The organism is Lysobacter antibioticus (genome assembly GCF_000731095.1).
Lineage (GTDB): Bacteria > Pseudomonadota > Gammaproteobacteria > Xanthomonadales > Xanthomonadaceae > Lysobacter > Lysobacter antibioticus_B.
This window is the reverse complement of the sequence record NZ_JMTZ01000032.1, coordinates 1-57671: the sequence shown is the minus strand read 5'-3', so window position 1 is coordinate 57671 and position 57671 is coordinate 1. Positions and strand designations below refer to the sequence as shown.

General features: G+C 67.5%; 49 protein-coding genes and 1 tRNA gene (1 of these 50 running past the window's edge). 33 read left to right on the top strand and 17 right to left on the bottom strand.

The features are described 5' to 3' along the window. From EX88_RS0111630 to EX88_RS25955, 7 genes are all read left to right on the top strand, one after another. Positions 1-1182, top strand: partial view of a recombinase family protein gene (locus tag EX88_RS0111630; protein ID WP_031372158.1) — the 3' portion only. It extends 150 nt beyond the left edge of the window; 1182 of the gene's 1332 nt are visible here — the last part of the coding sequence; its start codon lies off the left edge, out of view; the stop codon is at positions 1180-1182. After that, complete coding sequence (locus EX88_RS0111625) at positions 1182-1598, top strand: hypothetical protein (RefSeq protein WP_031372157.1); 417 nt, start codon at positions 1182-1184, stop codon at positions 1596-1598. The genes EX88_RS0111630 and EX88_RS0111625 overlap by 1 nt, the downstream gene beginning before the upstream one ends. A gap of 67 nt (positions 1599-1665) precedes the next feature. Further along, a complete protein-coding gene (locus EX88_RS0111620; RefSeq protein WP_051885015.1) occupies positions 1666-2244 on the top strand; it encodes a helix-turn-helix domain-containing protein in 579 nt (192 codons plus the stop codon). Between the two features lie 943 nt (positions 2245-3187). After that, positions 3188-3835, top strand: coding sequence for a hypothetical protein (locus EX88_RS0111615; protein WP_031372155.1), 648 nt, complete (start codon positions 3188-3190; stop codon positions 3833-3835). Positions 3836-4074: 239 nt separating this feature from the next. Next, on the top strand, positions 4075-4404 hold the full coding sequence (locus EX88_RS0111610; RefSeq protein WP_031372154.1) for a YegP family protein: 330 nt from the start codon (positions 4075-4077) through the stop codon (positions 4402-4404). Between the two features lie 593 nt (positions 4405-4997). Continuing rightward, the gene (locus EX88_RS25960) at positions 4998-6311 is read left to right on the top strand and encodes an HAF repeat-containing protein (protein ID WP_152566227.1); all 1314 of its coding nucleotides are present in this window, start codon (positions 4998-5000) and stop codon (positions 6309-6311) included. Positions 6312-6386: 75 nt separating this feature from the next. Then, a complete protein-coding gene (locus EX88_RS25955; RefSeq protein ID WP_152566226.1) occupies positions 6387-6773 on the top strand; it encodes a hypothetical protein in 387 nt (128 codons plus the stop codon). Between the two features lie 561 nt (positions 6774-7334). Here EX88_RS25955 and EX88_RS0111600 read toward each other — a convergent pair. Continuing rightward, positions 7335-7410 (bottom strand) — tRNA-Ile (locus EX88_RS0111600). Between the two features lie 244 nt (positions 7411-7654). Beyond that, on the bottom strand, positions 7655-10036 hold the full coding sequence (locus tag EX88_RS0111595) for a GH92 family glycosyl hydrolase (RefSeq protein WP_051885013.1): 2382 nt from the start codon (positions 10034-10036) through the stop codon (positions 7655-7657). Positions 10037-10275: 239 nt separating this feature from the next. On the opposite strand from EX88_RS0111595, the gene EX88_RS0111590 reads away from it, so the two are divergent. The 5 genes from EX88_RS0111590 to EX88_RS0111570 all read left to right on the top strand — a co-directional run bounded on the left by EX88_RS0111590 (position 10276) and on the right by EX88_RS0111570 (position 15939). Further along, a complete protein-coding gene (locus EX88_RS0111590; RefSeq protein ID WP_031372152.1) occupies positions 10276-11328 on the top strand; it encodes a LacI family DNA-binding transcriptional regulator in 1053 nt (350 codons plus the stop codon). Continuing rightward, positions 11325-12623 (top strand): L-fucose:H+ symporter permease, encoded by a 1299-nt coding sequence (fucP, locus tag EX88_RS0111585; RefSeq protein ID WP_031372151.1) that lies wholly within the window; start codon positions 11325-11327, stop codon positions 12621-12623. The genes EX88_RS0111590 and fucP overlap by 4 nt, the downstream gene beginning before the upstream one ends. Continuing rightward, complete coding sequence (locus EX88_RS0111580; RefSeq protein WP_051885011.1) at positions 12623-13633, top strand: carbohydrate kinase family protein; 1011 nt, start codon at positions 12623-12625, stop codon at positions 13631-13633. Before fucP ends, EX88_RS0111580 begins: the two co-directional genes overlap by 1 nt. Continuing rightward, positions 13630-14844 (top strand): AGE family epimerase/isomerase, encoded by a 1215-nt coding sequence (locus EX88_RS0111575; RefSeq protein ID WP_031372149.1) that lies wholly within the window; start codon positions 13630-13632, stop codon positions 14842-14844. The genes EX88_RS0111580 and EX88_RS0111575 overlap by 4 nt, the downstream gene beginning before the upstream one ends. Before the next feature lie 729 nt (positions 14845-15573). After that, on the top strand, positions 15574-15939 hold the full coding sequence (locus EX88_RS0111570) for a nuclear transport factor 2 family protein (RefSeq protein WP_031372148.1): 366 nt from the start codon (positions 15574-15576) through the stop codon (positions 15937-15939). A 280-nt stretch (positions 15940-16219) separates the two neighbouring features. Here EX88_RS0111570 and rpoD read toward each other — a convergent pair whose 3' ends face one another. Beyond that, positions 16220-18085, bottom strand: a complete 1866-nt coding sequence (rpoD, locus tag EX88_RS0111565; RefSeq protein WP_031372147.1) for an RNA polymerase sigma factor RpoD — start codon at positions 18083-18085, stop codon at positions 16220-16222. Positions 18086-18156: 71 nt separating this feature from the next. Next, positions 18157-18597 carry a D-aminoacyl-tRNA deacylase gene (gene dtd, locus EX88_RS0111560; RefSeq protein WP_031372146.1) on the bottom strand — a complete coding sequence of 147 codons (441 nt, stop codon included), beginning with the start codon at positions 18595-18597 and terminating at the stop codon, positions 18157-18159. A 154-nt stretch (positions 18598-18751) separates the two neighbouring features. On the opposite strand from dtd, the gene EX88_RS0111555 reads away from it, so the two are divergent. Genes EX88_RS0111555 through EX88_RS0111540 form a run of 4 tightly spaced genes read left to right on the top strand, consistent with a single transcriptional unit; the run spans position 18752 to position 23222 of the window. Continuing rightward, positions 18752-19672, top strand: a complete 921-nt coding sequence (locus tag EX88_RS0111555; RefSeq protein ID WP_031372145.1) for a lauroyl acyltransferase — start codon at positions 18752-18754, stop codon at positions 19670-19672. Positions 19673-19705: 33 nt separating this feature from the next. Then, the gene (locus EX88_RS0111550) at positions 19706-21145 is read left to right on the top strand and encodes a sel1 repeat family protein (RefSeq protein WP_031372144.1); all 1440 of its coding nucleotides are present in this window, start codon (positions 19706-19708) and stop codon (positions 21143-21145) included. After that, positions 21145-21711: a PH domain-containing protein gene (locus tag EX88_RS0111545; RefSeq protein ID WP_031372143.1), complete on the top strand. Its 567-nt coding sequence runs from the start codon at positions 21145-21147 to the stop codon at positions 21709-21711. The genes EX88_RS0111550 and EX88_RS0111545 overlap by 1 nt, the downstream gene beginning before the upstream one ends. Further along, positions 21711-23222, top strand: a complete 1512-nt coding sequence (locus EX88_RS0111540; RefSeq protein WP_031372142.1) for a PH domain-containing protein — start codon at positions 21711-21713, stop codon at positions 23220-23222. The genes EX88_RS0111545 and EX88_RS0111540 overlap by 1 nt, the downstream gene beginning before the upstream one ends. A 10-nt stretch (positions 23223-23232) precedes the next feature. Here EX88_RS0111540 and EX88_RS0111535 read toward each other — a convergent pair whose 3' ends face one another. Further along, on the bottom strand, positions 23233-24303 hold the full coding sequence (locus EX88_RS0111535; RefSeq protein ID WP_031372141.1) for a CDP-glycerol glycerophosphotransferase family protein: 1071 nt from the start codon (positions 24301-24303) through the stop codon (positions 23233-23235). Between the two features lie 167 nt (positions 24304-24470). Between EX88_RS0111535 and EX88_RS0111530 the strand changes: the two genes are divergently transcribed. Then, positions 24471-25295, top strand: coding sequence for a glycosyltransferase family 2 protein (locus EX88_RS0111530; protein WP_031372140.1), 825 nt, complete (start codon positions 24471-24473; stop codon positions 25293-25295). A gap of 11 nt (positions 25296-25306) precedes the next feature. On the opposite strand, the gene EX88_RS0111525 is transcribed toward EX88_RS0111530, so the two are convergent. The 5 genes from EX88_RS0111525 to def form a co-directional block, all read right to left on the bottom strand. Beyond that, positions 25307-26587, bottom strand: coding sequence for an O-antigen ligase family protein (locus EX88_RS0111525; protein ID WP_152566225.1), 1281 nt, complete (start codon positions 26585-26587; stop codon positions 25307-25309). A gap of 3 nt (positions 26588-26590) precedes the next feature. Further along, positions 26591-28345, bottom strand: a complete 1755-nt coding sequence (locus tag EX88_RS0111520; RefSeq protein ID WP_031372138.1) for an ArnT family glycosyltransferase — start codon at positions 28343-28345, stop codon at positions 26591-26593. 120 nt (positions 28346-28465) lie between these two features. Next, entirely contained in the window at positions 28466-29779 is a 1314-nt protein-coding gene (rsmB, locus tag EX88_RS0111515; RefSeq protein WP_051885034.1) for a 16S rRNA (cytosine(967)-C(5))-methyltransferase RsmB, read from the bottom strand. A gap of 44 nt (positions 29780-29823) precedes the next feature. Beyond that, complete coding sequence (gene fmt, locus EX88_RS0111510) at positions 29824-30747, bottom strand: methionyl-tRNA formyltransferase (protein WP_031372136.1); 924 nt, start codon at positions 30745-30747, stop codon at positions 29824-29826. A gap of 159 nt (positions 30748-30906) precedes the next feature. Further along, positions 30907-31419 (bottom strand): peptide deformylase, encoded by a 513-nt coding sequence (gene def / locus EX88_RS0111505; protein WP_031372135.1) that lies wholly within the window; start codon positions 31417-31419, stop codon positions 30907-30909. A gap of 158 nt (positions 31420-31577) precedes the next feature. Between def and EX88_RS0111500 the strand changes: the two genes are divergently transcribed. The 12 genes from EX88_RS0111500 (at position 31578) to EX88_RS0111440 (ending at position 45803) form a co-directional block, all read left to right on the top strand. Next, complete coding sequence (locus EX88_RS0111500) at positions 31578-32729, top strand: LysM peptidoglycan-binding domain-containing protein (protein ID WP_031372134.1); 1152 nt, start codon at positions 31578-31580, stop codon at positions 32727-32729. Positions 32730-32830: 101 nt separating this feature from the next. Then, positions 32831-34021 carry a DNA-processing protein DprA gene (gene dprA / locus EX88_RS0111495; protein ID WP_031372133.1) on the top strand — a complete coding sequence of 397 codons (1191 nt, stop codon included), beginning with the start codon at positions 32831-32833 and terminating at the stop codon, positions 34019-34021. 101 nt (positions 34022-34122) lie between these two features. After that, on the top strand, positions 34123-34611 hold the full coding sequence (locus EX88_RS0111490) for a DUF494 family protein (protein ID WP_031372132.1): 489 nt from the start codon (positions 34123-34125) through the stop codon (positions 34609-34611). Positions 34612-34872: 261 nt separating this feature from the next. Beyond that, on the top strand, positions 34873-35640 hold the full coding sequence (locus EX88_RS27375; protein WP_031372131.1) for a pilin: 768 nt from the start codon (positions 34873-34875) through the stop codon (positions 35638-35640). A gap of 73 nt (positions 35641-35713) precedes the next feature. Then, positions 35714-36754, top strand: a complete 1041-nt coding sequence (locus tag EX88_RS0111480; protein ID WP_031372130.1) for an RDD family protein — start codon at positions 35714-35716, stop codon at positions 36752-36754. A gap of 239 nt (positions 36755-36993) precedes the next feature. Next, positions 36994-39522 carry a DNA topoisomerase I gene (locus tag EX88_RS0111475; protein WP_031372129.1) on the top strand — a complete coding sequence of 843 codons (2529 nt, stop codon included), beginning with the start codon at positions 36994-36996 and terminating at the stop codon, positions 39520-39522. A gap of 215 nt (positions 39523-39737) precedes the next feature. Beyond that, positions 39738-40739: a lytic polysaccharide monooxygenase gene (locus EX88_RS0111470; RefSeq protein WP_051885007.1), complete on the top strand. Its 1002-nt coding sequence runs from the start codon at positions 39738-39740 to the stop codon at positions 40737-40739. Positions 40740-40870: 131 nt separating this feature from the next. Continuing rightward, on the top strand, positions 40871-41437 hold the full coding sequence (locus EX88_RS0111465; protein WP_031372127.1) for a Sua5/YciO/YrdC/YwlC family protein: 567 nt from the start codon (positions 40871-40873) through the stop codon (positions 41435-41437). 159 nt (positions 41438-41596) lie between these two features. Further along, positions 41597-42373, top strand: coding sequence for a DUF4124 domain-containing protein (locus tag EX88_RS0111460; RefSeq protein ID WP_031372126.1), 777 nt, complete (start codon positions 41597-41599; stop codon positions 42371-42373). Then, positions 42373-43029 carry a DUF4124 domain-containing protein gene (locus EX88_RS0111455; protein ID WP_036148662.1) on the top strand — a complete coding sequence of 219 codons (657 nt, stop codon included), beginning with the start codon at positions 42373-42375 and terminating at the stop codon, positions 43027-43029. The genes EX88_RS0111460 and EX88_RS0111455 overlap by 1 nt, the downstream gene beginning before the upstream one ends. Positions 43030-43529: 500 nt before the next feature. Beyond that, on the top strand, positions 43530-44789 hold the full coding sequence (gene legP / locus EX88_RS26875) for a Dot/Icm T4SS effector Zinc-dependent metalloprotease LegP (RefSeq protein ID WP_051885005.1): 1260 nt from the start codon (positions 43530-43532) through the stop codon (positions 44787-44789). 15 nt (positions 44790-44804) lie between these two features. Next, positions 44805-45803 carry an MvdC/MvdD family ATP grasp protein gene (locus tag EX88_RS0111440; RefSeq protein ID WP_051885004.1) on the top strand — a complete coding sequence of 333 codons (999 nt, stop codon included), beginning with the start codon at positions 44805-44807 and terminating at the stop codon, positions 45801-45803. On the opposite strand, the gene EX88_RS0111435 is transcribed toward EX88_RS0111440, so the two are convergent. Both EX88_RS0111435 and EX88_RS0111430 read right to left on the bottom strand, forming a co-directional pair. Beyond that, positions 45746-46069 (bottom strand): YbaY family lipoprotein, encoded by a 324-nt coding sequence (locus EX88_RS0111435; protein ID WP_031372122.1) that lies wholly within the window; start codon positions 46067-46069, stop codon positions 45746-45748. The two genes, EX88_RS0111440 and EX88_RS0111435, sit on opposite strands and share 58 nt — an antisense overlap. A gap of 110 nt (positions 46070-46179) precedes the next feature. Then, positions 46180-46956, bottom strand: coding sequence for an SDR family oxidoreductase (locus EX88_RS0111430; protein WP_031372121.1), 777 nt, complete (start codon positions 46954-46956; stop codon positions 46180-46182). An 85-nt stretch (positions 46957-47041) separates the two neighbouring features. On the opposite strand from EX88_RS0111430, the gene EX88_RS0111425 reads away from it, so the two are divergent. After that, positions 47042-47278 (top strand): hypothetical protein, encoded by a 237-nt coding sequence (locus EX88_RS0111425; protein ID WP_031372120.1) that lies wholly within the window; start codon positions 47042-47044, stop codon positions 47276-47278. Between the two features lie 75 nt (positions 47279-47353). Here the strand turns inward: EX88_RS0111425 and sppA are convergent, their stop codons facing one another. Next, on the bottom strand, positions 47354-49240 hold the full coding sequence (gene sppA / locus EX88_RS0111420; RefSeq protein ID WP_031372119.1) for a signal peptide peptidase SppA: 1887 nt from the start codon (positions 49238-49240) through the stop codon (positions 47354-47356). A 112-nt stretch (positions 49241-49352) separates the two neighbouring features. Further along, positions 49353-50783, bottom strand: coding sequence for an MATE family efflux transporter (locus tag EX88_RS0111415; protein ID WP_081930882.1), 1431 nt, complete (start codon positions 50781-50783; stop codon positions 49353-49355). Between the two features lie 121 nt (positions 50784-50904). Between EX88_RS0111415 and EX88_RS24520 the strand changes: the two genes are divergently transcribed. Together EX88_RS24520 and EX88_RS26525 are read left to right on the top strand one after the other, a co-directional pair. Further along, on the top strand, positions 50905-52383 hold the full coding sequence (locus EX88_RS24520) for a DUF3667 domain-containing protein (protein WP_051885002.1): 1479 nt from the start codon (positions 50905-50907) through the stop codon (positions 52381-52383). Then, a complete protein-coding gene (locus tag EX88_RS26525) occupies positions 52380-52709 on the top strand; it encodes a DUF4286 family protein (protein WP_161786116.1) in 330 nt (109 codons plus the stop codon). The genes EX88_RS24520 and EX88_RS26525 overlap by 4 nt, the downstream gene beginning before the upstream one ends. Before the next feature lie 54 nt (positions 52710-52763). Here the strand turns inward: EX88_RS26525 and EX88_RS0111395 are convergent, their stop codons facing one another. From EX88_RS0111395 to EX88_RS0111385, 3 genes are all read right to left on the bottom strand, one after another. After that, positions 52764-53081, bottom strand: coding sequence for an antibiotic biosynthesis monooxygenase family protein (locus EX88_RS0111395; RefSeq protein WP_031372116.1), 318 nt, complete (start codon positions 53079-53081; stop codon positions 52764-52766). 94 nt (positions 53082-53175) lie between these two features. After that, entirely contained in the window at positions 53176-53820 is a 645-nt protein-coding gene (locus EX88_RS0111390) for a DUF3106 domain-containing protein (protein ID WP_031372115.1), read from the bottom strand. Beyond that, positions 53807-54739, bottom strand: coding sequence for a hypothetical protein (locus EX88_RS0111385; RefSeq protein WP_051885000.1), 933 nt, complete (start codon positions 54737-54739; stop codon positions 53807-53809). The genes EX88_RS0111390 and EX88_RS0111385 overlap by 14 nt, the downstream gene beginning before the upstream one ends. Before the next feature lie 542 nt (positions 54740-55281). Between EX88_RS0111385 and EX88_RS0111380 the strand changes: the two genes are divergently transcribed. After that, positions 55282-57534 carry a primosomal protein N' gene (locus EX88_RS0111380; protein ID WP_031372113.1) on the top strand — a complete coding sequence of 751 codons (2253 nt, stop codon included), beginning with the start codon at positions 55282-55284 and terminating at the stop codon, positions 57532-57534. Positions 57535-57671: the final 137 nt, after the last annotated feature.

The following is a 57671-nucleotide window of genomic DNA, read 5'->3' as shown; positions in this document are numbered from 1 at the left end:
GTTGGTGACTACTATGACGACGGTGGATACTCCGGCGGCAATCTGGAGCGACCGGCCCTCAGACGACTGCTGGACGATATTCGCGCCGGAAAGATCGACATCGTCGTCACCTATAAGATCGACCGCCTCACCCGGTCACTGTTCGATTTCGCTGAGCTTTTCAAAACCCTGGAAGAACATAACGTTACGTTCGTCGCCGTAACGCAGCACTTCAATACCACGGATGCGATGGGGCGCATGGTGCTCAACATCATGTTGACCTTCGCACAGTTCGAGCGAGAACTAACCGCCGAGCGCATCCGCGACAAGTTCATCGCCAGTAAGCGCAAAGGACTGTGGATGCATGGCGTCCCACCGCTGGGCTACGACGTCAAGGAGCGAAGGCTCTCTATCAATGCTGAGGAAGCCGCAGTCGTACGCTGGGTCTTCCAGCGCTTTGCGGAGGACAGATCACTCCAGAAGGTGGCCGAGCGCGCACGACTGGCGAACTACCGGAATAAGGACTGGACCAGCGCGGAGGGCCGGTATACGCCCGGCAAGGCGCTCGATAAAGGAGCGATTCACAAGATCCTCCACAACCGGACCTACCTTGGACATCTTAAGCATCGGGACACCGAGTTCGAGAATACCCATCCGCCCATCATTGATCCCGCGCTGTGGGAGCAGACGCGCGAGATTCTCAGCGTCAATGCCCATACACGGGCCAACCACTCGCGAGCCAACGTGATCTTCCTACTTAAGGGCCTGCTCTTCGATCAGGATGGGGCCGCGATGTCCCCTTGGCACACTACTAAGCGTAGCGGACAACTTTATCGCTATTACCTGAGCAAGGAACTTTTAAACCGTGGCAAGCTCGCGCAGTCCCCATTGCCGCGCCTACCGGCTGATGAGTTGGAGTCCATCGTAGTGAAACAGTTCAGGCGGATTATCCAGTCGCCTGAGATGATCCAAGCCACGTTAGCTGCTGGGAGATCCCACGACACGGCCTTAGACGAAGCGCAAGTCACGGTGGCCATGCGAAACGTCGACCGGATCTGGGACTCGCTGTTTCCCAGCGAGCAGCAGGTCATCGCCCAACAACTGATCGAGAAGATTACCGTTGCACCTGAACGCTTAGAAATCCGATTTCATCCCTTGGGCATTCAGTTGCTGGCGGACGACCTCCAGAGGAAAGCCGCATAATGCCCGAGGTCATTCATCCGGACGGCGAAGCCAGCATCTTCTATACCAGCGATGGGGCAGCGACGGTGACACTGCCCATTCGCCTGCGGCGGCGATCAGGGCAAAGGAAGCTGCAACCCGCCGTTGTCGGAAATCCGGGCGCTACACCCGACCTGACCGCCATGCAGCAGGCCCTGGTCCGTGGCCTTCGCTGGAGGGAGATGCTCGACTCGGGCGAGGTGGCATCCATGAAGGAGATCGCCGCCAGAGAGAAGACAGACAACAGCTATATCGCCCGCATGATCAATATGACCCTGCTGGCTCCACAGATCATCGAGGCGATCCTTGACGACACACTGCCCGATGTCCGCCTTACGCGCTTGGCAGTAAGTCCGCCATCACTTTGGCCGGATCAACTCAAGCACGTTGGGTTGTGATTTCGGTCATACGAAAGCGCGACCTATCGAACTTCATCCTTCCACTTAAAGAAACTAGGGGCGCTTCATGCCGAACATTACTTCTGTACTGAAAGATGAAATTGTCCGATTGACGAGAAAGGAGTTCCGGCAGCAGGTAGAATCCCTGCGCAAACAGGTGCTCGCGCAGCGCAAGACCATCACTTCACTCAAGGGCGATATCGATAAGCTCCAGCGGGGTATCAAGGTACTTTCCAAGGGTCCGCGCAAGAACGGGCAAGCGGTCGGCGACCCCACGGCGCCCACCACGCGGGCACGATTCTCGGCCAGTGGTTTGCGCAAATTGCGGGAGAAGTTCGGCCTGTCACGAGAAGCCTTCGCCCCCTTGCTCGGTGCGAGCCACCAGTCGATCTATAGCTGGGAACGGGGCGGCACCCGACCCCGTCCAGTGGTCATCGAGAAGATCGCGATACTGCGTGGCATGACCAAGCGGCAGGTTCTGACGGTACTGGAACAGCACGCACCCAAATCGCCCAAGCCGAAGCCGGCGCGAGCAGCAAAGAAGACCGCCAAGAAGATCGCAAAGAAGATCGCAAAGAAGACTGCACCCCGTGCGAAGCCGGATAGGAATTCTGTTTCGCCAGGCAAAGCGGATAAGGCGGACTGATACGGCCGCCTCGGGTTGGAGCGTCTCGGCCAGCGAGACAGCGCCCTACTAGTGTCTGACCATGGACGCTCCCCGGCCTTTACAAGATCTGCCTCCCGGTTTTCCCTGGGAGGCGCCTTTTTCCGGCTTCATCTTTCCGCCACATCTCGTAGCGGTGCCCGATGAGGATTCAGAGGCCTGGCTTGCAACCATTGCGCCAGTCCAAGACAAGAAGGCCGCCGTCGCAACCATCCTGCGCCACTTGGGCGTAAAGGATCACGTCAGCCGTCCCTTCTGCACCGACGCTGCCGCTCTAGGGTGGGTCGCACGCTGGCTCTCCAGCCAGGGAGGTTCTGTACGCGCCGAACTTCGCCGCGACTGTTCGTCCGAGCCAGCCATTGCGGCATGATGCCCCCTGAGTTTGGCCGTGTTCCGCCTGAGCAGAACCGGCCGTCCGGCCCTATATCGAAGCATCCGCTCATGTCGGTCTGCGTTTCCCGCTATCCCTGCTGGCTGCGTACCCGGAGCGACCCTCCGCAGTACGACCCGGAGACTTCCGTCGCAGTGACCGAAGAAGAGCGCGAGCCCGACGAATGGGGTGAGCCGGGGCGCTTAGTGCGCCGAAAGCTCCTCTATGTCGAGGGCCCGTTCGGCAGAACGTGGGCCGATCATCATCGCTCTCGGCATTCTTCGTGGCGCTTGGAACTTGGTCCCCGGATCGGCGGTCTCAACTGGGCCAGCCCTGCCGAAGAGTGAGTCGTCTGCTCGGCGTCACAAGCCCGGCAAGCCAACGCGCGCTGCGAGGCTAAAGCCGTTTTCCTACATAGATCTAAGAGAGCGAAGGGTGGTTCAGCCCTCGCGGCGATATCGGTACTATCCACCGACATCCACCAGAGGGGCATGCGTGCGTACGCCTACTAAATCGTTACTACCCGTTCAAATTCCACTGCCCGAGAATCTGCCTTTGGCTGAGAATGCCGTCTTCGTTCGCCTTCCCACACTGGCTGCGCTTGAGCAGTTCTGGGCCACGCAGCGCGACATGCGACCGTTTGCAGCGAAAGGCGTCGGCTGCTCTGCCGGCCAGCGCTTTTTGAATGAGTACGAGTGGGTGTTTGCGCCGACGAAGGCAGCGTTGGTGGCCGCGTTTACGCGCTGGGACCAAATCGGCATCAGCGTGCGTTGGTACGACTGGAAAGACGACACAAACGCTGTCGTCAGCCATGAGAAGTTCTTCCACGACTTCGAGGCCCGCCGAGAGCGTCGGATAGCCGAGGGCGACTGGACTTTACAGGACGAGGTCGACCATCTGGAGTACTCCCCGGATCGCTATACAGGAGAGTGGATCATCGAGAACTTGCCTGACCAAACGGACATGGGCGATTGGTTCGGCTTGGGCTTCAGGAGCATCATCGACCACTCGTTGCCAGCGTCGGAAGTCGTCCGAATCATGCAAGAACGGACCTTCGACCATTGGATCGATATAGACACCTACGATATCGAGGTCCGCGATGTCGCAACCATGGATGAAGAAATCGAATACTGGCGAACGGAAAAGCTCCACGGCGAAGGCTATTACGGTGATGAGAACGTGAATGATGGAGTGACTCACTAACACGCCGCTCTGCTTTAGGCCTCTACCGGCATGGCGAGTGGAACCCGTCTGGGCCGTCCCTGAATCTAGGACAAAGCACATTTACCAACTCGCCCTACAGACGGCTCTTCCCGTTGTTTCGCGGGTTGCCCGCATGCCAGTATCGATTGCCCAGTGTGATCCGCACGCGCCGGCTTCATAGCCTTGTCCGCGGCAGGTTCCTGGTTGCATTCGGTCCTCTTCGATCAAAGGAGCAGTCCATGGCAGCACGTTATGTACTTAGCCGTTCCGGCTCGCAGTTCCGGTTTGTCCTGAAGGCAGGAAATCACGAGACGATCCTTACGAGTGAGCTCTACAACGCGAAGGGCAGCGCGGAGGATGGCATCGAATCGGTAAAGAAGAATTCGGCGCTCGATGAACGCTACGAGCGCAAGGACTCAAGTAACGGCAAGCCGATGTTCAGCCTCAAAGCCTCGAATGGCCAAGTGATCGGGACCAGCGAGCTCTATTCGAGTGAATCGGCTCGCGATGGCGGCATTGCCTCGGTGAAGGCGAACGGGCCGACTGCAGCCGTGGACGACCAAACGTAACTGGGGCCACAAAATCGAGGGGCAAGCCCCCTCGATCTCCACCTGAGTTGTGGCGACGACTCTGGAGTGCATGCTCGCACTGCAACGAGGGTTCGCGTTGAACTTGGCGGCCCTATCTTCGACTTGACTGTTGTTGGCGCACGCTCGTAGCCAGTGGCTTCACACGGCATCTCGAAGCTGAGTACTGCCGGTCCGATACGAGCCTACCCGGGCCGCTTCACTTCGAGTTGACAGCCAAACCATATACCCGGACATTCTGGCGCCCTTGTGCTGGCGCACGGCCTGTTTCGCCAAGTGGCGAAATACACGTCCTCGAATCGTCCTTTCAAACGAAGGTGGCGAAGACCCGTTGCATTTCTCAATTGAAATCAACGAACACATCGAATGGAAGCCCCTTCGATAAAATGACGGCCATCACAACAGATGATGGCTTCGCCGTGACCTAGCGACCGCTTTTGCCAAAAGCTCTGAGCATAGGATTGCTCGCACCTTGAGTTAGGGACACATTCGATGTCATCGAGTGCTAGGAAACGACATTTCTTGCTCCTCGGCTGCCCCCTTATCTTTGTCACATGTACCGCGGAGAGACATCAATGGCATCAGGTTTGCAACTCGGTGATCGCTTGCTTTCCTTCGCATTTCTCTGTTGCTGCATAGCAACCCCGCGAAGCGCGCTAGCACAGGTAATCGACGAAGGCATCGGTGTAGGGCAGGATTGCGTCGGCTCTGCCGTGAATGACTTTGCAGTCGTTGTTGGATCTTGCACAAAGACGGAAGGAATTACGGCTGGATTCGCATCGTTAAGCCCGGGCACTAGCGTTGAGCTACCTCATCTGGCTATCGGAAGAAGCTGTGATGCCGGCGCGATCAGCAACAATGGCTTAGTCGTTGGCAGTTGCAATGACGTCGATAGTGTTTCCCAGGCCGTCAAATGGACGGACCTAGCGGGAACGCCAACCGTGCAACAGTTGCGGCCTCTCGGAGGAGACGTAAAGACAGTAGCGACCGCCTTTAACCAAGATGGCGCCATCGCGGGCGTCAGCATAAGCGGTGTAGGCACCTCTCGACCGGTGCTCTGGAAAGCTGGCACGACTAATGCGATCGCATTGCCTGTTGGATTACTGGGTTTGTCCAGCTCAAACTGCAGCCCAACCGATGTAGTTGCTGGCAGCGGAACCGGCCCCACAGTGGTCGGCATGTGTCCAGATGGCAGAGGAAAGAGCAGGCCGATGTACTGGTCACCAACCGGGCTGCTTGGTGCTTATGTTGCTGCACTCTATGCACATCCTGAGGGCAGTGACCGCTGCGCTGTATTTCAGCAAATCAGTACAGGCGGATCTCTTGGTACTTGTGGCTTCGGTCTGTCAGGTGCTCGAACGACGTATTGGCAGAACCCCGCCACGCCTCTTGTCTTGACCATTACAGACGGTGCCGGCCGCACCCTGCGCAACAGCGGCATCGATATGAATGCCTCGGGGCAAGTACTTGGCCAAGTTCAACTTCGTGATGAACCGGCCCTGCCGTTCGTCTGGGATACACGCAACAACAACTTCACAGTCATCGCGCCATTACCAGGAGGCTTTTCCGCTTCTGGTGTTGCTATCGGCAACAATGGTCTGGTGCTAATCAATAGCGAGACTGAAGAAGGCAACCTTCATTCCGCGATGTGGACTTATCAAACCGGCACCGTTGACCTGCCCCCAATATCCGGCGGAGACAACTCCAGTGCTACCAATATCTCGAAGAACGGTTGCCATGGAGCGGGCGAGAGCGAAGTAGTCGGACACGAGCATCACGCAACTGAAATTGAGCTCTGCAGCCAGATTCAGCGCAGGACACTTAGAGGGGCCAAGCCTCGTGAAGATTTCAAAGCGGTCGTGCGACCGGGCCTCTCGCGCAAACTTTAAGGGTAAGAGCGTCGTAGTGTTCTCAAATCTCGCAGAAGCCTTCAAGTAAGCCGTCCCATTAGCCGGAGAACAGGCATGAACCCATCGGCGCAGTCGCTACACTCGAACCATCAGAGAGCCGCGACAGGCTTCCTCACTGATCTGGTTTCTGAGAAACGTCATGTTGCAGTACTACTGCTTGCCATCCTGGTTGTGCCAACGCAAGCATTCGCAGACAGGCTCCGTGGAGTAGATGCAAACACCAGCATCATTCGGGGATTGAATATCTTTACAACTGAATGGGATCACCCCAAAGGAACTCCTGTTTGTGAAGTTATTGATTGCGCTGCAAGGCAGGCCGCGCGCGAAAAGGCATATGAAGAAAACAAGAAGAGATGGGAAGCCGAACAGCATCAAAGGTCCCGCTCGAACTTCCTCGACGAAATCATGCGCAACTCTCTGTACTTTCGTGGCTTTAAGTAAGGGGCTGTTCTAGATAAGAGTTACAGCTCTACTCGGTCTAGCGGGGTGGCGAGCTACCGGCGGGGACGATGGGGGCGGACCACTCCGTAGCGGTGGCCGCCACCCTGGTTGCGAGCATTCGCATGGCAAGAACCATCGATATCCGCAAGTCCACTGCGATCATCCCGCCCTCCTTAGGCTTTGTCGAAAGCCAGGATTTTGCCGCTAGCGCTGAGTGAGCTGGCTTGGCCGGCGGTCACGTTTGGGTGGGCTGCTCACGCAGATCTCCGCTCTCTCTTCCTTTGGTCCGGGAGAGCGGGTTTGCCGTCCTAGTTGACCTGTTGATCGCCGAAAAACTCGCAACAAGGTCCACGGCTAACCCATTGATTTACAAGGGTCGAGTTTTCGGGCCTTTGGTTCCGAGACCACAGGTAGGGAGAAGAGAGAGGACTGACTGGCGAAAATTTCGCCAAACGGCGTTTTTCGCCGGTTCTCTGAAACCACGGCCTTCGCGGAAACCCTCGAAAATAAGGGGGGTTTCTCAACGTGCGGAGGGGGAGATAAACGCCCTTCCGAAAGGGGTGGTGGGCCCACCAGGATTCGAACCTGGAACCAAAGGATTATGAGTCCTCTGCTCTAACCGTTGAGCTATAGGCCCGCGCGAGCAGGGATTCTAATGGTTGGGCGGGGCAGGCGTAAGCGGCGCGGCTATGTGCCAGCGCCGCCGCATGGCGAGGCCAAGCCCCAACGCTGGTACAGCGCGAGGCAGCGGTGTGGCCTGTCTCGTCGATTCCTGCCAATCGATGGACCCCAGGCGCAATCGAGGCGCCTCACCAGCCGAAGCGCCTTACCAAACAGCGCTCATCGGTGCAGGGACAGAGATAGGCGACGACCGCCCCCCCTCAGCGCCTCACACTCATCGAATACGGCCGCTGCTTCGGATCGCTAGCCCAAGCCTTATTCGGCGCCCCCTGCATCGTAAACCGAAGTTCCCCGCCGGCCATGATCTCTTCGTGGCGCAGAAAGCTGCGGTCCAGCGGTTGGCCGTTGAGGGTGGCGGCGCCGATGTAGGTGTGGGCGTCGTCCAGGCCGTCGGCGACGACGGTGAAGCGTTTGCCGTTGGGCAGCTTGAGGGTGGCCTTGGGCAGGAAGGGGCGGCCGATGGCGTATTCGTTGCTGGCCGGGGCCACCGGGTAGAAGCCGAGCGCGGTGAAGACGTACCAGGCCGACATCTGGCCGAGGTCGTCGTTGCCGGCCAGGCCGTCGGGGCGCGGGGCGTATTGGCTGGCCATGATCTGCTTGAGGCGCTCCTGGGTGCGCCAGGGTTGGCCGGCGTAGCCGTACAGGTAGGCGACGTGGTGGCTGGGTTCGTTGCCGTGGGCGTACCAGCCGATCAGGCCGGTGATGTCTTCCATGTGTTCGAACACTTTCGGGTCGACCTTGGCGTCGAAGACCTGGTCGAGTTTGGCGACGAGCTTGGCGTCGCCGCCGTGGGCGTCGATCAGGCCGGCGACGTCCTGCGGCACATACCAGGAGTACTGCCAGGCGTTGCCCTCGGTGTAGTCGGTGCCGTAGCCGCTGGCGGTGGGGTCGAAGGGTTCGCGGAAGGCGCCGTCGCGCTTGCGTGCGCGCATGAAGCCGCTGTTCGGGTCGAACGCGTGCTTCCAGTTGCCGGCGCGTTTTTCGAACTTCGCCGCGATGTCCTGGCGGCCCATGTCGCCGGCCATGCGCGCGATGGTCCAGTCGTCGAAGGCGTATTCGAGGGTCTTCGAGGCGGCCTCGCCTTCTTCGTCGATCGGCACGTAGCCGAGCTCCATGTATTGGGCGATGCCGTCGTAGGGGCCGTAGCTGGCGCTGGCGACCATCGCGTCGAGCGCTTCGCCGGTGTCGTAACCGCGGATGCCTTTCATGTAGGCGTCGGCGATCACCGGCACGGCGTGGTAGCCGACCATGCACCAGGTTTCCTGGCCGTGGAAGGACCAGACCGGCAGGATGCCGTAGGGGCTGTGGCGGCGCGAGGCGAGCAGCGAATTGACGAAGTCGTTGTTGCGTCGCTCGGGTTGCACCAGGGTCAGCAGCGGATGCAGCGCGCGGTAGGTGTCCCACAGCGAGAACGTCGAGTGGTAGCGGAAACCCTTGGCCTGGTGCACGGCATTGTCGGGGCCGCGATAACGGCCATCGCTGTCCATGAACAGACTCGGCCCCATCAGCGTGTGATACAGCGCGGTGTAGAAACTCTTGCGCATCGGCTCGGGCGCGTCGGTCTCGATCGCCGACAGCGCTTCGGTCCAGATCGCGCGCGCCTGCGCGCGCACGCCGTCGAAATCCCAGCCGGGCACTTCGGCGTCGAGGTTGGCGATGGCGCTGTCTTCGCTGACCGGCGAAATCGATACTTTGACGATCAGGTCTTTACCTTCGGCCTCGGCGAAATCGAGGCTGCCGACCACCTGGCGGCCTTCGATCTGCGCGCGTTTCGTCGGGTCTTTTTCGCCCGGCGGCGGGAAGCCTTTGTAGGCAACGTCGGCTTCGGTGTCGTGGAAGCCGTGACCGCTCACCGGGCGCGAGAAGCGCATCGCGAAATACAGCTGACGGCCCGGCGCCCAGCCGCGGGTTTCGCGGTAGCCGGTGACGGTGCCGTCGGCACGCAGGCGCAGGCGCGACCACAGGACCTTGCCGGGGTAGTCGTACAGGCTGGTGCGCAGGTCGACCAGCACGTGCGCGGGCTGCCCTTTCGGGAAGCGGTAGCGATGCACGCCGACGCGCTCGGTGGCGGTGAGTTCGGCGCGGATCTTGTAGTCGTCGAGGGTGACCGCGTAATAGCCCGGCTGCGCGACTTCGTCGTCGTGGCGGAAGCGCGAGCGGTAGCCGCTGCGCGCCACTTTAGAGTCACCGCGTTCGAGCTTGACCTCGCCGGCGATCGGCATCAGCAGCACGTCGCCGAGGTCGGAATGCCCGGTGCCGGAGAAGTGAGTGTGGGAGAAGCCGACGATGCTGCTGTCGCTGTAGCGGTAGCCGGCGGCCCAGCCGTAGGCCTGCTTGCGCGGCTGGATCTCAGTGTCGGGGCTGAGCTGGATCATGCCGAAGGGCACCACCGCGCCGGGGAAGGTGTGGCCCTCGCCGCCGGTGCCGATGAAGGGGTCAACCGATGCGTAGGCCCGGCGGCCGGCTTCGTCAGCCGGACCAGCACTCGCGCCGAGGGCGCAGGCGGCCAGGGCGGCGGCGGCCAGCCAGCGCAGGGCGGGACAGGCGCGGCGGGAGGTGAGAGGCTGGGTCGGCCGGGTCATCCGGGGCACTCCGTCTATAGGGCACAGGGGCCCGGACACGGCCGGACCGGCAAAAATCCCGGCGGCCACTTTTAGATCGTTCTAAATGCGGGCAAGCTAACACGCGACCCAGGCCCCTTCATGCTGCAATGCAGAATGCAGGGACGGGCCTGAGGCCGCAGGATGACGGCATTTAGAACGATCCAAAAGCCGCCGAGAGCCATGATTGCCGACCGACCACCCCTTGTGAGGTGTCAACGATGAACGACGCGCCCGCTCCCCGCGGCCGGGTCACCCTGGCCGACATCGCCCGTGCCTGCGGTCTGTCGCGTGCGACGGTCTCGCTGGTCCTGCGCGGCAGCCCGCTGGTCCATGCCGACACCCGCGCCCGGGTCGAGGCCGAACTCAAGCGCCAAGGCTACGTCTACCACCGCGGCGCGGCTAATCTGCGGCGCAAGGTCTCGACCGGCGTGGCCCTGGTCATCAACGACCTGTCCAACCCCTTCTTCGCCGAATTCGCCGCGGGCGTGGACGAATGGCTGGCCACGGCCGGCTTCGTCACCCTGCTCGGCAGCACCAACGAATCGGTCGAACGCCAGCAGGCGGTGCTGACTTCGCTGATGGAGCACGACCCGGCCGGCATCATCCTGTCGCCCGCCGAAGGCAGCGACGGCGCGCGCGTGCGCGCCCAGGTCGGCGAACGCACGCCGGTGCTGGTGTTCAACCGCGAGCTGGATTCCACCGACTGGGATTTCCTCGCCCTCGACAACACCCACGGCGCGCGCCTGGCGACGCGGCATTTGCTCGAACGCGGCCACCGCCGCATCGCCTTCTTCGGCGGCCACCGCGATTCGAGCTCGTGCCGGCAACGCCGCCAGGGCTATCGCGAAGCCTTGGCCGAGGCCGGCGTCGATCCCGAGCCACAGTGGCTGGTGGAATGCGCGCCGACCCGCCTGGAAGCGGCGCAGCAGACCGGCGCGCTGTTCGTGCGCGACCCGGCCCCGACCGCGGCGGTCTGCTACAACGACGCGGTCGCACTGGGCCTGATGGCCGGCCTGGTCGCACGCGGGCGCCGCCCGGGCGGCGATTTCGCCGTCATCGGCTTCGACGATATTCCCGAAGCCTCGGTCGCCTCGCCCACCCTGACCACGATCGCGGTCGACCCGCGCGCACGCGGCCGCCAGGCCGCGGAGCTGATCCTCAAGCGCCTGCGCGACCCCGACATGCCGCCCGCCCATACCGTCGCCCCCGTCCGGCTGCAGGCACGCAGCAGCAGCGAGGTGCTCGTTCCGCCGCCCGGAGAGTCCGCATGACCCGTCGCGACATGTCCTACACCGCCGCGCTCGCGGTGGTGACCACGATCTTCTTCACCTGGGGCGGCCTGACCAGCCTCAACGATGTGCTGATCCCGCATCTGAAAGCCGTGTTCCAGATGAACTACGCGCAGTCGATGCTGATCCAGTCGACTTTCTTCGGCGCCTACTTCCTGATGTCGCTGCCGGCGAGCAAGGTGGTGGCGAAGGTCGGCTACAAGAACAGCATCGTGATCGGCCTGATCGTGGCCGCGGCCGGCGCGGCGCTGTTCTTCCCGGCCGCGCGCATACCGTCGTATCCCTTGTTCCTGGGTGCGTTGTTCGTGCTCGCCAGCGGCATCACCCTGCTGCAGGTCTCGGCGAACCCCTACATCAGCCTGCTCGGCGACCCGGCCGGCGCGCCGAGCCGCCTCAACCTTGCGCAAGCGCTGAACTCGCTCGGCACCACCTTGTTCCCGTACGTGATCGGCCCGCTGATCCTGTCGACCGCGGTGCTCGGCACCGCCGAACTCGCGGCGATGTCGGTCGCCGAACAAGCCGCGTATCGCGCGCATGAAGCGGCTTCGGTGCAGATGCCGTACATGATCATCGCCGGCTGCCTGCTGCTGCTCGCGGTGTTCGTGTACCAGATGCGCATCCCCTCGCTGGCCGAAGCCACCGAGAGCGCCGACCCGGTGCACCACAGCTTCGCCGAGGTACTGGGCCAGCGGCATCTGTTCTTTGGGGTGGTCGCGATCTTCGTCTACGTCGGCGCCGAGGTCTCGATCGGCAGCTTCCTGATCAACTACATCTCGGCACCGGAAATCGGCAACATCGACCACGCCCAGGCCAGCGAATACCTCGCCTATTACTGGGGCGGCGCTATGGTCGGCCGCTTCATCGGCGCGGCCTTGCTGCGCCGCTTCGATGCGCGCCGCCTGCTGGCGCTGTTCGCGGTCGCCGCGATCGCGCTGCTGGCGCTGACCATGAGCACGAAGGGTTCGGTCGCGATGTGGGCGGTGCTGTCGATCGGCCTGTTCAATTCGATCATGTTCCCGACCATCTTCACCATCGCCATCGAGCGCCTCGGGCCGATGACCAGCAAGGCTTCGAGCCTGCTGATCATGGGCATCGTCGGCGGCGCGGTCATTCCGTGGTTGCAGGGCGTGTTGTCCGACCGGATCGGTATCCAACCTTCGTTCGTAATTCCGGTGGTGTGCTACGCCTTCATCGTCTGGTACGGCTGGCGCGGTTCGCGCGTGCTCGCCGGCCAGGGCCAGCACGTCACCGCCCAGGCTTCGGGAGTGATGCATTGATGTCCGTTGTGCTATCCGCAGAACCGCGCAACGGCGCAATCGTCTGCTTTGGTGAGGCCCTGATCGACTTTCTCGCGCGTCCCTCGTCGGTCGCCGGCGAGCCGCGTCATTTCGTCGAATACGCCGGCGGCGCGCCGGCCAACGTCGCCGTCGCCGCGGCCCGCCTGGGCGGCAACGCGCGCTTCGTCGGCATGCTGGGCGAAGACATGTTCGGCGACTTCATCGCCGCGCAGTTGCAGGACTACGGCGTCGACACCCGCCACCTGCTGCGCACCGCCGAGGCCAAGACCGCGCTGGCTTTCGTCTCGCTCGACGGCGACGGCGAACGCAGCTTCAGCTTCTACCGGCCGCCGGCCGCCGACCTGCTGTTCCGCGACTCGGACTTCAGCGGCGACAGCTTCGCCGAGGCCGGCGTGTTCCACGTCTGCTCCAACAGCCTGACCGAGGAATCGATCGCTGCGACCACGCTGGCCGGGATGCGCCGCGCGCGCATGGCCGGCGCCTTGGTCAGCATGGACATGAACCTGCGGCCGTCGCTGTGGCCGGCCGGCTTCGACCCGGCGCCGCGCCTGCTGGCGGCGCTGCTCGAAGCCGACCTGATCAAACTGTGCGGCAGCGAGTTCGAATTCCTGGCCCGCCACCTCGGCGGCGAAGAAGCCGCATTGCAACGCTTGTGGCACGGTTACGCCACCTGCGTGCTGATCACCGACGGCGCCACGCCGATCCGCTGGCACACGCGCACGCGCCAGGGCGAAGTGCCGACTTTCCGCGTCGCCCCCTCCGACACCACCGGCGCCGGCGACGCCTTCGTCGGCGGTTTACTGCACCGGCTGTCGACCCTGGGCGTGAACGCCGCCGGCTTCACCGATTTCCTCGAACGCGAAGCCGACTTCATCGGCGCGCTGCGCTATGCCGCGGCCGCCGGCGCCCTCGCCACCACCCGACACGGCGCCTTCGCGGCGATGCCGAGCGCGGCCGATGTCGAACGCCTGATGCAGGAACAGTCATGAATCTTCCGCTGCACCCGCTTCCCGATTTCCGCAAGGCCGACACCTTGCGCGCGCACATCGCCGACACGATGGCGTTCTACGACCCGGTCGCGCGCGACCCGGACGGCGGCTTCTTCCACTATTTCCGCGACGACGGCTCGGTCTACGACGCTTCGCACCGGCACCTGGTCAGCAGCACGCGTTTCGTCTTCAACTACGCGATGGCCGCGATCGAATTCGAGCGCGAGGACTATCGCGAGCTCGCCCGTCACGGCCTGCGCTATCTGCGCGAAAAGCATCGCAACGCCGAGACCGGCGGCTACGCCTGGACCCTCCGCGACGGCCAGCCCGAAGACCGGATGAACCACTGCTACGGCGGCGCCTTCGTGCTGCTCGCCTACTCGACCGCGCTCAAGGCCGGCATCGACGAAGCCGCGGCGTGGATGGACGAGACCTGGGACTTGCTGGAGCAGCGCTTCTGGGAGGCGCAGCACGGCCTGTACCGCGACGAAGCCGACGCCGACTGGAACTTCAGCGACTACCGCGGCCAGAACGCCAACATGCACATGTGCGAGGCGATGCTGGCGGCCTACGAGGCCAGCGGCCAGCGCCGTTACCTCGACCGCGCGCTGACCTTGGCGCAGAACATGACCCAGCGCCAGGCGGCGAAGTCCGAAGGCCTGGTGTGGGAGCACTACGACCGCGACTGGAACATCGACTGGGATTACCACCGCGACGACCCCAAGCACCTGTTCCGTCCCTGGGGTTTCCAGCCCGGCCACCAGACCGAGTGGGCTAAGCTGTTGCTGATCCTCGACCGTCATCTGACGCCGAGTGGCGAGGCACCGGCGTGGCTGCTGCCGACCGCACGGCATCTGTTCGACCTCGCGGTGGCGCGTTCCTGGGACAGCGAACACGGCGGCCTGTTCTACGGCTTCGCCCCGGACGGTTCGGTCTGCGACGACGACAAGTATTTCTGGGTCCAGGCCGAATCGCTGGCGACCGCGGCGCTGCTCGCGGCGCGCACCGGCGACGACCTGTACTGGCAGTGGTACGACAAGCTGTGGGCTTACGCCTGGCAGCACATGGTCGATCACCGCTACGGCGCCTGGTACCGCATCCTCGATCGCGAGAACCGCAAGTACAGCGACGAGAAGAGCCCAGCCGGCAAGACCGATTACCACACCATGGGCGCGTGCTACGAAGTGATGCGGCTGTTGCGTCAGGGTTGACCGCGTGGCGTTATCGCGGGATCGAAACGGGGCGCATTGCGCCCCGTTTGCGTTGCGACGTGGCCTTTGCTTCGGGGTAGGAGCGACGCGAGTCGCGACCGCGCTGCTTCGGTTTCGCGGCGTATCGCTCAAGCAAGATCGGGATCGGGATCGGGATCGGGATCGGGATCGGGATCAAACGCTAAGAGCTTCCGCCGCTGAAGCGTCGGGTTACTTTCTTTTGTCATAAGCAACAAAAGAAAGGTAACCAAAGAAAAATGCTTCTCTTTGAGTCAAAGGCCGGCACGAGCGATGGCTCCACAGGGATCTACATACGGGACATCCCTGTCCCGATGAAAAACGGCGCGCATCCCTGCGCGCCGCCCTTTGGGTCTTCTATTGCCTTCGCTAGCGCGAGGCGGCGCACAGCAACTACAAGATTCTTACGGCAACGGCGGCTGCAGATGCAGAGCACCGGCACCCTGCCTCTGAGTAGGAGCGACGCGAGTCGCGACCGCGAACCGATGGTTACGCCGCAACCGAAAGATCGCGGTCGCGGCTTGCGCCGCTCCTACCCTTGGTTGCGTCGTTTTCTGTAGGCCCGATGCGAATCGCAACAGGCCGACGCCGGCCGGCACGACGCATTCATCTCCCGCTCGTCGGGAGAGGGCCTGCAATCGCGTCGCTCCCCGCCACTAGCAGGCGAGCCCGGCCCTATCCTGAGCCCCCCACCCCCAAGGATCGCCCGCCATGGATACCCAGCAAATCGCCAACCGCTATGTCGAGCTGTGCCGCGCAGGCAAGCACGAACAGATCCAGGACGAGCTCTACGCCGACGATGCCGTCAGCATCGAGGCGCCCGGCAATCAGGGCGGCCCGCTCGGCAACGTCGAAGGCCTGGCGGCGATCCGCCAGAAAGGCCGCGACTTCATGGCCGATGTGATCGAGATCCACGACAGTTGGTGCAGCGACCCGGCCGTCGGCGGCGACTGGTTCAGCCTGGCCATGAGCATCGACGCGACCTACAAGAGCATGGGCCGCATGCCGATGGCCGAGGTCGCGGTGTACAAGGTGCGCGACGGCAAGATCGTGCACGAGCAGTTCTTCTACGGCTGAGCGCGGCACCGGAACCGGCACCCAGCGACGCGGCTCATTCGCTCGGCCCGGCATGGCGCGATACAGCGCAGTGCTTTGTTGTGCGATGAGATGTGATGCGCTGAGAGGATTCCGCGCCCCATACCTCAGCGCAACGCCCGCGACATCGGCAACGACGACCTGATGCCGTCATCCGCACTCTAAACCGCGCGCCGCGAGGCACCGTATAGAAACCGACCCCGCAAACGAAACAGGCCCCGCGAGCGGGGCCTGTTTCCTTACGCAACCGAAGCGACGCCGATCAATCGATGTCGAGGAAGCTGCGCAGTTGTTCCGAACGGCTCGGGTGACGCAGCTTGCGCAGCGCCTTGGCCTCGATCTGGCGGATACGCTCGCGGGTGACGTCGAACTGCTTACCGACCTCTTCGAGGGTGTGATCGGTATTCATGTCGATGCCGAAGCGCATGCGCAGCACCTTGGCTTCCCTCGGGGTCAGGCCGGCGAGCACGTCGCGGACCGTCTCGGAGAGGTTGATGTTGGTGGTGGCTTCGACCGGGGACTCGACGTTGGTGTCCTCGATGAAATCGCCGAGGTGCGAATCCTCGTCGTCGCCGATCGGCGTCTCCATCGAGATCGGTTCCTTGGCGATCTTCATGACCTTGCGGATCTTGTCCTCGGGCATGTCCATCTCTTTCGCCAACTCTTCCGGCGTGGCCTCGCGGCCGTACTGCTGGAGCATCTGACGCGAGATGCGGTTGAGCTTGTTGATCGTTTCGATCATGTGCACCGGGATACGGATGGTGCGCGCCTGATCGGCGATCGAACGGGTGATGGCCTGGCGGATCCACCACGTGGCGTAGGTCGAGAACTTGAAGCCGCGGCGGAACTCGAACTTGTCGACCGCCTTCATCAGACCGATGTTGCCTTCCTGGATCAGATCGAGGAACTGCAGACCGCGGTTGGTGTACTTCTTGGCGATGGAGATCACCAGGCGCAGGTTGGCCTCAACCATCTCCTTCTTGGCCTTGCGCGCCTTGGCTTCGCCATAGGCCATCGCACGGCTGATCTCCTTGATGTCGGCCAGGGTCAGGAACGAGGCCTGCTCGATCTCGATCGTGGTCTGCTGCTCGACGATGATCTGGTCCTTGACGTCGCGCAGACCCGACGACCACTTCTGCTTGCGCTTGAGCAGCTCGTCGACCCATTCCAGATTGGTCTGGTTGCCTTCCCAGGCGCGGATGAAGTCCTTGCGCGGCATCTTGGCGATGCGCGTGGCCAGGTCGAGGATCTTGCGCTCGTGGTCCTTGATCGAGCCGACCACGTCGCGCAGGTTGCGCATCAGGTTGTCGGTCAGGGCCAGCGGCAGCTTCAGGGTGACGAACACGGCGGCGATGTCTTCGCGCAGCTTGGTCGCTGCCTTGGCGCCGGCGCCGCCCTTGCCCTGGGCCTTGAGGAACTTGCCGTACAGGTCGGCGATGGCCTCCATGCGCGCGGCGACTTCGACCGGGTCCGGACCGGAGGTGGTCTCTTCGGTCTCGGCATCGTCGCCGGCGGCTTCGACTTCTTCGTCGTCGTCCGCGTCGGCATCGGCGTCGGCCACCACCACCGGCGGTGCCGGCGGCTCGGGCTCTTCGTCGAGGTGATCGTTGAAGCCGACCACGATCTCGGCCAGGCGCTTCTTGCCGGCCTTGTGCTGCTCGTAGTCTTCGAGGATCAGCTGGATCGTGGAGGGGAACAGGGCAAGCGAAGCCTGGACCTGATTCAGGCCCTCTTCGATGCGCTTGGCGATGGCGATTTCGCCCTCGCGGGTAAGCAGCTCGACCGTGCCCATCTCGCGCATGTACATGCGCACGGGGTCGGTGGTGCGGCCGCCTTCGCCGTCGAGTGCGGTCAACGCCGCCGCGGCTTCTTCAGCCGCGGTGTCGTCGACTTCGCGATTACCGGTGTTGCCGTCGGCGAGCAACAGCGTTTCGGCATCGGGGGCAACTTCGTGCACCTCGATGCCCATGCCGTTGATCATGCCGATGATGTCTTCGATCTGTTCCGCGTCGACGAGATCGTCGGGCAGGTGATCGTTGACCTCGGCATAGGTCAGATAGCCCTGCTCCAAGCCCTTGCTGATCAGGAGCTTGATATCGGACGGAGGGGGCTGACGTTCGTTGGCCATGGGCTGCGCCACCGCGCTATTGAGGGTAGGGAACGCTCCAGTATATCAGGTCCGGCCTGGGAGGCCGGGTCTTAGGACCGGAGGAGAAAGGTGACCGGGCCGTCGTTGACCAGGTTGACGACCATATGGGCGCCGAAGCGGCCGGTTTCCACCCCTCCGGCATGACGTTGCCGGCAGGTTTCGACCAGACGGTTGAATAACGGTTCAGCCAGGCCCGGGGCGGCGGCCGTGCTGAAGCCCGGACGCATGCCGCTGCTGGTGTCGGCGGCCAGGGTGAACTGGCTGACCAACAGCAGGCCGCCGCCGGTGTCGGCCAGGCCGCGGTTCATGCGGCCGGCCTTGTCGGCGAAGACCCGGTACCCGAGCAGGCGTTCGGCCATGCGGGCGATCTGGGGTTCGCCGTCGCCGGGTTCAAGCCCGACGAGGGCCAGCAGGCCGGGGCCGATCGCGCCGACGGTTTCGCCGTCGACGACGACCGAGGCCTGGGTGACGCGCTGGATCAGACTCAGCATGCGGGCTCGTACGATCTGGAAAGTCGGACGCGAGTGTAAAGCCTGCATCGTGCCGGCATCGGCGCCGTGCCGGGCCCGATCTGCGCCGCATCCGGCACGTATCGGACGGTCCGGCCGCCACGGTCGCGCACAGGCCAGCGGCTACACTCGCGCGATGACCCGATTCGTCGCCCGCCTGCTGTATGTCTTCGCCAGCGCGCTCGGCCGCCTGCCCTGGTCCTGGCAGATGCGCCTGGGCGACGCCATCGCCGCGCTGTGGCAGCGCCGTAACGCCCGCGAGAGCCGGGTCGCCCGGGTCAACCTGGAGCTGGCCTACCCGGAACTGCTGCCGGCCGAACGCGAGCAGTGGCAGCGCGCGATCGTGCGCACCACCTCGCGCCAGGCGGTCGAGACCCTGCGCCTGTGGACCCGGCCCCATGCCGAAAATCTCGGACTGCTGCGCGAGCAGCACGGCACCGAGCTGTTCGACGCCGCGCTCGCTTCCGGACGCGGCCTGATCGTGGCGGCGCCGCATTACGGCAACTGGGAGCTGCTGAACCAGTGGCTGGCCTTCCGCACCCCGCTGGCGATCCTGTATCGCCCGCCGGAGTCGCCGATCGGCGAGGCCTTCCTCAACCTGGTGCGCGCCCACACCGAAGCCGAACGTGTGACCCAGGTCCGCGCCGAAGGCTCGGCGGTGCGCCAGTTGTGGAAGCGCCTCAACGCCGGCGGCGTGGTCGGCATCCTGCCCGACCAGCAGCCCAAGGCCGGCGACGGCGAGTTCGCGCCGTTCTTCGGCGTGCCCGCGCTGACCATGACCCTGCTCGGACGCCTGGCCGAACGCACCGGCGCGACGGTGTTGTTCGCGTACTGCGAACGCATCGACACGCATCCGGATCATCCGGCGTTCGCCTTGCGCATCGAAGCCGCGCCGGACGGCATCGCCGATCCCGATCCGCAACGCGCCTGCATCGCCCTCAACGCGGCGGTAGAACGTATTGCGCGCCGCGATCCGGCCCAATACCAGTGGACCTATAAACGCTATACGCTGCGCCCATCCGGCAATGGCGACGACAACCCCTATCGTTCGAGATAGGACGCCGGTCCGTCGGCTCGACAAGGACGCCTCATGCGTTATGCGCTATTGCTGCTTGCCCTGCTGTGCGGCCCGGCCACGGCCGCCTCGCAGGGCGACGACCAGGCCGAGGTCAACGCCGTCGATGCGGCCTGGAACCGCTACACCCGGCTCGCCGCCAAGGACGACGGCGCGAGCGCCGAGCTGATCGCCGCATCGACCGCGCAGCATTACGCCTTCCTGCGCGACGTCGCCTTGTACGCCTCGACCGAACAAGTCCGCCGCCTGCCGCTCGCCGACCGCCTGACCGTGTACGGCCTGCGCGCGAAGTACGAAGCGCCGGCGCTGGCCGGATGGGACGGCCGCGCGACGTATCGCCATTGCGTACAGCACAAGCTTTGCCATGTGGTGATGCGCCACGCCGACGGCAACTTTCCGTCGCTGAGCCACGTCGCCATGATCGATGCCGATAGCGCGCTCGGCGAAGTGCAGCCGCCGACCGGCGAGCGCTACGTGTTCGGCCCCGAATTCGTGCGCGAAGGCGGGGGCTGGAAGACCCGTCCGGAACGCCAGACCGAAGAGCTGTCGAAGTTCATGACCGCGGTGGCCGCGCAATCGGGCGGCGAGACCGCGCTGTTGCAGCACCTGCTCGGCGATTTCCTCGGCGACGGCCAGGCGCCGTCGAACCTCAGCGCGCTGGAACTGGCGCCGCGCGACGACGCCGCGCAGCGCAATCGCCTCAACGAGCGTTGGCCGGATTACCAGGCCCACGTCGACACCCAGATCGCCGCGATCAAGCGCAAGGCCGATGCCGGCGAAGCGCTGGCGCAGTACTTGTACGGACGCCTGCTCTACACCGGGCTGGAGTCGCGCCGCATTGCCGCCGACCGCGACGCCGCCCTGGCGGTGCTCGAACGCGCCAGCGACAGCGGCCATGCCGAATCGGCGTTGGCGGTGGCGAACATCCTGCTGTCGACCAACGACCGCCTGTCGTTGAGCCCGCAAACCCTGCGCCGCGCCCTGCCGCATCTGCGCCGCAGCGCCGAAAGCGGCAACCCGCAGGCGATGATGGGCTACGCCGATTTCATCCGCGCCGGCGCCGCCGGCCTGGCCAGCGACTGCAGCCAAGCCATCGAATGGCTGCGCAAGGCCGAAGACGCCGGCATGGCGCAGGCACGCAACGACCGGGTCTGGATCCTGGCCACCTGCCCGATCGCGGGCCAGCGCGACGCCAAGCAATCGTTGGCCCTGAGCCAGCACATGATCGCCCGGCGCGAGCAACTGCGCGCCGCCGAACTCGACACCGTCGCCGCCGCGCTCGCCGCCAACGGCGACTTCGCCCAGGCGATCGCGTTCCAGACCGATGCCCTGGCCCGGCTCAAGGACGGCGAGCTCGACCCGAAGTCGCGCGAGCGCATGCAGGGCCGTCTCGCGCTGTATCGTCAGGGCCGCGACTACACCGAAACCGAACCGCTGTACGCCAAAGAACCCTGATGACGGATACGCCCGACCCCACCGCTGCCGAACCGACCTCCATCGAGCCGGGCCCGACCCCGCCCGCAGTCGCCGCGACGACGGCCGATACCGGCTCGACCGGCTGGCAGAAACTGCCCTCGCGTGCGGTGCTGTTGTGCACGATCGACGTCAGCCTGTCGCTGGCGGTCGTGTTCGCGATCGCCGGGGTGGTCCTCGGCGTGCTCACCGTCGGCTCCTGGGTCGGCATCGCCAGTGGCCTCAGCGGCGCCCTGCTCGGCGCCGGCATCGGCACCTGGATCGGCCTGCGCCGCTACCGCAATACCTTGTGGCGGCTCGACGCGCACGGCTTCGCGGTGCGCCGCGGCGTCGCCTGGCAACGCGAAACCCTGGTGCCGCTGACCCGGGTGCAGCACCTCGACCTCAAGCACGGCCCGTTGCAACGCTTGCGCGGCCTGGCGACCCTGGTCGTGCACACCGCCGGCACCCGCCACAACGCGGTCTCGATCGATCACCTCGACGCGCAGGACGCCGAGCGCCTGCGCGAGCGCCTCGGCCGCCAGCTCGACCACGACGAAGACGCCTGATGAGCGCGCCGGGTTCGACCGTATCGCCGGACGACGAAAGCACGCGGGCCGACCGCCGCCTGCATCCGATGTCGTGGTTGTTCGTGCTGATCCAGCAGCTCAAGCAATTCATCGTGCCGCTGGCCGCGCTGGTGTTCTTCGGTCGCGGCGACCGCAACGAGCTGTGGCCGCTGATCGGCGTCGGCGCGCTGGTGGTGGTGGCGCTGTGGCGTTATTTCACCTACCGCTACGGCATCGGCAGCAATGCCGTGGTGGTGCGAAGCGGTCTGTTCAACCGCAGCCTGCGGGTGATCCCGTTCGTGCGGATCCAGAATGTGGCCCTGCACCAGACCGTGTTGCACCGATTGTTCGGCGTCGCCGAAGTGCGCATGGAATCGGCCGGCAGCAAGGAGCCGGAAGCGCAGATGCGCGTGCTCAAGCTCGACGACGCGCTGGCGCTGGAAGCCCTGGTGCGCCGGCGCGGCGCGGCCGTCGCCGAAGGCCAGGCCGAGGACAGCGCCGACGTGCTGCTGCGGCTGCCGCCGGCCGAAGTGCTGCGCCTGGGCCTGGTCTCCAACGGCGGCCTGGTCCTGATCGGCGCCGCCCTGGCCGGCCTGTCGCAGTACACCCCCGATTTCAACGCGCGCGTTCCCGGACGCATCGGCAGCCAGGCGACGCGCTGGCTGTCCGGCCATGTCGAGGCCTATCACCTCGACGCGATCGGCGTGGCTCTGATCGCGATGGCCCTGATCGCGCTGATCGCCGGCCTGCTCAAGCTGCTGTCGATCGTGCTGGCGCTGCTGCGCTACTACGGCTTCGAACTCAGCGAACACGGCCGCCGCCTGACCGCCGAACGCGGCCTGCTCGGGCGCTGGCGCACCACCGTGCCGCGCCGGCGCATCCAGGCCTGGACGCTCGAGGAAGGCCTGATGCACCGCTTGCTCAAGCGCCGTGGCCTGAGCGTGGACACGGTCGGCGCCGAAGCCAACGAAGACGGCCGTTCGCTGAAGGAGCTCGCGCCGATCGCGACGCCGCAGGCTTGCGATGCCTTGATCGAACGCTTGCTGCCGCGCGCCGACTGGGATCGCCTGGAATGGCGCGCCCTGCCGGATGCGGCCTGGTGGCGGCTGTTTCTGCCCGACGTGCCGTGGACCTTGCTCGCGGTGTTCTCGCTGTATTGGCAGGTCGGCGCCTGGAGCGCACTCGCCCTGCTGTGGCTGCCGTGGGCGGCGTTCAAGGCGCAGCGGCGCACCCGACGCATCGGTTACGCGTTCGGCGAGGTCTTGATCGCGGTGCGCGAAGGCTGGTGGCGGCGTTCCTGGCGCTTCGCCGAACTCGACAAGCTGCAGGCCTTGCAGCTCACCCGTTCGCCGCTGGACCGCAGCTGCGGCACCGCGACCCTGTGGCTCGACACCGCCGGCGCCGGCGCCCTGGCGCCGCCGCTGCGGATCCGCTTCCTGCCCGAAGACGAGGCCCGGCAAATTTACGCCCGGCTCGCGGCGATCCTTTCGCAACGCCCGCTGCGCTGGTGAGGCGCAGCGCTCAGGCGCCGCGCCCCCAGTAACCCAGTTCGCGGCGGATCTGCAGGCCGCGCAGCAGCGACGACCACGGCTTGCGCTGCAGACGGCCGAGACGGCCGGCGAGCAGGTCCTCGGTCGCGGCGATCACGCGCTGCGAGGAGCGCCCGTCGCGATAGGGATGGATCGCATCGGCATAGGCGTCGATCGCCGCCTGCAACTCCGGGCTCGGCGCGAACGCCTGCTCGAGTTTCGCCGCCAGCGCCGCCGGATCGTCGAAATCGATCATGTGCGGCTTCGGCGCGCGGTTGCGGAAGGTCACCACCGGCTTGCGCTGGACGACGAACTCCGACACCACCGAGGTCGTGTCGGCGACCAGCACGTCGGCCGCGCGTTGCGCCGAGATCAGGTCTTCGGTCTCGACGAAGGTCGCGTTCGCGCCGGCCAGCGCGCGATAACGCTCGAACAGCTCCGGCGCGCACTTGGGATGCAGGGTCAACAGCCAATAGCGCTCGCCCGTGGCGATCTGCGCGGCGATCGCCTCCAGCAGGTGCGGCGCGGCGCTGAGGCGCTCGGTGAAGGTCGAGGCGAACAACACGGTCTGGCGGCGGCCGGCGAGACGGCGCCATTTCGCCGCGCCGCCGTCGTCGTCGCCGAACAAGGGATCGAGCTTGGGCCAGCCGGTCTCGACCACGGCGAAATGCCCGGCTTGCGCGGCCAGGGCGCGGAACGGCGCGGTCGTCGCCGGGCCTTGCGTGCAATACAGGTCGAACAGGCCGCGCACGCGGAAATGGCCGCGCGCGTCTTCGCGTTTCTCGACGTTGAAGCCATGGAACAACTGCACCTTGGCGCCGGCGACGAACGGCGGCACCCAGTTCGCGGCGCTGAACACCGCGCGCGGCTTCAGCGCGACCGCGGCGCGCAGGCCTTCGCGCCCGGGCGCGAGCATGCGCACCGGCGCCGGCAGCGTCGAAGCCGCGGCGCCGTCGGCGAACCAGGCGTAGGCGGTGTGCCCGGCCGCATGCAGCGCATCGGCCAGCGGCCGCAGGATCGGCAAGGCGTAACGCTCGGTCGCGAACAGCAGGTAATCGGACATGGCGGTGGAGTCGGGGCGGGGGGCGGGGCGAGAAGTGAGTTTAGAGGAGTGAGCAGTGAGTGAGAGCCCCAGCCGCCGCGGCTCCCGCTTTCACTCGCTCCTCACTCCTCCAAACTCGCTACTGGCTCTATGCTGTCGATCCAGCCGCCCGGACCGCCGCCATCGACATGCACTCGCCCGTCGCCGAACGACCGCGCCTGTCGGCCTGCATCATCGCGTTCAACGAAGCCGACCGTATCGGCGACTGCATCGCCTCGCTGGCGTTCTGCGACGAAATCGTCGTGGTCGATTCCTATTCCACCGACGCCACCGCGGCGATCGCGCAGGCCGCCGGCGCGCGCGTGCTGCAACGCGCCTTCGACGGTTTCCGCAGCCAGAAGCATTACGCGGTGGAACAGGCCGCGCACGACTGGGTGCTGTGCCTGGACGCCGACGAGCGCGTCGACGCGCGGCTGCGCGCTTCGATCGAGGCGGCGCGCGCGCGCGGTTTCGACGACGCCGCCGGCTACCGCTTCGCGCGCCTGTCGGAGTATTTCGGCAAGTTCCTGCGCCACGGCAACGCCTATCCGGACCGGGTCCTGCGCCTGTTCGACCGCCGCCGCGGCGGCTGGCGCGGCCAGCGCGAGATCCACGAAGCGGCCAGCGTCGACGGCGCCGTGGCGACGCTCGCCGGCGACCTGATCCACTACCCCTACCGCTCGCTCGAACAGCAACTCAGCAAGACCGAGCGCTATGCGCGGATGATGGCCGAGCACGAGCATGCGCGCGGCAAGCGCGCGAGCCTGAGCAAACTGGTGCTGGCGCCGGCATGGCGGTTCTGGCGCGGCTACGTGCTGCGCGCCGGCTTCCTCGACGGCTGGCACGGCCTGGTCTACGCCTATGTGCGCGCCAATTACGTACGCCAGAAGACCATCATGCTGTGGATGCTCGAACGCGGCCAAGCGCTGACCACGCCGCCGCGCCAGGACGACGACGGCACGCCGCGCGCCTGAGCGCGGCTCGCTTACGGTCCGCCGTCGTCGCTGCGCGCCTCGCGCAGGCTGAAGCCGTACAACAGGCCGACCGCCACCGCATAGAACGACGCGACCAGTTGGTGCGCGAACATCGACTGGGTCAGGCCGCTGGCGATGTAGACCAGCACCAGCACGAATCCGCCGAGCGCGCTGCTGCGCGAGCGCCCGGCCGGCAGCGCGCGCAACCGCCGGGCGAACAGCACCAGGGGCAATAGATACACCGCCAGGATCGCGAGCAGGCCCGGCAGGCCCATGGTCGCGGCCCACTCGGGCACGTCGCTGTGGGCATGGCTGAGCCGGCAGAAACCGACCCGTGCCGCCGGCGGACGGCATTCCGGCAAGGCGCTCACGGCGCGGCCGAAACTGCCGACGCCGATGCCGTCGAGCGGATGCTCGACGAAGGTCTGCCCGGCCAGGGACAACAGACTCAGGCGCGCGCCGAGCGAGGAGGCGCTGTCGCCCTCGCGGAGCCGGTGGACGTCCGAGCGCAGTTCCTCGATGCGGGTCTGCTCGGCCAGCGGGCCGATCCACAACGCCGCGACCGCGCCCAACGCCAAGGTCGCCAGCACCGCCCACGAGACCCGGCGCGCGCGGCCGCCGCTGACCAGCAAACCGATCAACAGCACGATCAACACGCCCGGCCAGGTGCCGCGGCTGCCGCTCAGGGCGACGGTCACCACGCCGAGCGCGCAGGCCGTGGTGGTCCACAGCAACTCGCCGGAAGGCCGGCAGAACACCGCCAGCACGATCAGGGCGATCACCGCTTCGGCGTAGACGATGGCGTTCGCGGTCCAGCCGGCGGCGCGGTCCATGCCGGTGCCGACCTGATAGACCGCCACCGCGAAGGCGCCGGCCAGGCCGACCAGGGCGCCGGCCCACAGCCAGCGCCGCGACGGCCGGTAGGCATAGGCCATCAGGGCGAAGAATGGCAGGGTCAGCAGGCGCAGGCGGTTGTCGGCCTCGCGCCAGCGCACGTCGTGGAGAAAGGTCGAAACCGCCACGATCACCGCCACCGCGACCGCCATCAGCAGCAGCGGGCGCAACGCGCCGCCGATCTCGCGGTAACCCTGGGCGATCCGGCCCGGCGCCATCAGGAACGCGGCCAGCGCCAGCGCGGTGAACGGCAGCAGCCCCCACGGCGTGGAGATCAACAGCGCCGGCAGGCAGAACAGGGCGATCTCGAACGTGCGGCGGGCCAGGGCCAAGCGGCGCGGTTCGCCCGCGAGGGCCTCGGGGCGGAAAGAAACGTCGGGTACTTGCGGTTGGGGCACGGATCAGTCCGTATCGTCTTCATGTGGCCGCAGCGGCGGTGCGGCGGGACAGGTTTCGCGCGCAGCGTACGGCACCAGCCACCAGATGCGGCGATTGGAGCGTCCGCCTATTTCGGCGCGGTTGCGGTCCACGCAGGCCGGCAGCGCCGGATCCTGCACCAACAACCAGCGCGTCCGCGGCGCCTGGGCTTGCCAGGCCAGGCCTTGTTTCAATTGTTCCGGCCACCGCATCTTGAAGCCGAAGGTCGTGGTGCGCGACTGCGCCTGCAACAGATTCTGCTCTTTCCAGGCGACCAGGCCGAGCTCGGCCTCGGGGCCGATGCGCGCGGCGACCTTGCTCATCACCCCGCGCGCCGACGAGGAATCGTTGAGCACCGGCGCGACCAGCACGCCGTTCAATACCCACAGCCCGCACAGGGTCGCGGCCATGCCGAGGATGGGCCGGCGCGGCCCGGCCCACAGCAGGGCGGCCAGGCCCCAGCAAGCGATCGCCAACACACCCGCGGCGAGTCCGCGCGCGCCGTCGGTGAAATCGCGCTCGGCGATCAGCTTGCGCTCGAAACCCGGGTTGCCGAACCACATCGACAAGCCCACGCCGAGCAAGGCCAGGACGATCAGCGCGGCGAAGGCGAAGCCGATCCGGCGCGGCCAGGCCCGGCGCAGGATGCCCGGCAACAGCGGCGCGAACATCAGGCAGGCCATCGGCAACGCCGGCAGGATGTAGACGTCGCGTTTGCCCTGCGGGATCGAGAAGAACACGATCACCAGCAGCCACCAGACCAGCGGCAGCACATAGCGTGGATCGAGCCGGGCCAGGCGCCGGCGCCACGCCGGCAACGCCCAGGGCAAGGCGAACATCAACGGCAGCCACATCGAGAACATCACCCCGAAGTGATACCCGACCGGTTTGTGGTGGTCCCAGGATCTGGAGTAGCGCACCGCGGTCTGGCGCAGCAGCAAGTCGTCGAGATAACCGCGGTAGGCGGGATCGGGATGGGTCAAGACCACCGCCGCCATCGGCGCGATCCACAACGCGACCGCGAACGCGAACGCGAGCGGCCCGAGCCAGAAGTAGCCGCGGCCGATGCCGGCGCGCACCGGCATCTCGACCCAGGCCAGGGCGCGATGCGCCGCACCGCCCGGCGCCAGCGCGGCACGCAACGGCCGCAGCGCCGCCGCGAGCGCCAGCGGCGCCAGCATCAACAGGGCGAGCGCGCCGACGCCCTTGGTGATGGTGCCCATGCCGGCGGCGAACCACCCCAGCACCCACCAGCGCCAGGACGGGCCGGTCAGCAGATGCCGCAACAGACCGTAGTTGGCCAAGGTGATCCAGAACACCACCAGCGGATCGATCTGCGCCTTCTTCGACTGATAGACGAAGTGCACGGTCAGCAGCAGCGCCCAGCCGGCGTAATAACCGACCCGCGGCGTCCACAGGCGCCGGCCGAGATCGACCACGCACCACAAGGTGCCCAGCGCGGCGAGCAGCGAAGGCAGCAGGAAGGCGACGCGCCACTGGCCGGTGGCCAGATAGGCCAGCGCCTGCATCCACATGAAAAACGGCGGCTTGTCCGAATACAACTCGCCGCCGCGATGCGGGAACAGCCATTGGCCGCTCTCGACCATCTGCATGGCGACCAGGGCGAAACGCGGTTCGTCGGCGGGCCAGGGATCGCGCAGGCCCAGACCGGCCCCAAGCACCAGCCAGGCGACTATCCAGAACAACCAGGCAGGGTGGGAACGGGCGCTTTTGAACATGCGCGGGCCTTTGAACGTGCGCAGATCATAAGCGGCGGCCCGCATCGGGTGGAAAGGCCGGCCCTTGAATCTGGGCCTGCGCTCACCCTTGCCCTCACTCTTGCGCCCTCACTCTTGGGCTCAAGCCTCGCGGCGCAGACGGGCGTAGAAGAAGCCGTCGCCGCCGCCCTCGCCCGGCAGCCGCTGGCGGCCGACCTCGCGGTCGTGGCCGAACTGCGCCGGCAAGGCCTCGGCGCGCGCATCGGCGGTGCGCGCCAGGAACTCGCGCACTTGGCGCTCGTTCTCTTCGGTCAGGATCGAGCAGGTCGCATACAACAGCACGCCGCCCGGGGCGACGGTCTGCCAAAGCGCATCGAGCAGGCGCGCCTGCAGCAGCATCAAGGCGGCGATGTCGGATTCGCGCCGGTGCAGGACCACGTCGGGCTGGCGGCGGACGATGCCGGTCGCCGAACACGGCGCATCCAGCAGCACCGCATCGAAGGGCGTGCCGTCCCACCAGGCCTGCAGGTCGGCGGCGTCGGCCACGCGCAGTTCGGCGCGCTCGGCCAGGCCCAGACGGACCAGGCCGCTGCGCACCCGTTGCAGGCGCGCCGCATCGACGTCGAGCGCGGTCAGGCGCAGGGCTGCGTCGCGTTCGAGCAGATGCGCGCTCTTGCCGCCGGGCGCGGCACAGGCATCGAGCACGCGCGTACCGGGTGCGGCCGCGATCGCATCGGCGACCAATTGCGCGGAAGCATCCTGGATCGACACCGCGCCGTCGGCGAACCCGGGCAGCGAGGCGATCGCCGCCGAGCCTTGCAGACGCAGCGCATCGGGCAGTCCGTCGACCACCTCGGCTTCGATACCGGCCTCGACGAGCCGTTCGCGATAAGCCTCGCGGGTGCCGCGGCGCGCATTGACGCGCAACCACATCGACGCCGGCACCGCGCTTTCGGCCAGGATCGCGTCGTAGTGTTCGGGCCAGTCGCGGCGCAGACGCCCGCGCAACCAACTCGGCCAGTGCGAATGCCTGGGGTCGACCGCCGGCAGGCCTTCGCGCTGGGCGCGACGCAGCAGCGCATTGACCATGCCGGCCTGGTGCGGATAGCCGAGGCCGCGCGCGGCCTCGACGGTGGAATCGAGTGCGGCGTGCGCCGGCAGTTGCAACGGATCGAGCTGGGCCAGGCCGACGTACAGCAGCGCGCGCAATTCACCGTCGCGACGGGTCAGCGGCCGCGCCATCCAGGCGGCGAGCGCGCCCTCGTAGCGCAGCGGCTGGCGCAACACGGCGAAGCAGATCGCCTCGACCAGGGCGCGGTCGCGCGGGTCGGGCAAGCCCGGCAGCGCAGTCGCGAGCTCGGCCTTGAGCGAACGCCCGCGGTGCATCACCGCGTCGAGCACGCGCGCGGCGATCGCGCGCGGCCGGCTGCCGCCGTGCAGGCTGGCGTTGTGCATGCCGCCATGCGGGCCGTCGGAACCGGTGCGCCGGTCGGACATGCTCAGCGGGCGACGGCGAGGTCGCGCCGGCCGTTCAAATAATCCGCGGCGGTGATCGCCTTGCCGCCGTCGCGTTGCAGCACGCGGATGCGCAAGGCGCCTTCGCCGCAAGCGATGTCGATGCCCTCGCGCCCGGCCAGCAAGACCGTGCCGGGCTCGGCGTCATGCGCCAACGGCAGCGCGATCGCGCCGTGCACGCGCACGCGTTCGCCGGCGATCGTCGCATCGGCCATCGGCCAGGGATTGAAGGCGCGCACCTTGTTCGCCAAGGCCGGCGCCGGCTGCGCCCAATCCAGGCGCGCCTCGGCCTTGTCGAGCTTGTGCGCATAGCTCACGCCTTGTTGCGGCTGCGGCTGCGCGACCGGGCGCATGCCGGCGCGCAACAGGCCCAGACCGTCGGCCAGCACCTGCGCGCCGAGCGCGGCCAGGCGATCGTGCAACTGCCCGCCGGTCTCGGCCTCGCCGATCGCCAGCGATTGCGACAGCAGCACCGGGCCGGTGTCCAGGCCCTTTTCCATCTGCATCAGGCACACGCCGCTGTCGCGGTCGCCGGCCTCGATCGCGCGCTGGATCGGCGCGGCGCCGCGCCAGCGCGGCAACAACGAGGCATGCACGTTCCAGCAACCGTAGGTCGGGATGTCGAGCACCGACTGCGGCAGGATCAGGCCGTAGGCCACCACCACCATCAGGTCGGGCTGCAGTTCGCGCAGCGCCTCGCGCGCAGCGGCGTTCTTGAAATTCTCGGGCTGCATCACCGGCAGGCCGCGCAACAAGGCTTCGCGCTTGACCGGCGACAGCGCCAGCTCGCGTCCGCGCCCGGCAGGACGATCGGGCTGGGTGTAGACGGCGACGACCTCGTTGCGCTGCGCGGCGGCGCGCAGGCTCGGTACGGCGAAGTCGGGGGTACCGGCGAATACGATGCGCATAGGTTCGGGAATGAGATCGAGTGGGGGCGTCGGCGCGCATCATCGCGCCTGGACCAACGCTGCAAGCACAAGCCTACAGAAACGAACAACGGGAGCCGGAAACCCGCGCGCGCCACACGGCGCCGCGCCGATTCCCCGCTCCCGTCGCGAGAGCCGGCCTCAGGCCGACTGGCGGCGCTGCTTGGCGAGCTTCTTGCGCACCATCTCGCGCTTGAGCGGCGAGAGGTAGTCGACGAACAGCTTGCCGTCGAGGTGATCCATCTCGTGCTGGATGCAGACCGCGAGCAGGCCGTCGGTGCTGAGTTCGAACACCGCGCCGTCGCGGCCGATCGCCTTGACGGTGATCTCGTTGGCGCGGGTCACGTCGGCGAAGATGCCGGGCACCGACAGGCAGCCTTCCTGGTAGACCTGCTCGCCGGATTTGGCGACGATCTCCGGGTTGACGAACACCAGCGGCTGATTCTTTTCTTCCGATACGTCGATGACCATGAAGCGCTGGTGCACGTCGACCTGGCTCGCGGCCAGGCCGATGCCGGGGCATTCGTACATGGTCTCGAACATGTCGTCGAGCAGCTTCTGGAACTGCGGCGAGGTCACGTGCGCGGCTTCGACCGGCACGGCCTTCGTCCGCAGACGGGGATCGGGGAATTCGAGGATTGGGAGCAGGGGCATGGCGTCGAAAATGGGGGCGTGGGTCACATACGCAAGCTTTGGTTGCATTGTAACCCCGTTATAGGCTGCAAAGGCCTGCTAACGTTCGCACCTTCTGGGCTATAGTCCGGGTGCCCGCAGAGGGCAAACCTGGAAGGGGAATCAGGTAGATGGCCGCCATGTTTAAACCGATCCGCGCGGTTCTCGCCGCCGCGTTGCTGACTGTTGCCACGTACGCCATTGCGGCGGAACTGCGTGGCGACCACCCCGACACCTACGTGGTGAAACGGGGCGACACCCTGTGGGACATCTCGGCTCGCTTCCTGAAGCGGCCGTGGCTGTGGCCGGAAATCTGGCAGGCCAACCCGCAGATCAAGAACCCGCACCTGATCTATCCGGGCGACGTGATCTCGCTGGCCTACCTCGACCGCGTCGCGGCCCAGGTCAAGCCGGGTCCGCGCCAGGAGGCCCCGATCAGCGGCATCCCGCTGTCGGACATCGAGCCGTTCCTGAAGAACCTTCGGGTCGTCGACGAGTTCGAGCAGATGCCCTACGTGGTCGGTCTTGAAGAAGACCGCCTGCGCGTCACCCAGGGCCAGGTCGCCTACATCAAGAACCTGCCGAACCAGACCCCGGGCACGCGTTACGCCGTGGTCCGCCCGACCCAGCGCTATACCCGCCTGGATCGCGTGGCCTGCTGCGACATCATGCGCGCCGCCGACCTGGACTTCCGCGGTCGCCGCACGGTCGACTTCGAGGCCATCTGGACCGACGTGGTCGTGCCGGACAAGGGCCGCGAGCTGCTCGGCTACGAGCTGATGCAGGTCTCGACCGGCACCGTCAGCCGCGGCGCCGAGAACGGGATGGAGGCCAGCACCCTGGTCATCGACGACACCGGCCGCGAGATCCGCGTCGGCGACCGTCTGATCCCGGTCGAAGCCCAGCCTTACGACCTGCAGTTCTTCCCGCACCCGCCCAAGGCCCAGTTCGACTACGGTCGCGCCCAGGTCCTGGCCGTGGCCGACCTGGTCAAGCACGGCGGCCCGCGCGACGTGATCGCCCTGTCGGTCGGTGCCCGCGACGGCGTCGACAACGGCACGGTGTTCTCGACCTGGCGGGTCGGCACCCGCGCCGTCGACCGGGTCAAGGTCGGTCCGGACCGCGATCCGACCCTGGTCGGCAAGGCCTCGCGCGTGCGCCTGCCGGACGAGTTCTCCGGTCACGTGATGGTCTTCCGCACCTTCGACAAGGTCAGCTACGGCCTGATCATGGACGGCGTGCGCCAGACCAAGGTCGGCTACGAGCTCAAGCATCCCGACTCGGCCTATTGATCGGTTTGTTTAATCACTGAGGAAAGGCCTGCGGGCTTTTCCTACAGCGATCCACGACGGCGCCTTCGGGCGCCGTCGTCGTTTGCAGGCTAGGCTGGTGCATGCCTTCGCCCCAGATCCAGTTGTCCGACGACGACCTCCACGCCCTGTTGACCCTCATCGCCGCAGGCGGCGCCAGCGCCTCCCGGCGGCAACTGCTCGAGCTCCACCCCAGTCCGGCTGCCGCCCTGGCGGCGGGGACCGGCCAGTGGCAGGCCGCCGGGCTCACCCCCAAACAGATCGACGCCCTGCGCGCCCCGGACGAGGAAGCCCTGACGCGGGCGCTCGACTGGCTGCACGCCCCGCGCCATCACCTGGTCGGCTGGCACGACCCCGACTACCCCGGCCTGCTGCGGCGCGCGCCGAATCCGCCGCTGGCGCTGTTCGTCGCCGGCGAACCCGCCCTGCTCTGGCATCCGGCCGTGGCCGTGGTCGGCAGCCGCTCGCCGACTCCGGCCGGGCGCGACAACGCCACCGACTTCGCCCGCGCCCTGGCGCGCTCGGGGCTCGCAGTCGCCAGCGGCCTGGCGGCCGGGGTCGACACCGCCGCCCACCGCGCCGCACTCGACGCCGGCGGGGTCACCCTGGCCGTGCTCGGCACCGGCCCCGACATCGCCTATCCGCGCAACAACGCCGACCTGCATGCGCGCATCGCCGCCGAAGGCGCGTTGATCAGCGAGCACCTGCCGGGCACCCAGGCCAAGCCCGAACACTTCCCGAGCCGCAACCGCATCCTCGCCGGGCTCAGCCTCGGCACCCTGGTGATCGAGGCGGCCGAACGCTCCGGCGCCCTGATCACCGCGCGCCTGGCCAGCGAATGCGGGCGCGACGTGTTCGCCGTGCCCGGATCGATCCACAACCCGCTCGCGCGCGGCTGCCATCGCCTAATCCGCGAGGGCGCCGGCCTGGTCGAGAGCGCGGGTGAAGTCGCCGCCGCCCTGGCCCCGCTCGCGGCCGAGTTGGCCGACGACTTGCGCCGTCGCCTGGGCATCCCCATCTCTGCCAGCCACGCGGCCGTCATGGAGGGCGATCACGATGGCGACGACCCGGCTTACGGAGTTAACGGCCGCCCGGATTTCGCAGATCCCGACTACCAGTCCTTGTGGGACGCCCTGGGCCACGACCCAACCGGTATGGATCAACTCGTCGAACGGACTGGATTGACGACCGCGGAACTGTCCTCCATGCTGCTGGTCATGGAGCTTGAGGGTCGCGTCGCGGCGCAGCACGGCCGTTACTTCCGCAACCGCTGAACCACGCCATCGCCGAGCGGTCCGACTGAGGCAAGTCGGCCGTCCGACGGTCAATCAGCAACTCCTACTCACCGCGCCGCATGCGGCGCAGGCCGAGGGAAATGAAAGAGAGCATCCTGGACGTCCTGCTGTACCTTTTCGAGCATTACTTCACCGACGATGCGGACCTTGTCCGCGACCGCGATTCGCTCCGCAGCGGCCCTTTGTTCGACGAATTGGGCCAGGCCGGGTTCAGCCCCGCCGAAATCAACAAAGCCTTCGAGTGGCTCGATGCGCTGGCCTTGCAGCGGCCGGCCGTCAGCCCGCCGCGCACCGGCGGTCCGACCCGGGTCTATTTCGGTCCCGAACTCGACAAGCTCGACGTCGAATGCCGCGGCTTCCTGCTGTTCCTGGAACAGCACGGCATCCTCGACGCCGGCCAGCGCGAGCTCGTGCTCGACCGCGCCATGGCGCTGGACCAGGACGAACTCGACCTGGACGACCTGAAATGGGTCGTGCTGATGGTTCTGTTCAACCAGCCCGGCTCCGAGGCGGCCTACGCCTGGATGGAAACCCAGATGTTCGCCGACGAACCCGAGCCGGTGCACTGACACCGGCATCGCGTCGCCGCACCGGCGACGCCCCCAAGCCGCGGCCCTGCTGCGGCGCGAGCCGGCATCGCCGCTCGCGACTCCCGATCGCTATCGCCGATCGCCAGGCCGATAAGCCGGCCGGCATGCTAGTTTCTTGCGTCCACCGCGCGCCTGGGGCGGCCGCGGGGGCATAGCCATGTCCGGCCGACGGCACCCTTGCGGAGCCCGACTGCGCCGGCGGCTCACTCACAAGGACGATCGCGAGATCAGGGGGACAGCATGACCAATTGGTATTACCACGACGCAGCCCAGGGCCGTGTCGGTCCGATCGACGCCGACGCCGTGCGCGGCCACTACCGCGAGGGCCGCATCCATCGCGACACCTTGCTGTGGCGCGAAGGCCTGCGCGAATGGCAGCCGCTCGAGCGCCTGTCGGGCGAACTCGGCCTGGACGATGACCTGCTGTCTTCGGCGCCGCGTCCGGTAGCGCCGCCGCCATTACCGCCGCAGACCCCGACCGCGTCGGGTCCGCCGCCGTACTCCACGCGCTCGGCACACTCGGCCAACCCGGCCGACGCCGCCGCCGCGCACTTCAACCAGCGCCAGGCGCCGCCGCCGCGGCGCGGCCTGTCGGGCTGCGCGATCGTCGCGATCGTGCTGGCCGTGGTCGCGATCCCGATGGTCGGCATCCTCGCCGCGATCGCCTTGCCGGCGTATCAGGACTACACGGTGCGGGCCAAGGTCACCGAAGCCATCAACGGCTCGGGCCAGTACAAGCTCCAGGTCGCCGAGTACGTGGCCGCCAACGAGGAATGCCCGGGCAACGACAGCAAGGGTTTCCAGCCCGCGGTCGCTTACGCCGGCCCGCGCGTGGCTTCGGTCAAGTTCGGCGAACTCGAGGGCTGCGGCATCGAAATCGAGCTACGCGGCATCGGCAGCAAGGCCGACGGCCAGAAGATCTGGCTGGAACTCGACCCCTCCAGCGGCGAGTGGACCTGCAGCTCGGAGATCGAAGACCGCCTGCTGCCGCAGAGCTGCCGCGGCTGAAGCACCCGGGCGGCGATGCCGGCATCGCCGCCCGACCCAGTAGAACCGCCCCTAGACAGGACCAAGATTCGCGATGAGCCAGTGGTACTACAGCGACAACGAGCGCAACCAGCACGGGCCGCTCGACGGCGCCGACATGGCCGCACGTCACCGCAGCGGCGAGCTGGGCCCCGACACCCTGGTCTGGCGCGACGGCTTGGCGCAGTGGCGTCCCTGGCGCGAACTCGCCCATGAACTGGTCGCCGAGCCCGGCTTCGCGGCCGAGCCCGAGCGGCCGCAGCAAGCCCAACCCGGCGCAGCGGCGGTTACAGCCGACAGCCCAGTCGCCGATCCCCAGGCCCACGCCGCGGCCAGCGTGAGCGCCGCGCCGGCGACGGCCGCGACCGCCCCTGCGGCGCCTGCCGCACCGGCCTACGACGGCAGCGGCGCAGCGGCCGAATCCGATTCGCCCTATGCCGCGCCGCGCGCCGGCGTCGCCGACGACACCACCGTCGTCCACGGCTTCGAGGTCGTCCATGTCGGCTTCTGGAAGCGCCTGGCCGCCTACATGATCGACTCGCTGCTGGTCGGCATCGCCTACTACGCGGTCAGCATGGTCCTGACCGTCGGTTTGATCGGGTTCGGCATGTCGTCGGCCTCGGGGCTGTCCTCGGCGACCTGGCTGGAGAACCCCGGCGTCGCCATCGCGGTGCTGATGGGCGTGGTCTACACCTGCATCGGCCTGATCAGCGCGGCCTATTACGTCGGCTTCGAGTCCTCGTCGATGCAGGCCACGCTCGGCAAGCTCGCGGTCGGGATCAAGGTCGTCGATGCCGAAGGCCGCCGCCTGACCCGGATGCGCGCGCTCGGCCGCTGGGCGTCGAGCCTGCTGTCCTACCTGAGCCTGTGCGTCGGCTTCCTGATGATCGCCTTCACCGACCGCAAGCGCGGCCTGCACGACATCCTGGCCAAGACCCAGGTGGTCGATCGCTGGGCCTACACCGGGCGTCCGGAGATGCAGCGCCGCGATCTGGGGCCGGTCGCGATCGTGGTGCTCGTACTGGGCGGCCTGCTATGGCTACTCTATGTCGGCGTCGTGCTCGCGATGGCGTTGCTACCGATGTTCGGGAACTGAGCCGCAACGCTCTGTAAGCTGAACAGGCTGTACGCCATCACGCCCTCTTCAAGTGTTTCAGTGCCAATTTATTGGCGTTTCCGGCAGGCCGCGCTTGACAGCTGCGGCCGGCTCATGATTCCACTAGAAAAAGGAAACCTGAACGCCCGCAGCCGAACGCTGCGGGCGTCGCCTTCTTAACCCCTGCCTCACGAGGCACCGCTGCCGTGCAGCGCCCGCACCGGGCCTGCGGAGTACCCATGGCCAAGAACCTCCTCATCGTCGAGTCGCCCGCCAAGGCCAAGACGATCAACAAGTACCTCGGCAAGGACTTCACCGTCCTGGCCTCCTACGGCCATGTCCGCGACCTGGTGCCCAAAGAGGGCGCGGTCGATCCCGACAACCACTTCGCGATGGACTACGCCGTCATCGAGAAGAACGAGAAACACGTAGACGCGATCGCCAAGGCCGCCAAGAGCGCCGACAACCTGTTCCTGGCGACCGACCCGGATCGCGAGGGCGAGGCGATCAGCTGGCACATCGGCGAGATCCTGCGCGAGCGCGGCCTGCTCGAAGGCAAGCCGCTGCAGCGCGTGGTGTTCACCGAAATCACTCCGCGCGCGATCAAGGAGGCGATGAGCCACCCGCGCGCCATCGCCAGCGACCTGGTCGATGCGCAGCAGGCGCGTCGCGCGCTCGACTATCTGGTCGGCTTCAACCTCTCGCCGGTGCTGTGGCGTAAGGTCCAGCGCGGGCTGTCGGCCGGCCGCGTGCAATCGCCGGCGCTGCGCATGATCGTCGAGCGCGAGGAAGAGATCGAAGCCTTCGTCGCCCGCGAGTACTGGAGCATCGAGGCCGAGTGCGCGCATCCGCAGCAGTCGTTCACCGCCAAGCTCAATAAATTCGACGGCAAGAAGTTCGAGCAGTTCACCATCACCGATGGCGAAACCGCCGAAAGCGCGCGTAAGCGGATCGTCGCCGCCGCCAACGGCGCCCTGCACGTCACCGACGTCACCAGCAAGGAACGCAAGCGCCGCCCGGCCGCGCCGTTCACCACCTCGACCCTGCAGCAGGAAGCCTCGCGCAAGCTCGGCTTCACCACCTCGCGCACCATGCGCGTGGCGCAGAAGCTGTACGAGGGCATGGCGCTCGGCGACGAGGGCACGGTCGGCCTGATCAGCTACATGCGTACCGACTCGGTCAGCCTGTCGCAGGAGGCCGTCGCCGAGATCCGCGACGTGATCGCCCGCGACTTCGGCACCAAGGCCCTGCCGGACAAGCCGAACACCTACCAGACCAAGTCCAAGAACGCGCAGGAAGCGCACGAAGCGATCCGCCCGACCTCGGCGCTGCGCACGCCATCGCAGGTCTCGCGCTTCCTCGACGACGACGGCCGCCGCCTGTACGAACTGATCTGGAAGCGCGCCGTGGCCTCGCAGATGGTACCGGCCACGCTCAACACGGTCAGCGTCGATCTCGCCGCCGGCTCCGAGCACAGCTTCCGCGCCTCCGGCACGACCGTGATCGATCCGGGCTTCCTCGCCGTGTACGAGGAAGGCAAGGACGCCAAGGCCGCCGAGGACGAGGACGAAGGCCGCAAGCTGCCGCTGATGAAGACCGGCGACCGCATCCCGCTCGACCGCATCCACGCCGACCAGCACTTCACCGAGCCGCCGCCGCGCTTCTCGGAAGCCTCGCTGGTCAAGACGCTCGAGGAATACGGCATCGGCCGCCCCTCGACCTACGCCTCGATCATCCAGACCCTGCTGTTCCGCAAGTACGTCGAACTCGACAGCCGCCGCTTCCGTCCGACCGACGTCGGCCGCGCGGTGTCGAAGTTCCTGTCCGGCCACTTCACTCAGTACGTCGACTACGACTTCACCGCCAAGCTCGAGGACGAGCTCGATGCGGTGTCGCGCGGCGAGGAAGAGTGGGTGCCGTTGATGGAGCGCTTCTGGGGGCCGTTCAAGAAGCTCGTCGAAGAGAAGAAGGAATCGGTCGACCGCAGCGAAGCCACCGGCGCGCGCGAACTCGGCACCGACCCCAAGAGCGGCAAACCGGTCAGCGTGCGCCTGGGCCGTTACGGGCCGTACGCGCAGATCGGCACCGCCGAGGACGAGGACAAGCCGACCTTCGCGTCCCTGCGTCCCGGCCAGAGCATGCACACGATCTCGCTGGAGGAATCGCTCGAACTGTTCAAGCTGCCGCGCAAGCTCGGCCTGGACAAGGACGAGGAAGTCAGCGTCGGCGTCGGCCGCTTCGGCCCCTTCGCCAAGCGCGGCAGCGTGTACGCCTCGCTGAAGAAGGAAGACGACCCCTACACGATCGACCTGGCGCGCGCGGTGTTCCTGATCGAAGAGAAGGAAGAGATCGCCCGCAACCGCATCATCAAGGAGTTCGAGGGCAGCGACATCCAGGTCCTCAACGGCCGCTTCGGCCCCTACATCAGCGACGGCAAGCTCAACGGCCGCATCCCGAAGGATCGCGAGCCGGCCTCGCTGACCCTGGAGGAAGTGGTCAAGCTGATGGAAGAAACCGGCAAGCCGATGCGCGGCCGCTTCGGCAAGAAGGGCGCGGCGAAGAAGGAACCGGCCAAGAAGGCGGCCAAGAAGACCGCCGCGGCCAAGAAAGCGGTCGCCGAGAAGGCGCCGGCCGAGAAAGCCGTGAAGAAGGCCGCGACCAAGAAAGCGCCGGCCAAGAAAGCGGCGAAGAAAGCCGTCAAGAAGGTCGCCAAGAAGACCGCGACCAAGAAGGCGGCCAAGAAAGTCGTGAAGAAAGCGGTCGCCTGAGGCGACCGCACGGCGTGACGGAAAGCTCGCTTTCGGGCTTTCCGCCGCCGTTCCATGCGCCGGCGTCTCCTCGCATGGCGACCGCACGCACAGATTCGCGCCGAAGCGCCGTCTAGGATCGTGCGCATTCAAGACGCGATCGAAATCGCGCTGATCGATGGACGACCGAAGTTGTTGGGGGGTGTCTTTCACCTATCCCGACGACAGGAGTCGCCATGAACCGCATTGCCCGCACCTCTCTCCTCGTATCCGGCGCCGCCTTGTGCGCAGCGCTGTCGCCCGTGTCCGCCGTCTGGGCGCACGGCACCTTCGTCAATCCGCAAAGCCGGATCTACAAGTGCTATCTCGGCAATAAAGAGAACCCGGCCGACCCGGCCTGCCGCGCCGCCTGGGCGGTCGCCGGACCGCAGCTGTTCTACGACTGGAACGGCATCAACCAGGCCAACGCCAACAGCAACCACCAGGCGGTGGTGCCCAACGGCAAGCTGTGCAGCGGCGGCAACCCGACCTTCCGCGGCCTCGACGTGCTGCGCAGCGACTGGCAGACCACCACGCTGCGTTCCGGCGCCAGCCACACCTTCACCTTCTATGCGACCGCACCGCACGCGACCAAGGAATGGACGTTCTATGTCACGCCGCAGGGCTGGAACCCGAGCACCGCGCTGCAGTGGAGCAGCATGCAGCAGTTCTGCAAGAGCGCGAAGGTGCCGCTGTCGAGCGGCAACAACTACCACATCACCTGCACCCTGCCGAACCGCACCGGCCGCCACGTGATCTACAACACCTGGCAGCGCTCGGACTCGACCGAAGCTTTCTACACCTGCATGGACGTCAACTTCAGCAACGCGCTGGCCGAGCGCAACTCGGCCTGGCGCGATGCCGGCAACCTCAACGTCGCCAACGACTATCCGGTCGGCACCACGGTCACCTTGCGCGTGTTCAACGCCGACGGTTCCGACGCCGAGAAGGTCGAGACCGTGCTGCGCGCCGGCGAGACCTCGGTGATCGACTGGCCGCGCCGGGTCGGCGACGAGGTCAACGCGCGTTCGCGTTTCGCCCGCATCGGCGAGAAGCGCGGCGCCGAGCTGATCCAGGCCAAGTCCGGCAGCGCCGGCAACCACGTCTGGCTGACCGGCAACCGCTCTTACGCCTTCGACGTGCGCCTGCCCGAGTCGGCCCAACCCTACGCCGACGAACACGCCCACCACGGCCACTGATCCGTCCGCTCGAACGGACGGAAGCTTTGCGGTCGTCGTGGCTTGAACGGCCCGGCCGGCTGCGAGGCCGCTCCCTGGAGCGGCCTCGCGCGTGCATGCGACACTCGCGGTTGCCACCGCCCGGAGCCGTCATGCCCGCCCCTGCCCTGTCCATCGCCGATGCCGCCGCCGCGCTCGCACGCGGTGGCGTCGTGGTGTACCCGACCGAAGCGGTCTGGGGCATCGGTTGCGATCCGCGCGACGAAGCCGCGGTGCATCGCCTGCTGACGATCAAGCGGCGGCCGGTCGACAAGGGGGTGATCCTGATCGCCGCGTCGATCGCCCAACTCGATGCCTGGGTCGACTGGGACGCCCTGCCGGCGCCGCGCCGCGAAGCCGTGCTCGCCAGTTGGCCGGGGCCGCATACCTGGGCGGTGCCGGCGACCGCGGCGCTGCCGTCGTGGATCAGCGGAGCCCATCGCAGCGTCGCGGTGCGGGTGACCGCGCACCCGCAGGCGCGTGCCCTGTGCGAGGCCTTCGGCCACGCCCTGGTCTCGACCAGCGCCAACCTCGCCGGCCATCCGCCGGCGTTCCGCCGCGGCGAACTCGACCCGGCCCTGCTCGCGCTCAGCGACGGCGTCTGCGAGGGCGAGACCGGCGGCCTGGCCGCGCCGACCGCGATCCGGGTGGCGCTCAGCGGCGAGGTCGTGCGGGGCTGAACATGCGCAGCTGACCGTGCACGGCTGAACTGGCACCGGCCCGTGCCCCGGCCGCGTCCCGCTCCGCTGCCGAACGCCTCGCCATCGGGTACTCACCACACGCCAGCTCGGCCGCGGATTCGACTTTCCCGTAACGCAGCGGAAGCGCAAGATGCGCGCATGTCCCGTGCCCGCCGCCTCCGCCTCGTACCGGCCGCGCTCTTGTCCAGCGTGCTCGCCGCCTGGCTGTGCGGCGGCGCGCTGTCCGGCAGCGCCCATGCCGCCGAGGTATTGATCTACCGCTGCACCGACGAGCGCGGCCACATCAGCCTGCGCGATACGCCGTGCACCGGCGGCCAGCGTCAGCAGACGATGACCATGATGCGGCCGGTCGACCCGCCGCCGCGCCCGCTCGACACCGCCGTCGCCGCACCGGCGCCGGTCGCCTCCGAACGCCGGCCGCAGCGCTTGATCGTGCACACGCCGCAGCCGATGTACGAATGCGTCCGCCCGGACGGCAGCAGCTACACCAGCAACAACGGCGACGGCAATCCGCGCATGATGCCGATCGTCGACCTGGGCTACGGCGTGCCGGTCTATAACAACCGCACCTCGCTCGGCGGCCGCATCGGTGCGCCGACCCCGCGCCTGGGCGATCCGAGCGCGCGCATCGCCATCGCCGGCCGCCACGGCAACGTCGCCTACGCCGGCACCGCGCGCTCCGGCGGGTATTATTCCGGCGGCTACGATTACGGTTACGGCGTCTACTACGGCAGCCAGCTGGTGCGCGACGAATGCCAGCAACTGCCGCAGCAAGAAGTCTGCAGCCGTCTGCGCGACCGTCGTTACGAAGGCGACCGCCGCTACAACAGCGCGCTGCAGAGCGAGCGCGCCCAGATCACCCAAGAACAGCGCGGCATCGATGCGCGCCTGAACGCCGATTGCGGAGCTTACTGATGCGTGTGTGGTGGTGCTTGTCCGTCCTGTTGCTGGCCTGCGCCGGCGTTTCCGCCCAGCCCGGCAAGGTCGTGATCTACCGCTGCACCGACGCCCTCGGCCAGTTGACCGTGCAGAACAACACGCCGTGCCCGAAAGGCAGCACGCAGGACAAGCGCGTGATCGATTCGGCGCCGTCGAGCGCGGCGCCGCCGTTGTTCATCACCTCGCCGGTGCCGCCGATCGCACCGGCCAACGCCCCGCCGCCGCACCCGCCGGTGTCCTCGCAACTGCCTTCGGTCAGCCGGCCGCCGCCGGCCAAGCCGGCCGCCCCCAAAATCGCCGACGGCGACCGCCTGCCGCCGCCGGTGCTGTTCGAATGCCGCACCTACGATAACGGCCGCTACCTCAGCGACGACGGCCGTCCGCCGCAGCGCTGTGCGGCGCTACAGACCACCGGCCTGGGCACCACCGCCTCCGGCGCCGGCGTGGCCTGCCAGATGGTCGACGACCAATGCCAGCGCCTGCCCGACGAAGCGCTGTGCGAAAACTGGAAGCAGCGCCTGCGCGAAGCCGAATCGGCTTTGCGTTTCGGTCGCAGCGACAGCCGCGACGCCTCCGCCGCCGAAGTCGCGCGCATCCAGCGCATCGTCACCGAGAGCACCTGCGGCCGCTGAGCCGCGCCGGCCGAGCTGCGCCGGCATCGCCCGATCGCCGACACAGCGCACATAAACGCGATCGGATCTGTCCGGCCGCGCACCGCAGGCGCGTTCCTATAGCTGGAGCCGCCGCAGCGAGGACGGCCCCGCCTCGTCGAGGGACACGACGCGCTGGACCACGGTGGACGACGCCAAGCACGGGCCGGCATCCCACTCGAACGGACATGCGAACTCGTTCGCGCGCTCGGCCATCGACACGCCGAGTGCGCCGAGCGCACCCACGCGTCGATCGCAGCCTCTTTGGCGCAAGCGTCGTACGCGATCGCCCGCCGCGGCCAGGCCCTGGCCGCCGCACGCATGCCGCTAGTCCACATCAGCAATCGCCGAGGCATCGGCGCGCCATCGCGCGCCACCCACGGCCCGAAGCCCGCCGCCGCGGCGACGGACACGCGGCGTCCTGCGCCTTCGCCGGCACGGGCCCGCGCCCGTGTCACCGCGACGGCGACAGGAGACGGCAGATGGCAACCAGGAAAGGCACCGCCGGCGATAAAGCCAAGCCGGCCAAACAAGGCGAATTCCGCGGCGGCGGCACCGTGCGCACCGCGTTGATCCGCGGCGAGACCTTCCGCGCGAAGGCCGTGCAGTACGTCGAAATCGACGGCATGGCGATGTTCGAAGGCGACATCGTGCTCGGCACGGTCGAGGAGGTCGAACGCATCTCGGACATGCTGCGCTCCGAATCCACTTCGGGCGTGGCGATGGCCGTGGCGATCAGCGGCTCGCAGTTCCGCTGGCCCGGCTGCAGGATCCCCTACACCATCGACCCGGCGTTGCCCAACACGGCTCGCGTCACCGATGCGATCGCGCATTGGGAAGCCAAGACGCGCTTCCGCTTCATCCTGCGCACCACCGAAGCCGATTACGTGACCTTCCGCCCCGGCAGCGGCTGCTCGGCCCAGGTCGGCCGGCGCGGCGGCCAGCAATTCGTCAACCTCGCCAGCAGTTGCAGCCTCGGCAACACCATCCACGAGATCGGCCACGTCGTCGGCCTGTGGCACGAGCAGAGCCGCGAGGACCGCGATTCGTTCGTGAGCATCCAGTGGGCCAACATCACCGCCGGCTACGAGCACAATTTCAACCAGCACATCAGCGACGGCGACGACATCGGCAGCTACGACTACGGCTCGATCATGCATTACCCGCGCAACGCGTTCTCGTCCAACGGCAAGGACACCATCGTGCCGATCGGCGCGGTGCCGCCGGGCACGGTGATCGGCCAGCGCAGCAGCCTGTCGGCCGGCGACATCGCCGCGGTCAATTCGTTCTGCCCGCTGACCACGATCAAGGAATCGCCCACCGACACGCTCAAGGAACGCATCAAGGAAGCGGTGCGCGACAAGCTCAGCGACACCCTCAAGGAAATCCGCAAGGACATCATCACCGACACGATCAAGGAGCAGGTCACCGACACGCGCAAGGAAGGCATCTTCGACCCGGGGCCGACCATCGCCGAAAACCTGACCCTGCCGGGACGTCCGCCGCTGCTGGTCAATCCGGCCGCGCGCGGCGCCTTGCCGTTCGCGATGGCGACCTCGGCCGGCGACGTCGGCGACGAGAACGCCGACACCGTGGCCGCGCTCGATGCCCAGTTGCAGCAGCTCGCCGAAGAACTCGCCCGCGCCGACATGGCCCGGGCCGCGCTGCAGTCGCAATACGACGAAACCGCCGCGGTACTCGCCCAACTGGCCCAATCCGGCGCCGGCGGCGGCAACGGCTGACCGGGAGAGCGTGCCGTGATCCTGCTGATTTCGCACCAAGCCGATGCCCATGCCCGTTGCGTGCTCGACCATCTGCAGGCGATGGAGCGACCGGCATTGCTGTTCGATCTGGCCGAGTTTCCGGATCGCGCCACGCTCTCGATCGATTACGCCGACGGCGCGCGTCCGCGCATCGACTATGCGCGCGCCGGCGGCGAACGCCATGCGCTCGACGAGGTGGGCTCGGTGTGGTGGCGCCGGCCGCAGGCGCCCGACCTGTCTTCGGTCACCGATGCGCAGGCGCACCTGTTCACCGCCAACGAATGGAACGAGGCGCTCAACGGCCTGTGGCGTCTGCTCGGCGACGCGCGCTGGATGAACGAGCCCGGCCGCGACGATGCCGCCTCGCGCAAGGCCGCGCAGTTGCGCATCGCCGCCGAACTCGGCTTCAAGGTGCCGCGCACCCTGATCAGTTCCGACCCGCAGCGCGTGCGCGAGTTCGTGCACGCGCTGGGGCCCGGCGCGACCGTGCACAAGACCTTCTCGTGCACCCATGCGGTGTGGCGCGAGACGCGCCTGCTCGGCGAGGACGACCTCGCCCACCTGGACACGGTCAGGCTGGCGCCGGTGATCTTCCAGGAGTTCGTGCCGGCCGCGGCCGACATCCGCGTCACCGCGGTCGGCGGGCGCTTGTTCCCGGCCGAGATCAAGCTCGACCCGGTGCCGGGTTCGATCGATTTCCGTCCCAACCTCGGCGCGGCGACGGTGCGCGAGCACGCGCTGCCGTTGCCGCTGCGGCAACGGCTGCTGGCGCTGATGCAACGGCTGGGCCTGGAGTACGGCGCGATCGACCTGCGCCTCACCCCGCAGGGCGAGTACTACTTCTTCGAGATCAACACCGCCGGCGAATTCCTCTTCATCGAACAGCGCACCGGGCAGCCGATCGGGCGCGCGGTGGCCGAATGGCTGGCCGGAGCTCAGTCGATGCGGCTGACGACCAGGGTCATCTCGGCGGAGGCGGTGCGCAGCGGGTAGGCACGGGTGGTGATGTAGTCGCCGACGGTGACTCGGCGGTCGCCGTCGCGATCGACGTGGACCCAAAAGGTGGCTTCGTCGGCGCTGGTATCGATCTCGATGCTCAGCGGCACGGCCTTGGCGTGCTCGGGCACGACCGCCTGCCATTCCTGCAGGGTGCGCGCCGGTGCGTCCTCGAACGAGGTGTCGCGCAACTGCACCCGCACGGGGCTGCCGGCCGGAAGTTCGGCCCCGTCGGCAGCGACGATGGTCAGCGAAACGCGCATGCCCGAAGTATACGCCCGCCGCTCATGCGCAACTGCCAAACCGCGCCCAGCAACGGGGCGCGGGCAGGCTCGCCCGGCCGCATCTTTCGGCGCGACCGGCGCCGCCGGGTTCAGAAACCGTAACGCTGGAAGCCGCCGTCCACCGCGATGCATTCGCCGGTGATGTAGCCCGCCGCCGGCAGGCACAGGAAGGCGACCGCGGCGGCCACTTCCTCGGCTTCGCCGATCCGGCCCAGCGGCGTGCGCAGCAGCACCTCGTCGAGATAATCCGGATCGGCGAGCTTGTCGGAGGTGCGGCGGGTGCGGATGTACCACGGCGCGACCGCGTTGACGCGGATGCCGTCCTCGGCCCATTCGACCGCGAGGTTGCGGGTCATCTGGTGCATCGCCGCCTTGCTCATGCCGTAGGGCGCGCCGGTGCGCACGTGCAGGTTGCCCGACACGCTGCCGATGTTGACGATGCTCGACGAGGCGTGGCGGGTCAGCAGGGCGTGCGCATAGCGCGACAGCTCGAAGGCCGAGAACAGGTTGATCTCGAAGATCTGCCGCCACTCGTCCTCGGTGTAGTCGTTGGTCGGCTTGCTGCGGTTGCCGCCGGCGTTGTTGACCAGGATGTGCAGGCCTTCGCCGAAATCCTCGACCCAGTCGAGCAGCTCGCGACGCTGCTCGTCGTCGGCGACGTCGGCGACGAAGCCTTGCACCTCGCGTTCGGGAAAGTCCTCGAGCAGCTCGGCCCGCGCCGATTCCAGCGCCGCGGCGTCGCGCGCCGCCAGCAGCACGTCGGCGCCGAAACCGAGCAGTTCGCGGGCGATCGCGCGGCCGATCCCGGCGCTGCCGCCGGTCACCAGCGCGAGCTGTCCGTCCAATCGCCAACGTTTCGGGTCCATGCCGTCCTCCAACCAGTCTCGGATCGACGCGCGAGCTGCGCGACGGGCGTAGCATAACGGCGTTCGCCGACCCAGGACGCCCGCCATGACGCCTCACCGGATCGTACCGATAGCCTTATCCCTGGCGACCGCCGCGCTGCTGTGCGCGCTGGCGGCCTGCTCCAAGCCGCAACCGCCGGACAAGGAGCGTCCGGTCGAACCGCAGGCGACGCAGCTGCGCGATGCGATCCAGCAACCGATCGAACAGGCGAAGTCGACCGAGGCCGCGGTCGACGAAGCCGCGCAGCAGCAGCGCGCGGCGATCGAAGCCGCCGGCGGCTGAGCCGGCGCCGGGCGCAAAAAAAACGGGCCGCGATGCGGCCCGTTTGGTTGACTCGGCGAGCGGGGCGAACCCGGCTCAGAGCTCGCAGAAGCAGTAGGCCAGCGCCTTGATCGGCACGCCGCTGGTCGGCTTGACCGAGCTTTGCAGGAAGCGCAGGTCGGCGGCCGCCTGCGGCATCGCCTCGCTCAGCAGACCACGGGCGAAATCGGACTGGCCGAGCAACGCCGCACCGGCGCGGCTCTGGGCGAAGCCGGCGAAGAAACGCTCGAATGGGGTCGGCATCTTCTCGACGTAACGCACGCGGTAGTCCTCGACCTTGCCGAGCTTGGCGCGGGCGGCGACGTCGGCGATCGCTTCGGGCAGGCCGCCGAGGGCATCGACCAAACCGCGCTCCTTGGCTTGCGCGCCGCTCCAGACGCGGCCGCGCGCAACCGCATCGATGTCGGCGACCGGGCGCTTGCGCGCCGTGGCGACGCGACCGGTGAAATCGGCATAGCCCTTGTCGATGACGTTCTGGATCACCGCGCCGACTTCCGGCGACAGCGGACGGGTGATGTCGAAGGCGCCGGCCAGGCGGGTGGTGCCGACGCCGTCGGTGTGCACGCCGATCTTCTCGAGCGCGCGCGGCACGGTCGGGATCATGCCGAAGATGCCGATCGAACCGGTGATGGTCGAGGGATCGGCGTAGATCTTGTCGGCGTTCATCGAGATCCAGTAACCGCCGGAAGCGGCCAGGTCGCCCATCGACACCACCACCGGCTTGCCGGCCGCCTTGAGGGCGACGATCTCGCGGCGGATCTGCTCGGAGGCGAACACCTCGCCGCCGGGCGAATCCACCCGCAGCACCAGCGCCTTGACGTGATCGTCGTCGCGCGCCTCGCGCAGCAGGGCCGCGGTGGAGACGCCGCCGATCGTGCCCGGCGGCTGCTCGCCGCCGGAGATCTCGCCTTCGGCGACGACGATGGCGACCTGCGGACGGGTGTCGGCCGGATTGACCACGCGGTCGAGGCCGGCGACATAGGCCTCGAACGAAATCTGACGGAAGCCGCCGTCGGCGTCTTCGTCGGCGACGCCGCGCTTGGTCAGCAGGGTGTCGACTTCCTCGCGCGTCTTCAGGCCGTCGACCAGCTTCTGCTGCACCGCGTACTTGCCCAGGTCGCCCTTGACCGCGGCCAGGCGCTGCGGCAATTCGTCGATGCCGGCGGCGAGCTGGGCCGGATCGAGCTTGCGCGCCTTGGCGACGTCGCCGAGGTAGCGCGACCACAGATCGTTCATCCAGAACAGGTCGGCGGTCTTGGACTCTTCCGAGGCGGCGTCGAGGATGTAGGGTTCGGCGGCCGACTTGAACTCGCCGACGCGGAACAGGTGCACGTCGACGCCGAGCTTGTCCTGCAGGCCTTCGCGGTAGTACTGGCGATAGCGGCCGAGACCTTCGATCAGCAGCCCGCCCATCGGGTCGAGGAAGACCTCGTTGGCCTGCGCCGCGATCAGGTACTGCTTCTGGTCCATGCTCTCGGAGAAGGCGATGACTTCCTTCTTGCTCGCCTTCAGGCGCGCGACCGCTTCGGACAGCTCGCGCATCGAGGCCATGCCCGAGGTCTGCAGCTTGTCCAGGCGCAGCACGACGCGCTCGATGCGCTTGTCGTCCTTGGCCGCGTCCAGCGCGCGCAACAGGTCGCGCAGCTGCACTTCCTCGTTCTTGTCGCCGAAGATGCGGCCGAGCGCGCGCGAGGCCGGGTCGCTGCTGTATTGCTCGACCAGCGCGCCTTCCGGCGCGATCACCAGGGTGGTGCGATCCAGCAGAGGCTGTGCCCGACCGCCGAAGACCACGGCCAGCAGAAAGAAGAACAGGAAACCGAAGAACGCCAGGTTGAAGATCAACCGGCGGGTGAAGTTCATCGTGTCCCAGGCGCCGACGAAGAAACGGGCCAAGGGGCCGCGACGCGGGGCGGTATCGTTCATTGCACAGGCTCCATGTGTACAGGCGCAGACTAACCCGGCGCGGTGCCGGGTTTCATCCGCCATTCGTAACGCAGATTTTCAAGCGGTAATGGGCTTTTAGCGCAGCCGTCGTTCAGGCTTCGCGGGTGCAACCGGTCTCGCGCGGATCGACCTCGTGCGGCGACTCCTCGGCCATGCGCCGGGCCAGGCGCTCGGGCTCGCTCGAGCGCATGAAGCGCGTGCACAGCAGCACCGAGGCCACGGTCAGGCCGGCGATCAGGCCGATCCACATGCCCTTCGGGCCCCAGCCCAGGCCCAGGCCGAGGCCGGCGCCGACCGGCATGCCGACGCCCCAATAGGCCAGCGCGGCCAGGATCATCGGCCTGCGGGTGTCCTTGAGCCCGCGCAGCGCGCCGGCCGACAGCACCTGGATGCCGTCGGGGAACTGGAACGCGGCGGCGTACAGCAGCAGCGAGGCGGCCAGGGTCGCGACCGCGGCGTCGGCGGTGTAGAAGCTCACCAGCAGATCGTTGGCGGTCAGCAGCAGGATGCCCGAAAGCAACTGGGTGCCGACCACGATCGCATAGCCGGCGAACGCCGCGTTGCGCACGCCGTGGTAGTCGCGCCGGCCCAGGGAATGGCCGACCCGCACCGTGGTCGCCTCGGCCAGGCCCATCGGCACCATGAAGCACAGCGCCGACAGGTTGATCGCGATCTGATGCGCCGACGCCGGCACTTCGCCGAGGCGGCCGATCAACAGGGCGGTGACGATGAACAGACTGCCCTCCATCAACACCGTCACCCCGATCGGCAGGCCGGTCGCGAGCAGGCCGCGGATGGTCGGCCAATGCGGCGGGTCGAAGCGCTCGAACAGGCGCAGGTCGGCGAAGCGCCTGGCCTTGCGCAGCACCAGGAAGAAGCCGATCGCCTGCACCCACAGCATCGCCGCCGAGGCGATGCCGAGCCCGCCCGCGCCCATTTCCGGCAGGCCGAACTTGCCGAAGGTCAGCACGTAGCCCAGCGGCAGCAGGATCAACAGGCCGCCGGCGCTGAGCAACATCGTCGGCAGAGTCCAGTGCAGGCCCTCGCTGAGATAGCGCATGCAGAAGAACAGGGTCAGCGCCGGCACGCCCCAGCGGATGCCGTGCAGGAAGTCGCGCGCGCCGGGAATGATCTCCGCCGCGATCCCCATCGCCGCCAGCGCGTGCGGGATCAGGGTCAGGAACGCAAACAAAAACACGCTCAACAGCACCGCCATCCACAATGCCTGGCGGAACAAGCCACCGATTTCGCCGCGGCGGCCGGCGCCTTCGAGCTGCGATACCGAGGGCGGCACCGACAGCAGGGTGCCGATCGGCACCATCATCGGCAGCCACCACAAGGCGGTGCCGATGGTGACCGAGGCCAGGGTGGTGGTGCTGTGGTGGCCGGCGAGGGTGTTGTCGACGAAGCCGATCAGGCCGGTGGAAACGTGGCCGGCGACGAGCGGCGCGGCCAGGACGACGGTAGTACGGATCTCCCCGGCCAGACCGGCGCGGGAGATGGAAGGAGATGACGCAGACATGGGAGAGGACCAACAGCACGACTGCGGCCGCGCATCCGGTCTAGGGCGCTGGCGCCGGGTCGCGGCGGACGGCTATCTTACCCGCTCGAAAGTGAAGGCCGGGGAGCCTGATCGATTCCAGATGACCGACTCTTCATCTTCGGCCGCCGGCGGCCATGGCGACCTGACTCATTGCGAGAACTGCCAGACCTTGTTGCAGGGGCATTACTGCCATGTCTGCAGCCAGTCGGTGGTCAACCCGATCCGCCACGCCGGCCACGCCCTGGAAGAGGTGTTCGAGTCGTTCTGGCACCTCGACGGGCGCATTTTCCGCACTTTGCGCGATCTGCTGTCTCCGGGCCGGGTCGCCCGCAACTACATCGGCGGCCATCGCGTTCGCTATGTCGCGCCGCTGCGCCTGTTCGTGATCGTCTCGGTGCTGACCTTCTTCGTCGCCCAGTTCGCGATCCACATCGACGAGGGCACCCAGGGCTTCGACGTGCACACCATGCAGAACACCACGGTGCGCCTGGGCAACAGCAAGAAGCAGATCAAGAACGCCGACAGCATCGTCGAGGTCGAAGCGCTGCGCGCGCGCACGGTCAAGGAACTGCAGGCGGCCAGCCAGGCGGTGCCGGCCGAGGCGCGCAACGCTATCGACACTTCGATCAACACGATCAACCGCCAGGCCGACAAGCGCATCGAAAAGCTGCGCATCGACCAGGGCCTGGACGCGAAGCAGGTCGCCGAGCAGAAAGCGGCCGGCGTGCGCGACGCGTTCGTGCCCAAGAGCGGCACCCTCGAAGCGGCCAAGACCCTGGCCGAGGTCGAACGGGTGCGCGACGAGCGCATCGCGCCGCTGCAGGCCGGACTGGCCAAGCTGGCGCCGAAATCCACCGCGGCGATCGAGCAGGCCAACAAGATCCGCCTGGTCAACGCCGAAGCCGGCTGCCGCGCCGCCCAGTTGCAACAACTGCATGCGCTGGCCAGCGAAGGCCCGGTCGCGCGCAAGTCCGATCCGGAGCGCTACGGCGAGACCGATTGCGAAGACATCGGCGACCCGCTGTCGTTCAACGGCAAGGCCTGGAACGCGCAGACCAATCCGCTGATCGTGAGCTGGTGGCCGAAGGCCGCCAACGACTGGCTCAACAAACAGGTCGGCCGCGGCGAAGCCAACATCAAGCGCCTGCGCAAGGAACCCTGGCGCTATGTGCACACGCTGATCAGCGCGGTGCCGACCGCCCTGTTCCTGATGGTGCCGCTGTTCGCGCTGTTGCTGAAGATCGCCTACCTGGGCTCGGGGCGCGGCTATCTCGAACACCTGGCGGTCGCGCTCTACAGCCACGTCTACCTGTGCCTGTCGATCCTGGCGATGTTCGTCTTGATGCTGCTCGGCGGCGCGATTACTCCGCACTGGCCGGGCTTCGTCTGGATCGGCGGCTGGGGCATCGGCCTGCTGTGGGCGTGGATGCCGATCTATCTGCTGATCATGCAAAAGCGCGTATACGGCAACGGTTGGCTGGTGACCCTGCTGCGCTACAGCGTGATCGGCACGCTGTATTTCTTCCTGCTGACCTTCGCCGCGATGATCCTGGCGGTGGCCGCCGTGGTGCGGATGTGAGCGCGCATTCCGCCGGCGAGGTGGTCTACGAGGTCACGCTCGACCTCGACGGCGCCATCGCCGACGAGTATCTGCAGTGGCTGCGCGCGCACATCGCCGAGATCTGCGCCCTGCCCGGCTTTCTCGGCGCCGACTTGCACGAAACCCTGGAACCCTCTGCGCCGGACGGCCGCGTCGGCTTGTGCGTGCAGTACCGCCTGCGCGACCGGGCCGCGCTCGAAGACTACCTGCGCGAACATGCGCCACGGCTGCGCGCCGACGGCATGGCGCGCTTCGGCGGCCGCTTCAACGCCTCGCGCCGAGTGCTGCGGACGCTGCAGCGCTGACTCGCGGGCGGCTTGCGCGGTAGCACTGATGTTGCGGCGACGACGGCGCGACGCTCAGGCCATCGCCGTCTTCGCCCCGACCACCGCCGTCGGCGCGTAATGCCGCATTTCCTCGATCGCGCCGATGTAGCCGCGGATCGCGGCGAGAAAGTCGCGGAACTCCGGACTGCCGCGGAAGCCCTGCAGATGGCCCTCGGCGCTGTCCCACTCGATCCGCAGCAGATAACGATGCGGTTCGTCGAGGCAACGCGAGAGCTCGTAGGCCAGGCAATGCTTTGATGCGTCCAGCACGAGAGCGGCGCGCGCGTAATCGCGCTCGAAGGCCGCGCAGGCGTCGGGTTCGAGGGTGTAGCGGATGTATTCGACGATCATGCGTGCAGGCCTGGCGGAGGGTCGCGCCGACGCTAGCAGGCCGCGGCGACGGCGGATGTAACAAGGCTTGCCACCGCCACCGCCGTCACAAGGCTCAGCGCTGCAGTTCTTCGCTGAGCCACGCGCCGCGGTTCGGCGCCGGGGTCGCGAGCAGCCCGCTGCGCAGGCGTTGGCGGTCGTGCGGCGGCGTGCGCTGGACCAGCACCGCCAGGTCCTTGCGTTGCATCGGCGTCATCGCGCGCAAGGCCTCGCGCATGGCGCCGTGCTGGGCTTCGGGCATCTGCGCCAGCAAGGGCTGCAGGGCCGGGTAGTCGGCGCCGAGCGCAGGCCCGAGCAACCAACCGCGGCGATCGCTGCGGTCGATGGCGTCGAACTGCGCGCGCAAGGCCTGCTGCTGGTCGGGCGGCAGGGCCGCGTAGCGTGCCGCCGCGGCCTGGGTCTGGGCGCGTTCCTCGGCGCTCAAGACCTGCCAGGCCAGATAGCGTTCGCGGCGCTCGCCGCGTTGCTGCACGCTCAGGGCATCCCACTGCGCCGCACGATGGTTGAAGTCGCGGCGTTGATCCGGGCTCCAGCCGGCCCAGCGCTTGGCGTTTTCCTGCAGCCGCGCCTGTACCGACGGCGGCAGGCGCTGCAGGATCTCGCCGAGATCGGGCGGCAGGGCCGCGGCCGGGGTCAGCGCCGCAACCGCAGCCAGGGCCAGGCCGCATACCCAACGGCGCGGGGAATCACTGCGGCGCATCGCTGCTCTCCAGGCCTTCGCTTTCGGGGGCGTCGGTTTCCGAACCCGGCGCCGGCGCGCCGGCGGGGGCGTCGCTGGCCACCGGCGCGTCGGCCGGAGCCGGCGCCAGCAGCGGGATGGTGCCGGCGTCGCGCGCGGCGAGCCAGCTGTGGAAGTCGACCTCGGCCGCGGCGGCCTGGCCGTCCGGGTCGGCGAGCAAGGCGAAATCGCGGTGAGCGATCAGCCCGGCCTCGTGGCTGTAGCGCTGGGCGGGCGCGGCGGCCTCCGGCAAGGGGCTGACCCGCACCCCGTCGGGGCCGCCGAGCCAGCCGCCGGCGAACCCGCCGAACGGCCAGAAGGTCGCCGCGAACGCCAGCACGCACAGCACCAGCAGGCTCCACAACAGCGGCATCAGCCAGCGCGGACGCGAGCGCGGCGCGGCCTCGGCACGGGCCCCGACGGTGGCGGTTACCGCCACACCCTGCAGGGCCGCTTCGCGTACCTGACCGAGACGGGCCAGGCGCTCGGCCGGCAGGGTCTTGATGCGGCGGTGCACCTGCTCGCGCAGTTGCTGCCAGGCCTGCGGATCGGCGCGGCCGTCGGCATGACGCGGCAGGGCGCGTTGCAGGGCCAGGCGATAGGTCGCCGGGGCGACGCCGAGCACCGCGGCGGCCTCGCCCTCGCCGAGCCCGGCGGCCAGACGCAGCAACAGGGCGGCACGCGGGCCGCTGCCGAGGTCGGCGAGACGGTCGGTGGCCTCGACCGCGATCGCGACCGGGGTGCGGTGGCGCAGGCCGGGCTGGGTCAGCAGCAGCGCCCAGAACCGGGTCGGCCAGTCGCTGAGCGAGGCGTCGGCAGCGACCTGGCGGAAACCGGCCATCGCCGAAGCCAGCGCGGCGTCGCCGGCGGCGGCATCGCCTGCCTGCAATTCGGCCAGCACGGCGCCGCGCCGTTCGACGCCCCGAAGGAAGGCCGAGAGGGCTGCCGGAGCGTTTTGCCGGGGGGCGGTAGAGCTGGGGGACGGGGGTCTGGAACTCATCGGAACGACTTCACCATACGCTCCATCATAGCGAGGCTGGCGGCGTGCAAAACCGCTTGACAAAGCGCCGACGCGCGCCAGCGCGAAGCAGGACGCGGCCTGCGATCAAAAGTGGTTGTGCACAGCAGTAATGGAAACGTCATCAAGCCTCGGTTTGCCGGCGGCGAGAACCGCATGACAGCCATGTTTCACGGCTAAGGCTCTGATAAATATATAAATAACCGCGTTGGCACTTTTTTCACCAACCTAACCCGAGGGCTTATTTCAACGCTCTCGCGCATCGCTGCCGACCCGCCATGCACAGATTTATCCACAGCCCGTGTGGATAAGGGGGATTTCCCTTGGTATACCGCAAGTTACGTGATTAATGTCACGTAATAGCGAGCTATGGCCTGCAACTCCTTCGGCTGCCGCCGATCGTTCCCGGTCGCTAGACTGGCGTCATGCCCGAGGCCCTGTTTCCACCGCCGTCGACTGTCTGGCGCGTCGCCCTGCCGCTGCCGTTGCCGCGGCTGTTCGACTATCTGCCGCCTGCGAGCCAGGCCGACGGCGACGCCGCGGTCGGCCACCGGGTGCGGGTACCGTTCGGCCGCCGCGAGTTGGTCGGGGTGGTCGCCGAAGTCGGCGCGCCCGAGTACGAGACCGACCCGGCCGCGCTCAAGACCGCCCTGGGCCGGATCGATGCCGACCCGCTGCTGCACGGCGAGCTGTTCGACTCGCTGCGCTGGCTGGCCCGCTACACCCATGCCCCGCTCGGCGAGGTCCTGGCGACCGCCCTGCCCGGGCCGCTGCGCCATGGCGAGCCGCTGCCCGACACCCATGCCTGGGCCTGGTGTCTGACCGAGGCCGGCCGCACCGGCCGCGAAGGCCTGCGCGCCGGCCGCCCGCGCCGCCTCGCCGACCTGCTGCAGGACGGCCCCCAGGACGAAGACCGTCTCGACGAGGCCCTGGACGAGTGGCGCAGCGCCGCGCGCGCCCTGGCCAAGCGCGATCTGGCCGAGCGCATCGCCGTCCCGGCCAGCGCGCGTGCGCCGGCGCCGCGCCCGGGGCCGGCGCTCAACGAGGAACAGCAGGACGCCGTCGACACGGTGTTGGCCGCCGACGGCTTCGTGCCCTTCCTGCTCGACGGCGTCACCGGCAGCGGCAAGACCGAGGTCTACCTGCACGCGATCGCCGACTGCCTGGCGCGCGGCAAGCAGGCCCTGGTGCTGGTGCCGGAGATCGGCCTGACCCCGCAGACCCTGGCGCGGTTCCGCGCCCGCCTCGGCGTGCCGATCCACGCCCTGCACTCGGGCCTGTCCGACGGCGAACGCGCCCGCACCTGGGCCGCGTTCGCGCGCGGCGAAGCGCGGGTCGCGGTCGGCACCCGCTCGGCGGTGTTCCTGCCGCTGCTGCAGCCGGGCCTGATCGTGATCGACGAGGAACACGACGGCAGCTTCAAGCAGCAGGACGGCATCCGTTATCACGCCCGCGACTTCGCCCTGGTCCGGGCCAAGGCCCTGAACATACCGATCCTGCTCGGCAGCGCCACGCCCTCGCTGGAGTCGCTGCGCAACGTCCAGGCCGGGCGCTACGGCCATCTGCGCCTGCAACGCCGCGCCGGCCAGGCGCAGGCGCCGCAGGTGCGGGTGGTCGACGTGCGCAAGCGCCCGATCGAGGCCGGCCTGTCGCCGGAATTGGTCGACGCCATCGCCCAAGCGCTCCACGCCGGCGGCCAGGTGTTGGTGTTCAAGAACCGGCGCGGCTATGCGCCGGTGCTGTTGTGCCACGACTGCGGTTGGACCGCGCACTGCCCGCGTTGCAGCACCCCGCTCAAAGGCACGCCGATGACCGTGCACGGCGGCGGCCGGCGCCTGCAATGCCACCACTGCGGTACGCGCCGGCCCGCACCGAACGCCTGCCCCGACTGCGGCGGCCTGGCCCTGCAATCGCAGGGCGCCGGCACCGAACGCATCGAAGAGTCCCTGAGCGCGCGCTTCCCCGATTACCCCGTGCGCCGCATCGACCGCGGCACCACTCAGCGCCGCGACGCGCTCGAACAGCATTTGGCCGAGTTCGGCACCGCGCCCGGCATCCTGGTCGGCACGCAGATGCTCGCCAAGGGCCACGACCTGCCGAACCTGACCCTGGTCGCGGTGGTCGGCATCGACGAAGGCTTGTTCAGCGCCGACTTCCGCGCGCCGGAAAAACTCGCCCAACTATTGATCCAGGTGGCCGGCCGCGCCGGCCGCGCCGACAAACTCGGGCAAGTGCTGTTGCAGACTCACCATCCCGAGCATCCGCTGCTGCATACGCTGTTGACCGGCGGCTATGCCGCGTTCGCCGAAACCGAGCTCGCGCAACGCGAAGCCGCCGATTTTCCGCCGTTCGCGCACATGGCCCTGCTGCGCGCCGAAGCGCAGGAGGTCGACGTCGCCAATGCGTTCCTGGGCAAGGCACGGCGCGAGATCGATGCCTTCGCCGACCCGCGCCGGCGCCCCGCACCGGGACAGCGCCCCGCCCTGGAGATCAACGGCCCCTTGCCGGCGCCGATGCCGCGCCGCGCCGGTTACCAACGCGCGCAGCTGATCCTGACCGCGCTGGAGCGGCGCCATCTGCACGCCGCGCTCGACGCCGCCCTGCCGGCGATCTACGCCTGCCCGGAAGCGCGCAAGGTGCGCTGGTCTTTGGACGTCGATCCGATCGATTTGTACTGAGCCGCGCGTGTGCCCCCTTTGAAAAGGGGCTGTGGAGTTGCCGTTACCGTTGCCGTTGCCGTGATTTTGATCTGCTTTGCGGCTTTACCGGTCAAGTGGAGACCCGGAGGGCGGCGCACAGGACGTGCGCCGTTTTC

Coding starts and splice junctions, on each gene's coding strand:
- EX88_RS0111475 (WP_031372129.1), top strand. CDS start 36,994: ATGGCCAAGAACCTCCTCATCGTCGAGTCGCCCGCCAAGGCCAAGACG.
- dprA (WP_031372133.1), top strand. CDS start 32,831: ATGCCTTCGCCCCAGATCCAGTTGTCCGACGACGACCTCCACGCCCTG.
- EX88_RS0111545 (WP_031372143.1), top strand. CDS start 21,145: ATGACGGATACGCCCGACCCCACCGCTGCCGAACCGACCTCCATCGAG.
- EX88_RS0111395 (WP_031372116.1), bottom strand. CDS start 53,081: ATGATCGTCGAATACATCCGCTACACCCTCGAACCCGACGCCTGCGCG.
- EX88_RS0111490 (WP_031372132.1), top strand. CDS start 34,123: ATGAAAGAGAGCATCCTGGACGTCCTGCTGTACCTTTTCGAGCATTAC.
- fucP (WP_031372151.1), top strand. CDS start 11,325: ATGACCCGTCGCGACATGTCCTACACCGCCGCGCTCGCGGTGGTGACC.
- def (WP_031372135.1), bottom strand. CDS start 31,419: ATGCCCCTGCTCCCAATCCTCGAATTCCCCGATCCCCGTCTGCGGACG.
- EX88_RS0111530 (WP_031372140.1), top strand. CDS start 24,471: ATGCACTCGCCCGTCGCCGAACGACCGCGCCTGTCGGCCTGCATCATC.
- EX88_RS0111460 (WP_031372126.1), top strand. CDS start 41,597: ATGTCCCGTGCCCGCCGCCTCCGCCTCGTACCGGCCGCGCTCTTGTCC.
- EX88_RS0111610 (WP_031372154.1), top strand. CDS start 4,075: ATGGCAGCACGTTATGTACTTAGCCGTTCCGGCTCGCAGTTCCGGTTT.
- EX88_RS0111535 (WP_031372141.1), bottom strand. CDS start 24,303: ATGTCCGATTACCTGCTGTTCGCGACCGAGCGTTACGCCTTGCCGATC.
- EX88_RS0111540 (WP_031372142.1), top strand. CDS start 21,711: ATGAGCGCGCCGGGTTCGACCGTATCGCCGGACGACGAAAGCACGCGG.
- rpoD (WP_031372147.1), bottom strand. CDS start 18,085: ATGGCCAACGAACGTCAGCCCCCTCCGTCCGATATCAAGCTCCTGATC.
- EX88_RS0111620 (WP_051885015.1), top strand. CDS start 1,666: ATGCCGAACATTACTTCTGTACTGAAAGATGAAATTGTCCGATTGACG.
- legP (WP_051885005.1), top strand. CDS start 43,530: ATGGCAACCAGGAAAGGCACCGCCGGCGATAAAGCCAAGCCGGCCAAA.
- EX88_RS0111425 (WP_031372120.1), top strand. CDS start 47,042: ATGACGCCTCACCGGATCGTACCGATAGCCTTATCCCTGGCGACCGCC.
- EX88_RS0111465 (WP_031372127.1), top strand. CDS start 40,871: ATGCCCGCCCCTGCCCTGTCCATCGCCGATGCCGCCGCCGCGCTCGCA.
- EX88_RS0111580 (WP_051885011.1), top strand. CDS start 12,623: ATGTCCGTTGTGCTATCCGCAGAACCGCGCAACGGCGCAATCGTCTGC.
- EX88_RS0111480 (WP_031372130.1), top strand. CDS start 35,714: ATGAGCCAGTGGTACTACAGCGACAACGAGCGCAACCAGCACGGGCCG.
- EX88_RS0111500 (WP_031372134.1), top strand. CDS start 31,578: ATGTTTAAACCGATCCGCGCGGTTCTCGCCGCCGCGTTGCTGACTGTT.
- EX88_RS0111570 (WP_031372148.1), top strand. CDS start 15,574: ATGGATACCCAGCAAATCGCCAACCGCTATGTCGAGCTGTGCCGCGCA.
- EX88_RS0111550 (WP_031372144.1), top strand. CDS start 19,706: ATGCGTTATGCGCTATTGCTGCTTGCCCTGCTGTGCGGCCCGGCCACG.
- sppA (WP_031372119.1), bottom strand. CDS start 49,240: ATGAACGATACCGCCCCGCGTCGCGGCCCCTTGGCCCGTTTCTTCGTC.
- EX88_RS0111625 (WP_031372157.1), top strand. CDS start 1,182: ATGCCCGAGGTCATTCATCCGGACGGCGAAGCCAGCATCTTCTATACC.
- EX88_RS0111595 (WP_051885013.1), bottom strand. CDS start 10,036: ATGACCCGGCCGACCCAGCCTCTCACCTCCCGCCGCGCCTGTCCCGCC.
- EX88_RS0111435 (WP_031372122.1), bottom strand. CDS start 46,069: ATGCGCGTTTCGCTGACCATCGTCGCTGCCGACGGGGCCGAACTTCCG.
- EX88_RS25960 (WP_152566227.1), top strand. CDS start 4,998: ATGGCATCAGGTTTGCAACTCGGTGATCGCTTGCTTTCCTTCGCATTT.
- EX88_RS0111430 (WP_031372121.1), bottom strand. CDS start 46,956: ATGGACCCGAAACGTTGGCGATTGGACGGACAGCTCGCGCTGGTGACC.
- EX88_RS25955 (WP_152566226.1), top strand. CDS start 6,387: ATGAACCCATCGGCGCAGTCGCTACACTCGAACCATCAGAGAGCCGCG.
- EX88_RS0111390 (WP_031372115.1), bottom strand. CDS start 53,820: ATGCGCCGCAGTGATTCCCCGCGCCGTTGGGTATGCGGCCTGGCCCTG.
- EX88_RS0111590 (WP_031372152.1), top strand. CDS start 10,276: ATGAACGACGCGCCCGCTCCCCGCGGCCGGGTCACCCTGGCCGACATC.
- EX88_RS24520 (WP_051885002.1), top strand. CDS start 50,905: ATGACCGACTCTTCATCTTCGGCCGCCGGCGGCCATGGCGACCTGACT.
- EX88_RS0111415 (WP_081930882.1), bottom strand. CDS start 50,783: ATGTCTGCGTCATCTCCTTCCATCTCCCGCGCCGGTCTGGCCGGGGAG.
- fmt (WP_031372136.1), bottom strand. CDS start 30,747: ATGCGCATCGTATTCGCCGGTACCCCCGACTTCGCCGTACCGAGCCTG.
- rsmB (WP_051885034.1), bottom strand. CDS start 29,779: ATGCACAACGCCAGCCTGCACGGCGGCAGCCGGCCGCGCGCGATCGCC.
- EX88_RS0111555 (WP_031372145.1), top strand. CDS start 18,752: ATGACCCGATTCGTCGCCCGCCTGCTGTATGTCTTCGCCAGCGCGCTC.
- dtd (WP_031372146.1), bottom strand. CDS start 18,597: ATGCTGAGTCTGATCCAGCGCGTCACCCAGGCCTCGGTCGTCGTCGAC.
- EX88_RS0111380 (WP_031372113.1), top strand. CDS start 55,282: ATGCCCGAGGCCCTGTTTCCACCGCCGTCGACTGTCTGGCGCGTCGCC.
- EX88_RS0111455 (WP_036148662.1), top strand. CDS start 42,373: ATGCGTGTGTGGTGGTGCTTGTCCGTCCTGTTGCTGGCCTGCGCCGGC.
- EX88_RS0111575 (WP_031372149.1), top strand. CDS start 13,630: ATGAATCTTCCGCTGCACCCGCTTCCCGATTTCCGCAAGGCCGACACC.
- EX88_RS27375 (WP_031372131.1), top strand. CDS start 34,873: ATGACCAATTGGTATTACCACGACGCAGCCCAGGGCCGTGTCGGTCCG.
- EX88_RS0111520 (WP_031372138.1), bottom strand. CDS start 28,345: ATGTTCAAAAGCGCCCGTTCCCACCCTGCCTGGTTGTTCTGGATAGTC.
- EX88_RS0111470 (WP_051885007.1), top strand. CDS start 39,738: ATGAACCGCATTGCCCGCACCTCTCTCCTCGTATCCGGCGCCGCCTTG.